This window comes from Priestia aryabhattai B8W22, from assembly GCF_000956595.1.
Classification (GTDB): domain Bacteria; phylum Bacillota; class Bacilli; order Bacillales; family Bacillaceae_H; genus Priestia; species Priestia aryabhattai.
The window spans coordinates 1-43,998 of sequence record NZ_JYOO01000038.1 but is presented as its reverse complement, the minus strand read 5'-3'; the positions used below and the strand labels follow the sequence as shown (position 1 = coordinate 43,998).

General features: G+C 38.7%; 47 protein-coding genes, 1 pseudogene and 1 riboswitch. Of the genes and pseudogenes, 34 read left to right on the top strand and 14 right to left on the bottom strand.

Going from position 1 to position 43,998, the window contains the following annotated elements:
* Positions 1 to 116: 116 nt before the first annotated feature.
* The 10 genes from murQ to N178_RS22235 all read left to right on the top strand — a co-directional run bounded on the left by murQ (position 117) and on the right by N178_RS22235 (position 9,572).
* The gene (murQ, locus tag N178_RS22280; RefSeq protein ID WP_045294964.1) at positions 117 to 1,022 is read left to right on the top strand and encodes an N-acetylmuramic acid 6-phosphate etherase; all 906 of its coding nucleotides are present in this window, start codon (positions 117 to 119) and stop codon (positions 1,020 to 1,022) included.
* 12 nt (positions 1,023 to 1,034) lie between these two features.
* A complete protein-coding gene (locus N178_RS22275; RefSeq protein WP_045294962.1) occupies positions 1,035 to 1,889 on the top strand; it encodes a MurR/RpiR family transcriptional regulator in 855 nt (284 codons plus the stop codon).
* A gap of 87 nt (positions 1,890 to 1,976) precedes the next feature.
* Complete coding sequence (locus tag N178_RS22270) at positions 1,977 to 3,338, top strand: PTS transporter subunit EIIC (RefSeq protein ID WP_045294961.1); 1,362 nt, start codon at positions 1,977 to 1,979, stop codon at positions 3,336 to 3,338.
* Positions 3,335 to 4,345, top strand: a complete 1,011-nt coding sequence (locus N178_RS22265; RefSeq protein WP_045294959.1) for a MupG family TIM beta-alpha barrel fold protein — start codon at positions 3,335 to 3,337, stop codon at positions 4,343 to 4,345. The genes N178_RS22270 and N178_RS22265 overlap by 4 nt, the downstream gene beginning before the upstream one ends.
* A gap of 218 nt (positions 4,346 to 4,563) precedes the next feature.
* Positions 4,564 to 4,666, top strand: a riboswitch (TPP riboswitch).
* Positions 4,667 to 4,780: 114 nt separating this feature from the next.
* Complete coding sequence (locus tag N178_RS22260; RefSeq protein ID WP_045294957.1) at positions 4,781 to 6,058, top strand: acetylornithine deacetylase; 1,278 nt, start codon at positions 4,781 to 4,783, stop codon at positions 6,056 to 6,058.
* A 5-nt stretch (positions 6,059 to 6,063) separates the two neighbouring features.
* Complete coding sequence (tenA, locus tag N178_RS22255; protein ID WP_045294955.1) at positions 6,064 to 6,735, top strand: thiaminase II; 672 nt, start codon at positions 6,064 to 6,066, stop codon at positions 6,733 to 6,735.
* Positions 6,728 to 7,492 carry an ABC transporter ATP-binding protein gene (locus tag N178_RS22250; protein ID WP_045294953.1) on the top strand — a complete coding sequence of 255 codons (765 nt, stop codon included), beginning with the start codon at positions 6,728 to 6,730 and terminating at the stop codon, positions 7,490 to 7,492. Before tenA ends, N178_RS22250 begins: the two co-directional genes overlap by 8 nt.
* A complete protein-coding gene (locus tag N178_RS22245) occupies positions 7,489 to 8,232 on the top strand; it encodes an ABC transporter permease (RefSeq protein WP_028412155.1) in 744 nt (247 codons plus the stop codon). Before N178_RS22250 ends, N178_RS22245 begins: the two co-directional genes overlap by 4 nt.
* Positions 8,229 to 9,239, top strand: coding sequence for an ABC transporter substrate-binding protein (locus N178_RS22240; RefSeq protein ID WP_045294951.1), 1,011 nt, complete (start codon positions 8,229 to 8,231; stop codon positions 9,237 to 9,239). Before N178_RS22245 ends, N178_RS22240 begins: the two co-directional genes overlap by 4 nt.
* 87 nt (positions 9,240 to 9,326) lie before the next feature.
* Complete coding sequence (locus N178_RS22235) at positions 9,327 to 9,572, top strand: ferredoxin (protein ID WP_045294948.1); 246 nt, start codon at positions 9,327 to 9,329, stop codon at positions 9,570 to 9,572.
* Between the two features lie 133 nt (positions 9,573 to 9,705).
* Here the strand turns inward: N178_RS22235 and N178_RS27925 are convergent, their stop codons facing one another.
* From N178_RS27925 to hxlR, 4 genes are all read right to left on the bottom strand, one after another.
* Complete coding sequence (locus tag N178_RS27925; protein WP_272946352.1) at positions 9,706 to 9,840, bottom strand: hypothetical protein; 135 nt, start codon at positions 9,838 to 9,840, stop codon at positions 9,706 to 9,708.
* Positions 9,841 to 9,967: 127 nt separating this feature from the next.
* Complete coding sequence (hxlB, locus tag N178_RS22230) at positions 9,968 to 10,525, bottom strand: 6-phospho-3-hexuloisomerase (protein ID WP_013055598.1); 558 nt, start codon at positions 10,523 to 10,525, stop codon at positions 9,968 to 9,970.
* Between the two features lie 10 nt (positions 10,526 to 10,535).
* Positions 10,536 to 11,165, bottom strand: a complete 630-nt coding sequence (gene hxlA, locus N178_RS22225) for a 3-hexulose-6-phosphate synthase (RefSeq protein ID WP_045294946.1) — start codon at positions 11,163 to 11,165, stop codon at positions 10,536 to 10,538.
* A gap of 268 nt (positions 11,166 to 11,433) precedes the next feature.
* On the bottom strand, positions 11,434 to 11,799 hold the full coding sequence (hxlR, locus tag N178_RS22220; protein ID WP_045294945.1) for a transcriptional activator HxlR: 366 nt from the start codon (positions 11,797 to 11,799) through the stop codon (positions 11,434 to 11,436).
* A 251-nt stretch (positions 11,800 to 12,050) separates the two neighbouring features.
* Between hxlR and N178_RS22215 the strand changes: the two genes are divergently transcribed.
* Both N178_RS22215 and N178_RS22210 read left to right on the top strand, forming a co-directional pair.
* Positions 12,051 to 12,632: a hypothetical protein gene (locus tag N178_RS22215; RefSeq protein ID WP_045294943.1), complete on the top strand. Its 582-nt coding sequence runs from the start codon at positions 12,051 to 12,053 to the stop codon at positions 12,630 to 12,632.
* A gap of 16 nt (positions 12,633 to 12,648) precedes the next feature.
* Entirely contained in the window at positions 12,649 to 12,972 is a 324-nt protein-coding gene (locus N178_RS22210) for a DUF3243 domain-containing protein (protein WP_080890239.1), read from the top strand.
* Positions 12,973 to 13,014: 42 nt separating this feature from the next.
* On the opposite strand, the gene N178_RS22205 is transcribed toward N178_RS22210, so the two are convergent.
* Genes N178_RS22205 through N178_RS22195 form a run of 3 tightly spaced genes read right to left on the bottom strand, consistent with a single transcriptional unit; the run spans position 13,015 to position 15,413 of the window.
* Positions 13,015 to 13,200 (bottom strand): FeoB-associated Cys-rich membrane protein, encoded by a 186-nt coding sequence (locus tag N178_RS22205; RefSeq protein WP_014461400.1) that lies wholly within the window; start codon positions 13,198 to 13,200, stop codon positions 13,015 to 13,017.
* A 15-nt stretch (positions 13,201 to 13,215) separates the two neighbouring features.
* Positions 13,216 to 15,186, bottom strand: coding sequence for a ferrous iron transport protein B (gene feoB / locus N178_RS22200; protein ID WP_045294941.1), 1,971 nt, complete (start codon positions 15,184 to 15,186; stop codon positions 13,216 to 13,218).
* Positions 15,183 to 15,413 carry a FeoA family protein gene (locus tag N178_RS22195; protein ID WP_013055605.1) on the bottom strand — a complete coding sequence of 77 codons (231 nt, stop codon included), beginning with the start codon at positions 15,411 to 15,413 and terminating at the stop codon, positions 15,183 to 15,185. Before N178_RS22195 ends, feoB begins: the two co-directional genes overlap by 4 nt.
* 175 nt (positions 15,414 to 15,588) lie before the next feature.
* Here N178_RS22195 and N178_RS22190 point away from each other — a divergent pair, with 175 nt between their 5' ends.
* The 3 genes from N178_RS22190 to N178_RS22180 all read left to right on the top strand — a co-directional run bounded on the left by N178_RS22190 (position 15,589) and on the right by N178_RS22180 (position 19,633).
* Positions 15,589 to 16,074, top strand: a complete 486-nt coding sequence (locus tag N178_RS22190; RefSeq protein WP_080890238.1) for a GNAT family N-acetyltransferase — start codon at positions 15,589 to 15,591, stop codon at positions 16,072 to 16,074.
* Between the two features lie 191 nt (positions 16,075 to 16,265).
* Positions 16,266 to 18,683, top strand: coding sequence for a YhgE/Pip domain-containing protein (locus N178_RS22185; protein WP_045294939.1), 2,418 nt, complete (start codon positions 16,266 to 16,268; stop codon positions 18,681 to 18,683).
* 98 nt (positions 18,684 to 18,781) lie between these two features.
* Positions 18,782 to 19,633 carry a class I SAM-dependent methyltransferase gene (locus tag N178_RS22180; protein ID WP_045294937.1) on the top strand — a complete coding sequence of 284 codons (852 nt, stop codon included), beginning with the start codon at positions 18,782 to 18,784 and terminating at the stop codon, positions 19,631 to 19,633.
* 57 nt (positions 19,634 to 19,690) lie between these two features.
* Here N178_RS22180 and rpoN read toward each other — a convergent pair whose 3' ends face one another.
* Entirely contained in the window at positions 19,691 to 21,028 is a 1,338-nt protein-coding gene (gene rpoN, locus N178_RS22175) for an RNA polymerase factor sigma-54 (RefSeq protein ID WP_237758584.1), read from the bottom strand.
* Positions 21,029 to 21,238: 210 nt separating this feature from the next.
* Positions 21,239 to 21,586 (bottom strand): winged helix-turn-helix transcriptional regulator, encoded by a 348-nt coding sequence (locus N178_RS22170; protein ID WP_034668472.1) that lies wholly within the window; start codon positions 21,584 to 21,586, stop codon positions 21,239 to 21,241.
* 163 nt (positions 21,587 to 21,749) lie between these two features.
* Here N178_RS22170 and N178_RS22165 point away from each other — a divergent pair, with 163 nt between their 5' ends.
* Positions 21,750 to 22,733 carry a zinc-binding dehydrogenase gene (locus N178_RS22165; protein WP_045294932.1) on the top strand — a complete coding sequence of 328 codons (984 nt, stop codon included), beginning with the start codon at positions 21,750 to 21,752 and terminating at the stop codon, positions 22,731 to 22,733.
* Positions 22,734 to 22,772: 39 nt separating this feature from the next.
* Here N178_RS22165 and N178_RS22160 read toward each other — a convergent pair whose 3' ends face one another.
* The gene (locus N178_RS22160) at positions 22,773 to 24,557 is read right to left on the bottom strand and encodes an ABC transporter ATP-binding protein (RefSeq protein ID WP_045294966.1); all 1,785 of its coding nucleotides are present in this window, start codon (positions 24,555 to 24,557) and stop codon (positions 22,773 to 22,775) included.
* A 16-nt stretch (positions 24,558 to 24,573) separates the two neighbouring features.
* Positions 24,574 to 26,316 carry an ABC transporter ATP-binding protein gene (locus tag N178_RS22155; RefSeq protein ID WP_045294931.1) on the bottom strand — a complete coding sequence of 581 codons (1,743 nt, stop codon included), beginning with the start codon at positions 26,314 to 26,316 and terminating at the stop codon, positions 24,574 to 24,576.
* A gap of 126 nt (positions 26,317 to 26,442) precedes the next feature.
* Between N178_RS22155 and N178_RS22150 the strand changes: the two genes are divergently transcribed.
* The gene (locus N178_RS22150; protein ID WP_045294929.1) at positions 26,443 to 26,928 is read left to right on the top strand and encodes a DUF6985 domain-containing protein; all 486 of its coding nucleotides are present in this window, start codon (positions 26,443 to 26,445) and stop codon (positions 26,926 to 26,928) included.
* Positions 26,929 to 26,968: 40 nt separating this feature from the next.
* Here N178_RS22150 and N178_RS22145 read toward each other — a convergent pair.
* Positions 26,969 to 28,520, bottom strand: a pseudogene (locus N178_RS22145) (solute symporter family protein).
* Positions 28,521 to 28,536: 16 nt separating this feature from the next.
* Positions 28,537 to 28,872 carry a DUF485 domain-containing protein gene (locus tag N178_RS22140; protein ID WP_033579473.1) on the bottom strand — a complete coding sequence of 112 codons (336 nt, stop codon included), beginning with the start codon at positions 28,870 to 28,872 and terminating at the stop codon, positions 28,537 to 28,539.
* Between the two features lie 497 nt (positions 28,873 to 29,369).
* On the opposite strand from N178_RS22140, the gene N178_RS22135 reads away from it, so the two are divergent.
* The 4 genes from N178_RS22135 to N178_RS22120 all read left to right on the top strand — a co-directional run bounded on the left by N178_RS22135 (position 29,370) and on the right by N178_RS22120 (position 32,393).
* Positions 29,370 to 29,678, top strand: a complete 309-nt coding sequence (locus tag N178_RS22135) for a hypothetical protein (protein WP_045294927.1) — start codon at positions 29,370 to 29,372, stop codon at positions 29,676 to 29,678.
* Positions 29,679 to 29,894: 216 nt separating this feature from the next.
* Complete coding sequence (locus tag N178_RS22130) at positions 29,895 to 30,650, top strand: IclR family transcriptional regulator (RefSeq protein WP_045294925.1); 756 nt, start codon at positions 29,895 to 29,897, stop codon at positions 30,648 to 30,650.
* A 32-nt stretch (positions 30,651 to 30,682) separates the two neighbouring features.
* Positions 30,683 to 31,510 (top strand): aldo/keto reductase, encoded by an 828-nt coding sequence (locus N178_RS22125; RefSeq protein ID WP_045294923.1) that lies wholly within the window; start codon positions 30,683 to 30,685, stop codon positions 31,508 to 31,510.
* Positions 31,511 to 31,631: 121 nt separating this feature from the next.
* A complete protein-coding gene (locus N178_RS22120; RefSeq protein WP_045294922.1) occupies positions 31,632 to 32,393 on the top strand; it encodes an SDR family oxidoreductase in 762 nt (253 codons plus the stop codon).
* Between the two features lie 171 nt (positions 32,394 to 32,564).
* Here N178_RS22120 and N178_RS22115 read toward each other — a convergent pair whose 3' ends face one another.
* Positions 32,565 to 33,020 (bottom strand): MarR family winged helix-turn-helix transcriptional regulator, encoded by a 456-nt coding sequence (locus tag N178_RS22115; RefSeq protein ID WP_025749716.1) that lies wholly within the window; start codon positions 33,018 to 33,020, stop codon positions 32,565 to 32,567.
* Positions 33,021 to 33,372: 352 nt separating this feature from the next.
* Here N178_RS22115 and N178_RS22110 point away from each other — a divergent pair, with 352 nt between their 5' ends.
* The 13 genes from N178_RS22110 to N178_RS22055 form a co-directional block, all read left to right on the top strand.
* On the top strand, positions 33,373 to 34,011 hold the full coding sequence (locus tag N178_RS22110; protein WP_028412179.1) for a biotin/lipoyl-containing protein: 639 nt from the start codon (positions 33,373 to 33,375) through the stop codon (positions 34,009 to 34,011).
* A 42-nt stretch (positions 34,012 to 34,053) separates the two neighbouring features.
* Positions 34,054 to 35,679, top strand: a complete 1,626-nt coding sequence (locus N178_RS22105) for a DHA2 family efflux MFS transporter permease subunit (RefSeq protein ID WP_045294920.1) — start codon at positions 34,054 to 34,056, stop codon at positions 35,677 to 35,679.
* An 18-nt stretch (positions 35,680 to 35,697) separates the two neighbouring features.
* Complete coding sequence (locus tag N178_RS22100; protein ID WP_013055626.1) at positions 35,698 to 36,228, top strand: NAD(P)H-dependent oxidoreductase; 531 nt, start codon at positions 35,698 to 35,700, stop codon at positions 36,226 to 36,228.
* Between the two features lie 8 nt (positions 36,229 to 36,236).
* Positions 36,237 to 36,476 carry a hypothetical protein gene (locus tag N178_RS27685; protein ID WP_237758582.1) on the top strand — a complete coding sequence of 80 codons (240 nt, stop codon included), beginning with the start codon at positions 36,237 to 36,239 and terminating at the stop codon, positions 36,474 to 36,476.
* The gene (locus N178_RS27680; RefSeq protein WP_237758580.1) at positions 36,457 to 36,648 is read left to right on the top strand and encodes a hypothetical protein; all 192 of its coding nucleotides are present in this window, start codon (positions 36,457 to 36,459) and stop codon (positions 36,646 to 36,648) included. Before N178_RS27685 ends, N178_RS27680 begins: the two co-directional genes overlap by 20 nt.
* A 162-nt stretch (positions 36,649 to 36,810) precedes the next feature.
* Complete coding sequence (locus N178_RS22090; protein ID WP_028412182.1) at positions 36,811 to 37,236, top strand: MarR family winged helix-turn-helix transcriptional regulator; 426 nt, start codon at positions 36,811 to 36,813, stop codon at positions 37,234 to 37,236.
* Between the two features lie 116 nt (positions 37,237 to 37,352).
* Positions 37,353 to 38,342, top strand: a complete 990-nt coding sequence (locus N178_RS22085) for a LacI family DNA-binding transcriptional regulator (RefSeq protein ID WP_013081939.1) — start codon at positions 37,353 to 37,355, stop codon at positions 38,340 to 38,342.
* Positions 38,335 to 39,213, top strand: a complete 879-nt coding sequence (rbsK, locus tag N178_RS22080) for a ribokinase (RefSeq protein ID WP_045294917.1) — start codon at positions 38,335 to 38,337, stop codon at positions 39,211 to 39,213. Before N178_RS22085 ends, rbsK begins: the two co-directional genes overlap by 8 nt.
* Entirely contained in the window at positions 39,214 to 39,603 is a 390-nt protein-coding gene (gene rbsD / locus N178_RS22075) for a D-ribose pyranase (RefSeq protein ID WP_045294915.1), read from the top strand.
* A gap of 14 nt (positions 39,604 to 39,617) precedes the next feature.
* Positions 39,618 to 41,099 carry a sugar ABC transporter ATP-binding protein gene (locus tag N178_RS22070; protein WP_045294914.1) on the top strand — a complete coding sequence of 494 codons (1,482 nt, stop codon included), beginning with the start codon at positions 39,618 to 39,620 and terminating at the stop codon, positions 41,097 to 41,099.
* Position 41,100: 1 nt separating this feature from the next.
* Positions 41,101 to 42,060: a ribose ABC transporter permease RbsC gene (rbsC, locus tag N178_RS22065; protein ID WP_025749709.1), complete on the top strand. Its 960-nt coding sequence runs from the start codon at positions 41,101 to 41,103 to the stop codon at positions 42,058 to 42,060.
* Between the two features lie 11 nt (positions 42,061 to 42,071).
* Positions 42,072 to 42,992 carry a ribose ABC transporter substrate-binding protein RbsB gene (gene rbsB / locus N178_RS22060; RefSeq protein WP_045294913.1) on the top strand — a complete coding sequence of 307 codons (921 nt, stop codon included), beginning with the start codon at positions 42,072 to 42,074 and terminating at the stop codon, positions 42,990 to 42,992.
* A gap of 439 nt (positions 42,993 to 43,431) precedes the next feature.
* Positions 43,432 to 43,998, top strand: a 567-nt coding sequence (locus N178_RS22055) for a coiled-coil domain-containing protein (protein WP_045294912.1), incomplete at its 3' end; no start/stop codon positions are given.

Genomic DNA, 43,998 nt, shown 5'->3' with positions numbered 1-43,998 from the left:
TTTTTTATGTTGTTTTAAAATATAATTTTAAAAAATAAAATAAATTATTGAAATTATATTTTAAACGAATTATAATAACCATAACTTCACTACATGGTGAAAAAGGAGCCGAAAAGATGAATGAACAGCTTACGTTATTAACAACAGAGTCCCAAAACGAGCAGACCATGAAGATAGATACAGCTAGTACAAAAGAAATTTTAAACATAATGAATACAGAAGATCAAAAAGTGGCGCTGGCTGTGCAAGAAGTACTTCCAGACGTAGAGGTAGCAGTTGAGTTTGTAAGCGAATCGTTTCAAAAGGAAGGGCGGCTTATTTATGTCGGAGCAGGAACAAGCGGACGGCTGGGAGTATTGGATGCTGTTGAATGCCCGCCTACTTTCAGTACCAATCCCAATCAGGTACAGGGACTAATGGCTGGAGGAGAAAAAGCATTTGTGAAAGCAGTTGAAGGTGCAGAAGATAAAGAAGAATTGGGAGCAGCAGATTTACAAAAAATACATTTAAATGAACGAGACACAGTCATTGGAATTGCTGCAAGCGGACGTACGCCTTATGTGATTGGTGCATTGAAATATGCAAAATCTGTAAAAGCTAAAACGGTGGCGCTGTCTTGCAATGGTAATTCTCTTATTGGAAAAGCAGCAGATCATAGCATCGAGGTAGTAGTAGGTCCAGAAGTGCTGACAGGTTCCACAAGGTTAAAAGCAGCAAGCGCTCATAAAATGATTCTCAATATGATTTCTACCGCGGCCATGATTAAAGTAGGAAAAGCATATGAAAATTTAATGATAGATGTTCATGTAAGTAATGAAAAGCTTAAGGAACGAGCGATAGGTATTATTTGTAAAATTACAGGTGTTTCCTATGAACAAGCAAGTCGAACACTTGAAGAAGCAAATAATGAGGTGAAAACAGCAGTGGTGATGATCAAAACAAATGAAAATTATGACACCGCGAAGATATTACTGAATGATGCGGACGGTTATGTGAGAAAAGCGATTGACCATTATGTATAAAGGAGAAAAACGATGTCAACAGGTGGATTAACAATGATAAAAAACACGGTGGCTAAGCTTCCTGATTCGGAGCGGAAAATTGCTGAATATATTTTAAACAATCCGCATACTGTGGTAAACAGTACGGCTGGGGAATTAGGTAGACTAGCGAATGCGAGCAGTGCTGCCGTTATTCGTTTGTGCAAATCTATCGGGGTTAGCGGCTTTCAAGAATTAAAAGTAAGAGTAGCCGGTGATTTAGCTAGAGATACAGAACAAGGATACCGGGATATTGAAACAAATGAAACGATTCAATCTATTGTCAAAAAAACGGCAAGCAACAGCATTCAAAGTCTAAGTGATACGGCCGAGCTTGTGAATTATAAAGAAGTAGAGCGGGCTGTTTTCGCGCTGATTGAAGCAAAAAACATTCATTTTTTTGGAATTGGTGCTTCACATATTATTGCGATAGATGCTCAGCAAAAATTTCTTCGAATTAATAAAAATGCTACGGCTTTTGCAGATAGCCATTTAGCAGCTACACTCATCGCAAATGCAAGTAAAGACGATGTAGTCGTGGGTATTTCTTTTTCAGGAGAGACTCCTGAAGTAAGCAACGTCTTATCTTTAGCTAAAAATCGCGGAGTAAAGACGATTAGCTTAACCAAGTACGGACAGTCCACCGTTTCGTCTTTAGCTGATATTTGTTTGTATACGTCTTATTCTCATGAAGCGCCGTTTCGAAGCGCAGCTACATCGTCTCGTTTAGCCCAGCTTTACGTGATTGATGTGTTATTTTTAAGTATTGCAGCGCAGCAGTATGACCAGGCGATTGAGTATATTGACAAAACAAAAGATGCCATTCAGTTTTTGAAAGATAAGAAATAAAAAAAGAAAGCGATTACAAAGGGGATTTTGTGGTCTGTTTCCTCAGTGGCGTATCCATCTAAGAGGAAAATACAAAGGGGGATTAACATGTCTTTAGATAATCATCAATTAGCAAAGGCTGTTTTGGAGATGCTTGGGGGAGCATCCAATATTGAAGCGTATACGCATTGTATGACGCGGCTGCGTGTGACTATAAAAGATGATTCAATTGTGAAAAAGGCAGATATACGAAAACTGGAAGGCGTGCTCGGATTAGTGGAAGAAGAAACGCTGCAAATCATTATTGGTCCGGGCAAAGTGAATAAAGTAACAGAGGAGTTTGGAAAGTTAATTGATGAATCCGGCGGTATTAACTTAGAAAATCGTGCAGCACAGCGGAAATCAGAGCTAAAAGAAAAAAATGCAACTCCGTTTAAGCTCTTGCTTCGCCGAATTGCAAGCATTTTTATTCCGTTGATACCTGCTCTCGTAGCATCTGGACTTATCACCGGAGTAACAAAAGCAGCGGTTCAAGCGAAGTGGCTTCCGGCAGATTCACAGATTGCTATTCTTTTAACTGTTATCGGAAGCGGCTTATTTGCTTACCTTGGTATTTTAGTAGGTATCAATGCTGCAAAAGAATTTGGTGGTTCGCCAGCTCTAGGAGGCTTAGCGGGCATTTTAGTCATTAATCCTGCCGTAGCTGATATTAAACTTTTTGGTGAAGCTCTTTTGCCGGGACGGGGTGGCTTAATAGGAGTGTTGCTTGCAGCAATCTTTATGGCCGTAGTGGAAAAACGAGTGCGTAAATTTGTCCCTCAGTCACTGGATATCATTATTACACCAACCGTTACGGTGTTAATTACAGGAATTATTACGTATGTAGTATTTATGCCAATCGGCGGCTTAATTTCCGATGGAATCACAAAAGGTCTTTTAGGAATTTTAGAGGTTGGAGGAGTTGTAGCAGGCTTTGTTTTAGGAGCAACGTTCTTGCCGCTCGTCATTACAGGACTGCATCAAGGCCTTACTCCTGTTCATTTAGAGCTTATCAATTCAATTGGAGATGATCCGCTTCTTCCTATACTAGCAATGGGTGGAGCCGGTCAGGTCGGTGCAGCTTTTGCTATTTATATCAAAACAAAGAAAAAACGTTTAAAGCGAGCAATTGGAGGTGCACTTCCTTCAGGGCTGCTCGGAATCGGAGAGCCGCTTATTTTTGGAGTCACACTTCCTTTAGGGCGTCCATTCTTAACCGCTTGTCTTGGAGCTGGAATCGGCGGAGCGTTTCAGGCGCACTTCCATATTGCAACTGTAGCAGTGGGAGTATCAGGTTTGCCGCTTACGTTTTTAGTTCATGCGCATCAAATTCTTCTTTATTTACTTGGATTAGTTATTGCTTACGCAGCAGGCTTTATTTGTACCTATTTCTTTGGATTTAACGATGAAATGGCAAGGGAATTTGAATGATTGGTATTTCGTTTTATTTAAATGATAGTGATGCCAAAAAAAGATTAATAAAAGCAAGCGAGTGCGGCGTCACACGCGCATTTACTTCGCTTCACATTCCAGAAGAAAAAGGAGATTTGGCTGAACGGGCAAAAGAATTGCTTCATGTGGCTAGAGATTGTGGAATAAGCGTGTATGCAGACGTATCCAAGCATACGCCGGTTCATTTAGGTATTAAAAGCTTTATGACTCTATCTTCACTTGGCGTATCGGGTATTAGACTAGACGATGGCTTCAGTGTAGAAGAAACTCTTTCACTTGCCAATGAATTTTATATTGCTGTTAATGCCAGTACATTGTTAAAACAAGAAATAGAAGTGCTGTTATCTGCAGGCCTTCATCATCATCAGCTGCTTGCATGGCATAATTTTTATCCGCGACCTGAAACAGGACTTGAAGAAGCGTTTTTTCAACAGCAGACAGATTTATTTAATGAACTTCGTATTCCAGTCTGCGCTTATATTCCGGGAGAAGGCGAAAAAAGAGGCCCTATTTATCAAGGTCTTCCTACTAGAGAAAAAGACCGTAATAAATGTCCTTTTACCTCTGCAGTAGATTTATACGGATGCGGAGTAACGGAGGTTTATATTGGAGATCCATACGCCGCTTCAAGTTTATTAAAGCGTTTAGTTCAATATCAAGAAAAACGCATTATTCCGCTACGCATTCGTTCCCCTCATATTCAGGGAACGTACAGCGTGCGTCTGGATGTATCAAGAGACGTTCTGCGTTTGGTTGATACTCGATCTGTAAAGCCAGTGCCGCCATTTCATACCGTAGAACGCAGAATCGGAGCAATTACAATGGACAATGATGGCTATGGACGTTACAGAGGAGAGGTTCAAATAGCTAAAACCAATTTGCCTGCAAATGCTAATGTTAACGTGATTGGGTATGTGATAGAGGAAGATCATGAGCTGCTTTCATTAGTGAGACCGGGACAAAAACTTGAGCTTATTACTGTCTAAATGGAAAAACGGTGTATTTTTAAAGAAGCCGATAGCTAACTAGTAAGTTTAGTAAAATAAAGAGCACACACTGCTTGAAAAAGGTGTGTGCTCTTTATTTTACTAAAAAGGAAACTATTTCCATCGCTGAATCATGAACCTTTCTATTGAATAAAACGCTTTACTATGATAAAACTATTACAGGTAAACATATAATAATAGATAATCTTATAGAGATACAACACCACTAGGGGTGCTTTCTAAGCTGAGAGAGACGAGAAGTCTTAACCCTTATAACCTGAACTAGGTAATACTAGCGTAGGAAAGAGGTATTGTAATGGATGTTTTGTATGGTATTTCCTTACGAACTCGTTATAATAATTTTTTGTATATAAACAAAAACACTTCTTTCCTGCGAAAGAAGTGTTTTTTTATGCGTAAAGGAAGGTGTCATACATGGAAGAAACAATTGATTTGCTTGTCAAACAGGTAGAGGAGCGCAAAGGGGAGCTAATCCAGTTATTAAAAAAGCTTGTTTCATATAAAACGCCAGCGCCTCCTGCACGAAATTCTCATGAAGCGCAGCTGTATGTAGCGGATTTTCTTAAAAACTGCGGTTTTTCCATCGATATGTGGGACTTATATTCCAACGATCCTATTGTAGTGGGCACATTAAAAGGAAAAAAATCAGCTGACTATCAAAGCCTAATTATTAACGGGCATATGGATGTAGCTGAGGTACAAGAAAATGAAAAATGGGAGACAGATCCGTTTGAAGCTGTCGTGAAAGACAATAAAATCATCGGACGCGGAGTTGCTGATATGAAAGGCGGCTTGGCAGGAGCATTATTTGCCGTTCAGCTTCTAACAGAAGCAGGAATTGAGCTGCCGGGAGACTTGATTTTTGAATCCGTTGTAGGAGAAGAAGTAGGAGAGGCAGGTACGCTGCAATGCTGTCAGAAAGGGTATACAGCTGATTTTGCGCTCGTAGCGGATACAAGTGATTTACATATTCAAGGTCAAGGCGGAGTGATCACGGGATGGATTACCATAAAAAGCAGTAAAACCTATCATGACGGTACACGCCGAAGTATGATTCATGCTGGAGGAGGCCTCTTAGCCGCCAGCGCTATTGAAAAGATGGCAAAAGTGATCGGAGGGCTGCAAGAATTGGAGCGTCACTGGGCTGTTACAAAGAGCTATCCAGGATTTTTGCCAGGTACAAATACGATTAATCCAGCAGTAATCGAAGGCGGAAGACATGCTGCTTTTATTGCAGATGAATGCAGGCTGTGGATCACCGTTCACTATTATCCAAATGAGTCGTACGACCAAGTATCAAAAGAAGTGGAAGAATATATTATAGCTATTGCAAAAGCGGATCCATGGTTAAAAGATAATCTGCCAACCTTTGAATGGGGAGGCACATCGATGATTGAAGACAGAGGAGAGATCTTCCCGTCATTAGAAATTGATGAAAATCATGCAGGAGTACAGCTGCTTGCACATACTCATGAACAAATGGAGGAAAAAAGACCTCCAATTGATGTGTCAACTAGCGTAACAGACGGGGGATGGCTAGCTGATGCTGGAATCCCAGCAGCTATTTACGGTCCGGGAAATTTAGCAAATGCACATGCTGTGAACGAACAATTAGATATTAATCAGCTTGTTCAATATACAAAAGTGATGGTGCAGTTCATTTATACGTGGCTGCATACGCATAAGGAGTGATCATCATGAAATTTAGTGAACGACTATACGAAAAGCTGCAGCCTATTTGGCGTCAAAATCATAATCATCCCTTCGTACAGGGAATGGGAGACGGAACGCTTGAAAAGGAGAAGTTTCGCTTTTACATGATTCAAGATTACCTTTACCTAATTGATTATGCCAAATTATTTGCAATTGGAGCCATGAAAGCTACCGATCTTCAAACGATGGGGAAATTTGCTGCGCTTTTAGATTCTACGTTAAATGAAGAAATGAGTTTGCACCGTGAGTATGCCAAGAAATTTCAAATCAGCGAAAAAGAATTAGAAAAAGCGCAGCCATCTCCTACAACGCTTGCATACACACACTATATGCTGCACGTTGGTCAAAGCGGAACATTAGCTGAATTAGTGGCGGCTCTTTTGCCTTGTATGTGGAGCTACTGGGAAATAGGAAAAGAGCTCAGTGAAAAGCCTGGTGCTGAAAATGAGTTTTATCGAGAGTGGATTGAAATGTACAGCTCAGAAGAATTTGGGGAACTAGCGACATGGTGCATTAATTTATTCGACTCACTTACTGAAGACAAATCAGAAGCGGAATTAGAAAAGCTTGAAGAAATTTTCTTAAATACGACGCGTTTTGAGTATATGTTTTGGGATATGGCTTATAACGAAGCGATGTGGCCAATTCATGAATAAGTCTGTGTTATCTTTTCAAAACGTCAGTTTTACGTACAAAAACGGCGATCAAGCGATTTTAAAATCATTAAACTTAGACGTGAAAGATGGAGAGTTTGTCAGTATCGTTGGAGCGAGCGGATCTGGAAAAAGTACGTTGTTTCGCCTTATTACAGGCCTTGAACAGCAGAGTGAAGGCGATATCGTGATTAACGGACAGTCTTATGAAAAGCGACTAGGAAAAGTAGGCTACATGCCGCAGCAAGATTTACTTCTTCCGTGGCGCACGATTCTAGACAATGCAGCGCTGCCGCTTGAGCTTCACAATGTGCCCAAAGCAAGTGCTCATAGGCAAGTGTCTCAGCTGCTTGAAGAGTTTGGCCTAAAAGGGTATGAAAACCGTTTTCCAAGTGATTTATCGGGAGGGATGAAACAGCGCGTTTCTTTTCTTCGGACGGTATTAAGCGGTTCTAACGTGCTGCTTTTAGATGAGCCTTTTAGTGCACTTGATGCCATTACGCGTTTGTCGATGCAGGAATGGCTGCTTGAACAATGGCAAAAGCGTAAACATAGCATCTTATTTATCACTCATGACGTCAACGAAGCACTTTTTCTGTCAGATCGTATTTTTATCTTTTCAGACAAGCCGGTAAGTCATCTTGAAGAGATTCAAGTGCCGCTTAGCAGACCTCGAACGCAAAAAGATTTGAATCAACAGCGAGTGCTTGATGTGAAAGATTATTTAATTGAACAGCTAAGATCGAAGGTGAACACATGAAAAAGTACGGGGCTTCAGTGATTTTAGTAGTCATTTTGCTGGCTGCTTGGGAAATTGGAGCACGCATTGTAAACTATCCGTTTATTTTACCAACGCCCAGCGGTATTTTAACGAAGCTTTGGGAACTGCGAATGGATTTATTGTTTAAGCATTTACCAGCTACGCTATCTATTGTCGTAATTGGGCTGGTAATATCCGTTGTGCTAGGGGTTCTGCTCGCTGTATGGATGAATTGGAGCCCGCTTATTGAGCGTGCTTTTTATCCGCTTATTATTGCGTCACAAATGATTCCGACCATCGCCATTGCTCCTGTATTTGTGCTGTGGTTTGGCTATTCCATTTGGAGCAAAGTGATTGTGACCGTATTAATTACGTTTTTTCCCATTACCGTTAGCACATTTGACGGGCTTCGTTCCACAAACAAAGAGTTAAAAGAACTCATGTTAACGATGGGAGCAACAAAAAAAGATATTTTCTTTAAGTTGAACATTCCTTCTGCACTGCCTCATTTTTATTCAGGGCTCAAAGTAGCGGTTACCTTTAGTATAATAGGTGCTGCCATTGGGGAATGGTTAGGTGCGCAAGCAGGATTAGGATATTTCAGCCGTCGCATGATGACACAGTTTGATGCAGCTGGTGTATTTGCACCAATTGTGATTTTATCCGCGCTTGGTATTTTATTCTTTATTATTGTAGTAGGTTTCGAAAAACGTTCATTAAAGTGGAGGAAAACAGAATGAAAAAATGGTTTGTAATTGGCTTAAGCCTGCTGCTTGTTTTGATGCTAGCTGCTTGCGGTCAGAACAAGGAAAATAAAGCTGGAGACAGTAAAAAATTAAAAGACGTTACAATTATGCTTGATTGGTATCCAAATGCAGTGCACAGCTTCATTTACGCTGCACAAGAAAAAGGATATTTCAAAAAAGAAGGACTGAATGTAAAAGTACAGTTTCCTGCTAATCCAACAGACTCGCTTAATTTAGCAGCTGCAGGGAAAGTCACGCTCGGCCTTTACTATCAGCCTGATGTAGCAATGGCACGAGCAAATGAAGATGTGCCGGTAAAGTCGGTAGGGGCGATTGTAAGATCTCCGCTAAACCGAGTTGTGGCATTGAAAGATAGCGGTATTAAGCGTCCTAAAGATTTAGAAGGAAAAGTAGTAGGCTACAGCGGAACACCATTAAGTGAATCTGTTCTAAAGAAAATGGTAAAAAGCGATGGAGGAGATCCGAATAAAGTAAAACTAGTAGACGTAGGGTTTGAGTTAAATTCATCGCTGATTAGCAAAAAAGTAGATGCTGTAATAGGTGCGTATATTAACCACGAAGTACCATTACTTCATAAAAAAGGATACAAAACGGTTGATATTGATCCTTCAGATTACGGCGTGCCATCTTACTACGAGCTGGTGGCCGTTACAGGGGATCAAACATGGGCAAAAGATTCTGATACGATTAAAGCGTTTTGGCGTGCTGCGGCAAAAGGGTATGAGTACACAGAGAAGCATCCAAAGGAATCACTTCAAATTTTGTTAGATAATCAAGATAAATCAAACTTCCCGCTTGAAAAAGATGTGGAAACAAAAAGTTTGAATATCTTACTTCCAAAAATGAAATCTGAACAAGGATTTGGCAGTCAAACGAAAGAATCATGGCAGTCAAATGTGGACTGGTTAAAAGAGTCAGGATTAATTAAGAAAAAGCCAAATGTAGATGAAATGTTTGAGAATATCGGAGAATCCAAGTAAAATAATTTAAGACAAATTTAAAAGAACCTTCTTATACTGAACGTAACTTTCTGAACGAGAAAGTGAAAAGGTAAAGGAGGTTTTTTTATGGCTTTTACGATGGTAGATAAGGAAACATGTATTGCTTGCGGAGCATGTGGAGGGAGCGCACCAGATCTTTATGATTATGATTCAGAAGGTCTTGCTTATGCCGTGTTAGATAACAACGAAGGAACAAAGGAAGTTCCTGAAGATCAGCAAGATGAGATGATGGAAGCGTACGAAGGATGCCCAACAGAATCGATTAAAGTTGCAGAACAGCCGTTTTATGGAGATGCAGCAAAATTCGAATAGGATTTTTAAAAAGAGTTAACGATAAAGTACATTTAGTTATATAGAAAATTCCAAAACAAGAAGAGGGTTGAGACATAATCAAATGAATTTAGCTTAAAGACGAACAAATGGGATACATGAGCTGAACCGCTTATTACACCGCAGTTGATCTCCGTGCAAGGCTTCGCTTTCCGCGGGCGGCCGCTGAGCCTCCTCGTCGCTTGCGCTCCTGTGGGGTCTCATCTGTTCCGCTTTTCCCGCAGGAGTCTTCACCTTGCCCTCCAATCAACTGCTAGAAGAAACGAAATAGATGAAACTATATTCAACATAACAAAAAAAAACGAACCACCAATCAAACATTTTGATTAATGGTTCGTTTTTTCACTTAAGCTAAAAACCTTTTCTTAGCCTCTTTTTTATTCTAAATTTGCATGCTTTCCGTACATCGTATGAGTATCAAGTTCTTTCTTCTCCATGAAGCGAAGAATCAGCGCATCGTAAAAAAGAAGAAGCGTTTGTTCAAACAGTGACGCCATAGGCTGTACAGTTTGATAACTGCTTTGTTCTTGATCCTTCGGAGCACCGGGCAGCTTCACGATAAAGTCAGCCAGCTTGCCAAGGGTGGAATCGGGGGAAATCGTGACTACTCCAACTTTTCCTCCAAGTTCTTTTGCTTTTTGAGCGATGGGAATCAAGCTCTTCGTCTCGCCAGAACCTGATCCGATGATTAATAAATCATCCTGCGTGAAAGTGGAAGTCACGGTTTCTCCAATGACATAAGCATCAATGCCCATATGCATCATACGCATAGCAAACGACTTGCCCATAAGACCTGAACGGCCTGCTCCTGTAACAAACACTTTTTTAGATGAAATGATGCCATTTACAAGCTGTTCAGCTTCATCGTCAGCGATTAGAGCTGTTGTTTGTAAAAGCTCATTCATAACCGTTTTTAAATGTTCGCTCGTCTGCATAGAAAGCTCCTTAATTTGTAATAAGCTCTTTCATTTGAGAAGCAACTGATTTTTTGTCGTCATGGCTCGTGATGCCTCCGCCAACGATAACAAGATCAGGCTGTGCTTTTACTACTTCAGGTAAAGACTCTAATTTAATGCCGCCAGCAACGGCAGTTTTTGCATTTTTTACAACGCTTTTGATTGTTACTAAATCTTCAAAAGAGTTTTGACCAACAGCTTGAAGGTCGTATCCTGTGTGTACACAGATATAGTCAACACCAAATTCGTCTAGCTCTTTTGCGCGTCCTTTAATATCTTTTACCCCAATCATATCGACTAGAATTTTTTTACCTTGTTTTTTTGCTTCTTCAACTGCACCTTTAATTGACATATCTTCCGCCACACCTAAGATGGTAATAATGTCTGCTCCGGCTTGAGAAGCTTGCTGTACTTCATAACCAGCTGCATCCATGATTTTTAGGTCAGCTAATACTTTTAAATTAGGAAATGCTTCTTTAATTTCTTTAACGGCCCGAAGCCCTTCATTGATTACAACAGGTGTACCGATTTCCACGATATCAATATGTTCTTCAACTTCTTTTACTACCTCTTTTGCTTGAGAAATATTAACAAGATCTAATGCTAATTGTAATTCCATTCTACTCCACTCCTTACAGAAATCTATAGATACCTTTTGTGCTTTTGTACATAAAAAGCAGCTGGTGTAGTTATTGTACCCGCAGTTTGAGGTTCTTAAAAGTACGCACTTTTCCCACAAATAGTGTGGGGAATGATAGTATACAGAAGTATACTAATGGACATATCAGTCTTGTAACCGCTTAATTTTCATTAAAAATGCGGATGATATGGAGTAATATCATCCGCATAAAAAAATAAAGACTATGGAATAGAAGGAGTAGTTTCCATCATTTAATTAACGTTTCTGCCTTTTGTTCTTGATTGATCAGCACAGTATCACGGTAATTTTTACCCCAATCATACATAGCTGTCAAAATAGGCATTAAACTTTCTCCTTCTTTCGTAAGTGAGTATTCGACTTTAGGTGGTACGACAGGATAAACTTTACGATTAACAATCAGATCTTCTTCCAGTTCCCGCAGCTGATTAACCAGCATGCGCGGCGTAATATCAGGAATAAGGGATTTTAGTTCTCCAAACCGTTTAGTTCCCTCACGTCCTAAATGCCATAGTATCAGCATCTTCCATTTCCCGCCGATAATAGCAAGTGTTAATTCTTTCTCACAGTTAAATTCCTTATCAAGCTGGCTCAATTGCTTCACCCCTATAACCAATAGTATAAGATTTCTTTTAAAGTACTTCTTATTATACCGGTGCTGACAATCCTTTTACAAAAATCCGGCTTGCGCTTTTCCATTCAAAAGGGGGAGTTTTTTTACTATATAGTTATTCTTGACTAGTGCGAGCTAAAAGGTGGTCTTTAGTCATGTTTTTTGTGTTCAATTGTTTAAATATAAAAAAAGTGGGAAATCACTCAATAACAATGCTAAAGGAGGCAGTAAAAATGGAAAGAAGTCGATCTGAATTACAAAACCCTGCTGTAAGCAACAGCGCAGGCATTAACAACGATATAGGAATTAATAACAATCCACAGACAGCTAATAGCCCTACTGCTGTTAGCACGGGAAAAAGCTGCAGCAGCAAGCTGGTAAAAGGTGTTGTTGTCGGAGCAGTTGTGGGTGGGTGTATAACACTACTTGATAATAAAACTCGCTCGTCTGTTAAAAGAAGAGCCGTTACGTTAAAGGACTCTTCTGCAAATATGATTAATCAAGTAAAAGAAAACCCTCAAGAAACAAAAGAAAAAATGGTGCAGCAAATGAAAAACGCATCAAATTTGCTAAAAGACGCAATTAATGACGCTAAACATTTGTACGAGCGTGTAAACGAAGATTTCTTTAAGCAAGCAGAAGATGTGAAAAGCGTTACGCATGATGCAAAATCGACGGTAGAAGATGCTAAAAGTGATTTACAGCAAATTGGTGAAAAAGTGAAAGATGCAACTTCTGAAATAAGTAAGGAAAAGATGACGCCAGACGAAAAACCAGAAGCTGAGCGTGAAAGAACATACCAGTCTATTCACTAAAAAGGAGATGTTAACTGTGAGTCAAATGAATGAAGGAACTACAAAAGACATGAATAAAATTGAAGAAACGGCAGATAATTTAGGAACGGAGAAAAAAGAAGCAATTTTGCAGAACTTTGATACGTTTACTGATTATTTAAGTCAAAAAGTCCATGTCGGTAAAAAGCTCGGGTTAAATGAGGAACAATTAACGGCCGCTACAAAAAAAGTGGCTAGCTATTTAGCCAAAAATGAGGAACCTCGAAACCGAGAAGAAAAAGTCCTTCATGAGTTATGGAAAGTCAGCAGTGAAGAGGAAAAAGAAGTTCTTTCTCATCTCATTTTAAAACTAGTTGCGTAACATTAAAAAAGCATCCCGCTATCAGGATGCTTTTTTAATGTATTAAGACGATTGATTTTGAGCTTCTTGAATTGTTTTATCCCAATCAATACCGCAATCATCCGTCGTGCAAGAAGATTGCTGTCCGCAGCTTGCGCATTTTCCCTGAGTGCTCTTGCGGAAGAATTTTGTCATATGATAAAGGGCATACCCAAATATTAAAACCCCAATTAAAATATTAATAATCAATGTTAGTCACTCCTTTTAAGAAAACCCAAGTATTTTTCCAACCGTGTGTACAAGCAAAGCTACGAGATAAGCGACAACTAAAGGATAGGCCACAGCAAATGCCGTCCATTTCAATGAGCCGGTTTCTCGTCGAATAACAGCGACGGTTGCTAGACACGGAACGTAAAGAAGAACAAACACCATAAACGTATAGGCTGTTAGCGGTGTAAAGAACGTCTTCATTGTGTCTCCAAGCTGTCCTTCCTGTACTTTATAAATGATGCTCATAGTCGAAACAACTACTTCTTTAGCTAGGAAGCCTGTGATCAGTGATGCTACAGCCTGCCATGTCGCAAAGCCTAATGGAATAAATAGTGGAGCAATAGCGCCTCCAATAATAGCCATAAAGCTATTTTCCATAGCTACTCCAAAACCGCCAGGGCCAGCATAAGATGATAGCCAGATAAATACAGAGCCAGCTAAAATAACTGTACCTGCTTTTCGGACAAAGTTTCTGCCTTTTTCCCACGTGCTTCTCCAAAGAGTTTTGGCTTGAGGTACGCGGTAAGGAGGAAGTTCAACAATAAAAGTTGATTGTTCGTCTTTAAGAAGCGTTACTGATAAAATTTTCGTTACAACAAGTGCTAAAATGATGCCAAGCAAGTACATAGAAAACACCACAGCTGCTCCGTTTTGTACAAAAAATGCACCTACAAACAAAGCGTATACAGGAAGACGTGCTGAGCAGCTCATAAATGGATTTACTAAAATGGTCATAAGGCGTTCTTTTCGCTGTTCAATTGTACGTGCGGCCATGATCCCCGGTACGTTACATCCAAAGCTAATAATCATCGGGATGAATGCTTTACCGTTCAAACCGAAAAATTCCATGATACGATCCATTACTACAGCAATTCGAGCCATGTATCCTGAATCTTCAAGCAGTGAAATGAAAAAGAACAGAACAAAAATTTGTGGTACAAATACTAATACGCCGCCTACGCCTGCGATGATGCCATCCACAATTAAATCATGAATAAATGGAGCAGCACCAGCTGCATTTAGAAGAGAATCAGCGCCTTTACTAAGCGTTCCGCCAAAAAAACCGTCCAGTTTATCAGAAAGAGGAATGCCAATCCAAGTAAACGTAATATTAAAAATCAAGTACATTAAGCCAAGAAAAATAGGGAGGCCGAGCCACTTATGCGTCACAATTCGATCGATTCGATCTGTGAAGGTTAGAGGCGTTTCGCTGCCCTTTACGATACACTCGCTGGAAATGCGCTCAATAAATGCTGTACGCACGTCGAAGAAATGCTCGCTAAGCGGCTTGTTTAATTTTTGTGCAGCTGCTTTTCGAAGCTCAAGCAGCTCTGAGTAACTGGTTTTTCCTTTTAATGTTGATTCGATTACGCTATTTTCAGCTAAGAATTGAATGGCAATCCATCTGCTGACATCCGCCTTTGTTTGAATCATATGAATTGCTTGTTCAGCGGTTTCCCCATAATTTAATTGAAATAACGGGGCTTTTAAATCTTGCTTCAAAGTGGAGAGAAGCTCATTAATTCCTTTTCCATTGCGGGCAATAATTGCAGAAACCGGAATATGTAATGATTTGCTAAGTTTCTCCAAATTAAAAGTCAATCCGCGTTTTTCTGCTACATCAATCATATTTAAGCCGATTACTAATGGCTTTCCATATTCCAATGCTTGAATAGTAAGATGCATGCTTCTTTCAAACTGAGAAGCGTCTACGATATTCAGCATGCTGTTAAATTCTCCGGTTAACAAAAAGTTAGTTACCACTGCTTCATCTGAAGAAAGAGGAGTGAAGTCATACACACCCGGCAAATCAACCAGCTGGCTGTTTTGCTTTTTAATAGACCCAACTTTCTTTTCAACCGTTACACCGCTCCAGTTTCCTACGTATTCATAGGAATCTGTTAATATATTGAATAAAGAAGTTTTTCCTGTGTTTGGATTTCCTAAAAGTGCAATTGTACTCATGCTGTCTCAACCTCAATTTTAGCCGCATCTCGTTTTCGGATGCTAATCATTTGACCTTGGCATTCAATAATACAAGGTCCCCCTAAAATGGTTTTTTGTTTCATGCATAGTTCGCAGCCCTTTTTTACTCCAAAAGAAAGAAGGCGGCGTTCTAATGATCTATCTAAAAATTCAATGTTTTTAACTTTTACTTTGTCGCCAATACTCACGGTAGTTAAATTCATCATTCAGCACTCCTGTTAATGATAATCATTTTCAATTTGTATCTATCTCGATTATACATAAGGTTCTAAAATCAATCAATGCTTCTAGAGCGTTACAATTAAAAATATATATTTATAACTATATTTTTTAGGTGAAATTATGTACGATTTTAGCAGCAAATTGTCAGGAGGGATGTGAGTGGAGGTAATCATTCGCAAAATGAGAAAAGAAGATATTACGTCTGTTCAATACGTCGCAAAGATGAGCTGGTATGATACATATGAAGGAATTATTCCTAGAAGCGTTCAGAATCGGTTTCTTTCAGAAGCATACTCCAATGAAAGGCTGCTGTGGCGCTTGCGCAATTCGTTCATTTATGTAGCAACTATTGATGAGAAAATCGTAGGATATGCTAACTTTTTCCGACTACAAAACAGAGGGGAAATAGAACTAGGGTCTATCTATATACTTCCTGCTTATCAAGGGAAAGGAATCGGTTCGCAATTGTTAGAAAAAGGAATGAAGCGGTCGAAGGAATTAAAAATCGTTTACATTAACGTAGAAAGGGAAAACGGAATAGGCCGTGCATTTTATCAATCAAAAGGTTTCCAGCTTGTGGATGAATTTGATGATGAATTTGACGGGCATTTATTAAGAACGATGCGAATGAAGCTCATGATTTAAGCCTGATATTTAGTGTGAACGTTGTCTTAAAAAGCTGATTTTAAACTTTCTGCTAAAATCAGCTTTTAATTACAGAATAACGATTGACCTTATTCTTGTGAATATGGTAACATTAATCAGAACTTAATGACCGAAAATGTTTTTCGGTCAAACAGTCAGGCGGAAGTAAGGATTATTGGAGGCTAGAAAACATGAATATGATTAAAGGAGAATGGAAAAAAATCTTTTCCAAACCAATGACTATTGTTGTGATTTGCGGATTGTTATTTGTTCCATTACTTTATAATGTCATCTTTTTATCTGCTTACTGGGATCCATATGGAAAAACAGATCAAATTCCAGTTGCAGTGGTAAATGAAGATAAAGGTGCTACGTTAGATGGAAAGAAATTGAATGTCGGTCGTGATTTTGTTGATGATTTAAAGAAAAACGATAAATTTGACTGGAAATTTACCAACAAAGAAAAAGCGTTAGAAGGCTTAAAAAATGAGGACTACTATTTAGTTTTAGAAATTCCAAAGAATTTCTCTAAAAATGCAACAACATTAATGGATAAAGATCCTAAAAAAATGAAATTTATCTATCATACAAATGCGGGAAAGAACTATTCAGGCGCTCAAATTAGCTCAAACGCAGTAGCTAAAATCAATGATCAAATTAAAGAAGCGGTCACAAAGCAGTATGCTGAAACGGTATTTGACAGCTTTAAGCAAGTAGCCGACGGTCTTCAAAAAGCAAGTGACGGTGCAGGTGAGCTAGAAGATGGCTCGAAAACGTTAAAAGATAATATGAAGAAACTAGCAGACAGCACGGTTACGTTTGAAGACGGTACAGCTAAATTGGCAAATGGATTAGCAGATGCACGAAAAGGCGCAACAGATTTAAATGCTGGTACGGCCAAGCTACTAAACGGTGCGGACACAATTAATGAAAACTTAGGCAGCTTAAACAGCGGTTTAGGGAAGTTAGAGAATGGAAGCGGGCAACTGTACGCGGCTTCTAAAGAACTTGAAACAGGTGCAGGAAAGCTTAGCACTGGATTAGGAAAACTACAAGATGGAACAGAAAAACTGCAAGGTGGGACTAAAAAACTCCAAGATGCTACAAAGCAACTTAATGAAGGAACAAAGACACTTCAAGGAAAATTACCGCAGTTTACAAGCGGCTTAAATCAAGTGGACGCTGAAGTGAGCAGCGTTACGCAGCAAATTAATCAAGCGGAACAAGAAATTACGCAGATTAAACAGCAGGTTGATTCAAAAAAAGCAGAGTTTGAAAAGCAGCAGCAAGCTCTCATTGACAGCATTAACAGCAATGAGTCCATTCCTGACGAGCAAAAACAAACGCTGATTGCAGGAATTAAAAAACTCACGTCTCAGCAGTTTATGGATGAACAGCAGCAAAAAGCAGAGCAGTTAAAAGCAAAAGTAGATAAAGTGCAAGAGTTATCAGCCGCGCTTCAAAAGCTGTCTAAAGGCGGAGAAGATATTCAAAGCGCTATTAATAAAATTGCTGACGGACAAAGTCAGCTGTACAATGGCCAAACTCAGTTATACAACGCCCAAACTCAGTTATACAATGGTCAAACTCAATTATACGACGGTGCTGTTAAACTAGCAGACGGAGAAAAGCAGTTCAACAGCAAATTTGCAGAGTTCAATAGCGGTATTGCTAATGCTCATACGGGAGCTGGAAAGCTTGCTGACGGTCAGCAGCAGCTGGTGGATGGACTTAAAAAGTCTGAACAAGGAAGCGCAGCGCTAGCAAATGGTTTAACGCAGCTCGAAAACGGGGCAACTAAACTAGCAAATGGATCTAAAGAGTTAACGAATGGTTCGTCAAAATTATATGATGGTTCATCTAAATTATCAGATGGAACAAGCGAACTTCATTCATCTTTAGCAGATGGTGCAAAAGATGCAAAAGATGTTAAAGCGGATGATAAAACATACAGCATGTTTTCAAATCCAACGGATTTAAAATCAGATAAACAAAACAATGTAGATAAGTACGGTGTCGGATTGGCTCCATATATCTTATGTATTGGTTTGTTTGCAGGAACGTTAATGTTCTCATCTGTTTATCCATTAAAAGAACCGTCTATTCGACCAACTTCAGGTATTTCATGGTTCTTGAGTAAGTTTAGTGTCATCACGATCGTAGGTATATTACAGGCAGCAATTGCCGTTACGGCTCTTTTATGGGGCTTACATTTAAACGTAACAAGCATTTGGCACTTCTATATCTTTACGATGATTACAGGTGTAACGTTCTTTGCGCTGATTTTGTTCTTAACAACAGCGTTAGGAAAAGTAGGACAGTATTTAGCGTTTATTATTTTGTTGCTTCAAATTGGCGGCAGTGCAGGTACATTCCCTAAAGCACTTGTGCCGGAATTCTTCCAGGCAATCAATCCATACTTGCCTATGACTTATGCAATTCGCGGCTTCCGTGAAATTATTTCAATTGGTGATGATTTTGGCTATGTATGGCATCAAGCCGGCATACTTGGAATCTTTGCAGCGATCTTCACTGTTCTTTCATTGATAATGTTTTATATCAGCACAAGAAAAGAACAGCACTATACAGAAGAAGAGTCAGCAGCATAATTTAATTAAATAGAAAAAGAGAGTTCCAGTTTAAAAAGGAACTCTCTTTTTCTTTATGATAGTATAGGTTTACGTATAAAAGAGGGGAACGTGAATGCATGCAGCTTACAAAATTTTCGGTATATGAAAGTGATCGCGTGAAAAAGTGGCAGGAAGGCCTGAAGGAATGGGACGGCTCAATATCAGAACGGATGATAAATGACCGAGCTGAAGATGAATTTTGGCAGCAGTATCTAGAAAAAATGTCTTTTGATTCAGAAAACGATCCTGTAGTGAAACAGCTTCAGCAAGAACTTCTTGCTTTGTTGAATCCAACTGACTCTGTCGTGGAAATTGGCCCTGGGTGGGGAAATTATACGTTTGCTATAGCGGATTATGTAAAAGAACTTACGTGTATGGATTGTTCGCCAAGCATCATCCGCTACTTACAAACGCAATCGAATGCCCGCTCTAATCTAAATTTCATAGAAGGTAAATGGGAGTATGAGCGTCTAACAGATAACTATGATGCCGTAGTAGGAATAAACTGTTTTTACCGTATGCATAATATTGTCGATGGTCTCTTAAATATGAATGATTCGGCTAATCGTTTGGCAGTTATTGGAATGTCAACGGGTCCAGAAAAGCCTCATTACGTAGAGTTACATAGAAAACTTGGCTACGAGATTAAATGGCGCCGTAAGGAATATATTGACTTACTAAATATTTTATATGAACTGGGCATTTATGCAGATTGTAAGCTAGTTCCTATAACCAAAACGGTAACTTATGAGACGTACGAAGATCTCATCAAGAAGAACTCGACCAAGGTGCTTTCTAAAGATGTTGACAAGTTAGAAACTGAGAAGATTATTTTACAGCATGTAAAGAAAATAAATGGCACATATGAATATACGTATCAATATCATATGGCTTTTATTTATTGGAAACCGATAAAAAGAACCCGTTGAGTAAAATCAACGGGTTCTTTTTAGTAGTGATAAAGCTGTAATTTAGAATAAGCAATATTAAAATCGTCGCCGCTTAGAAGAACTTTCAATTCCTGCTTCTTCACGGTATTTAGCGACTGTTCTTCTTGAAATTTGAATTCCTTCGCTGGAAAGAAGAGACATGAGCTTTTGATCTGAAAGAGGTTTTAATTTATTTTCTTCGGCAATTAATGTTTTAATTTTTTCTTTTATAAAGGCAGTAGAATTGCTTTGTTCTCCATCATTTCGCTCTAAAGAATTGGTGAAAAAGTATTTTAACTCAAACAGCCCGCGTGGCGTTTGAATATACTTTCCATTAGTCGCACGGCTTACCGTTGATTCGTGACAGTCTACTTTTTGAGCAATATCTTTTAAGGTAAGCGGCTTTAGCCCCGAAATACCCGTTTCAAAAAAATCTTGCTGATGTTCCACAATGGCTTTGGACACGTTGTAAATCGTCGCATTACGCTGCTCAATACTATTGATTAGCCAAGTAGCTTCATGGATTTTTTCCTGTACGTATCGATCGGTTGTTACGCATGCAGAGCGATGAACCAGTTTTTGGTAGGTGTTGTTAATTTCGATGGGCGGAAGCAGCTCGCTATGAAGAATAACATGATAGCGGCCGTCAACTTTCTGTACCGTTACATCAGGCGAGATGTACTTCGTAAGCGGGACGTGGAAATCTCCTGCTGGACGAGGATTTAATGTCCGCAAGCAGTCAACAATTTCTTGTACTTCACGCATCGAAATAGAGTATTTTTTTGAAATGTTCCGATATTTTTTGTTAGCAATATCTTCAATATCATGTTTTACCACGTCGTATAAAAGAGGAGGCTTTGACCTTTTGGCCTTAATTTGAATAAGCAGGGAATCGACAAAATTTTGAGCCCCCACTCCAATTGGATCAAAGCTTTGTAAAACGTGAATCATATCGTTGACTTCGTTAATTGAAACATTCAGCAGTTCGGCTGCCAATTTTGGCTCAATTGCTAAAAAGCCGTTTTTATTTAAGTTTCCAATTAGAAATTGAACGATGTGTTTTTGGTGTGAGTGTAAATGATTTAGCATAGACAGCTGCTCTAATAAATGACTCTCTAATGTCACAGTTTGATCAGATATATAATTAAACGGATTATACTCGTCATCGGTATGACCTTTTGAATATGAACGCTGCTCTCGAGTATAAAATGAATCTTTTTGCTGAGAGTCGCCAGCAGACAGTTTAATTACAGGATTTTCATTGACTTGCTGATGAAGATAATGAACTAAATCGGCCGTAGAATAATTTAAAATGTTGATAGACTGACGTAATTCAGGTGTCATGGCCAATTTTAATAGTTGTTTTTGGGATAAATCTAAACCTAGTTGCATCATTGAATCACCTATCATTCTTGAGTTTTATTTCGACAATTCTGGCTGCATCGTTCGACATCATCATAGCTGAAAATGCGAAAGAATTCTATAGTGTTGTCAGAAGTTCTTACACACGGGCGACTCGCAAGAAAGAGTAGGAGAATAGATAAAACAGCCGAATAGCTCCTCACAGCAGCTATTCGGTTGTTTTAACAGAGCTGCTAGGAGAACTTAGCTGCAATTTGGCGTGTTTCCCATTCTTCTATCTCCCCATGCGCACATCATATTTAAAATTTCTCGTAAGGTTTCGCCTTCTTCACTGAGTGAGTACTCTACTTTAGGAGGAACTTCATTGTATACTTTTCTATTAACTACACCATCTTTTTCTAATTCTTTTAGCTGTTGAGACAGCATTTTTTTGGTAATAGCAGGCATAGCTCGCTGAAGTTCACTAAAACGTTTTTCGCCTTCTTTTAAGAGGCATAAAATAACAACTTTCCATTTCCCGCCGATTACCTCAAGCGTTGCTTCAACAGGTACATTATAGTGGGGTGCTTTCACCGTTAATCCTCCATTCATAAATAGATATGAAATATGGATATAATAATTTAATATCCATAGACCTAGGTTACCGGGAAGGTACCTGGTTACATGAAAGTGCCGTCTTTTGTAAACAACATGTATTTATTATACTGAAAAAGAACTTTTAATTGAAGGAAGAAATGTAAAAGGGGAGATCTTGATGAAAGCTTTACTGCTAGAAGGCAAAGGGAAAGTAAGTGAGATGAAAGTCGGAGATATCCAAATGCCGCATCCAGCTAAAGATGAAATTTTAGTTAAAATTAAAGCTACTGCCCTGAACCCTGTAGATTATAAAACGGGAAACGGCGGTAATCCCAGTTGGACATATCCTCATGTATTAGGACTTGATTCAGCTGGCGTTGTCGAAGAAGTGGGAGAAGAAGTCACAACTGTTAAAGTTGGAGACCGCGTTGTATATCATAGCGATTTATCAAAAAAAGGCGGATTTGCACAATACGGAGTGACAACAGCTCACACAGTTTCTCTTATTCCACAAGGAGTTTCATTTGAAGATGCTGCAGCTATTCCATGTGCGGGGTATACGGCATATCAAGCATTGTTTCACAAAATGAACGCTTCAAAAGGACAAACGATTTTAATTCACGCAGGTGCTGGAGGGGTGGGCGGGTTTGCCATTCAGCTTGCCAAAAATGCAGGTCTTACAGTGCTCACAACCGCATCTTCTGCCAATCATGAGTTTGTAAAAAGTTTAGGTACTGATTATGTAATCGACTACCGTAAAGAAGACTTTGTGAGAAAAACGTTGGAGCTTACCGGTGGAATCGGTGTAGATTTAGTCTTGGATACCGTTGGACGTGCCAATGCAGACGAGTCGGTGAAGGCTCTTGCTTTTAACGGTCAAATTGCATTCATCGCAGGTCCGCCTAATGTAAACGATGCAATTTCGTTTGCACATCCACTATCGTTTCATCAAGTTGCATTAGGAAGTGTACATCAGTCTAATAACGTAAAAGAACAGCGAAAACTTGCTGAAATGGGAAATAAAATGCTTTTGCTTTTACAAGAAAATAAGCTAAATGCACTCGTGGAAAAAGTCATTTCACTAGACGAAGTGCCAGCAGCATTAGATGAACTGGCGACTCGTCGGGTAAAAGGGAAAATTGTAGCCGTGATAGATAAATAATACAACAAAAAAAGCAAACACCATGAAGGTGTTTGCCTTTTAAATCGTAAACTGCTGCGTATAGAGCTTGTGGTAAAAACCTTGTTTCTCTAGCAGCTGGCGATGATTTCCTTCTTCAATAATTTGTCCGTCTTTTAAAACAAGAATTTGATCTGCATTTTCAATTGTTTTAAGGCGGTGAGCAATCACAAAGCTTGTTTTTCCTTTTAATAGATTACTCATTCCTTTTTGAATATCAATTTCTGTTTTTGTATCAATATTAGAAGTAGCTTCGTCTAAAATTAAAATATCACAGTCAGAGAGCATGGCCCGGGCAATCGATAAAAGCTGCTTTTGACCTTCACTTAAATTTCCTCCACCGGCTGAAATCACAGTATCGTATTGCTGCGGCAGGTGCTTGATAAAAGAATGAGCATTTGCCATTTTTGCTGCGCTTTTAACTTCTTCATCGCTGGCATCTAGCCTGCCAAATCGAATGTTATCCGCAATCGTACCGGAAAATAAATAGGTATCTTGAAGAACAATGCCGATTCGGTTTCGTAAATCATGGATGTTATAGTCACTGATGGAGAGGCCGTCAATTTTAATGTCTCCGTTTGCGATGTCATAAAATCGTGTGAGTAAGTTAATGATTGTTGTTTTACCAGAACCTGTCGGACCGACCAAAGCAACCATTTCACCTTTTTTTGCTGTAAGTGTAACATTTTTTAAAATCATTTTTCCGTCAGTATAGCCAAATGATACGTTCTCAAAAGCAACGTCTCCTGCAAATTTTGTAACAGAAAGAGCGGTTGGTTTGTTTGTGACGTCTGGCTGCTCATCCATAATCGCAAACACGCGCTCTGCGCCGGCAATAGCCGAAAGAATGGTGTTTACTAAGTTTGCCATTTGACTGATTGGGCGAGAGAACTGACGGGAGTAGTTAACAAACGAAGCGATCATCCCCACTGTAACGCTACCTTGAACCGCCATAAATGCTCCTGCTCCAATTACTAGTGCTAAGCCTAAGTTGTTAATAAAGTTTGTGACAGGACCTAAAAAGCCTGAAAATGTTTCTGCTTTTGTTGCTGAACTTCTCAGCTGTTCATTTCGTTCATTAAAAACAGTTAAAAAATCTTTTTCCTTACTAAAAAGCGTAACAACTTCTCCTCCAGAGATTGCTTCTTCTACAAAGCCGTTTAGTTCACCTAAGTCTTTTTGGCGTTTGACAAAATTTTCACTGCTTCGTTTTAATATTTGTCGAACGATTATAACCATCAATGGAATAACAATCAGCGTGATAATAGCAAGAATCCAGTTGAGCGAGAACATCGCAATGGTAATGCCCACTAAAGACAAAATAGAGGACAGAGCCTGAATGACACTTTGACTCAGAGCGTTGTTTAGATTATCAATATCATTAGTAACCCGGCTCATTAACTCTCCGTGAGCTCGTTTGTCAAAAAAGCGAAGGGAGAGAGTCTGAAGCTTTGCAAATAAATCTTGGCGGAGCATTCCAATGGTCGTAAACGAAACGTTTACCATTAAATAGGTTTGCAGCCATGTTAACAAAGATGTCGTAATGTAAATTCCTGCAAGAGTGAGTGACATTCGTATCGTTCCGCCGATATCTTTGGGAATAATATGCTCATCAATAATAACCCCAATTAAATAAGGGCCTAATAAATTAAGCAGGGAAGTCACAATAACTAAGATTATCGCAGCTACAAGCGGAGGCTTTCGTTTCCCCATATATGACCAGATTCTGTGCAGTGTTTTTTTCGCATTCTTTGGCTTCACTACAGGACCTTTCATCATTCCTCTAGGGCCGCGAATAGAGCTCATTTGATTTTTACCTTGATTATTCACTAGGCAACACCTCTTTTCCGCCTTGTGCAAGATAAATGTCGTAATAAAGAGAGCGGTGACGAAGCAATTCTTCATGAGTCCCTTGTTCAGCAATTTTGCCTTCATCCATGACGATAATATGATCAGCGTGAAGAAGAGACGAAATTTTAGATGCAATAATAATGACGGTCGCATCCGAAAACTCTTCTTTTAAATGTGTTAGTACCTGCGCTTCTGAGACAGCATCCAACGCCGAAGTTGCATCATCAATGACCAATATAGCAGGCTTTCTAACAAATGCACGGGCGATTGAAAGGCGCTGCTTTTGCCCTCCTGATAAATTGGTAGCTCCTCTCGTTAAAGGATACTCATATTTTTCTGGGAGCTTTTCAATAAACTCCGTGGCGCATGCAAAAGCTGCAGCATCTTCAATTTCTGAGGAAGAAGCATGATCTTTTCCCATTCGAATATTCATATCAATCGTTCCGGTAAACAGCGTAGCTTTTTGAGGAATGAACCCAATGGATGAGCGAAGCTCTTTTACGTCATAGTTCGTGAGATTTTTTCCATCTATAAAAATTTCACCGCCATCAGGATCATATAAGCGCGAAATAAGTTTTGCAAGCGTCGATTTTCCGCTTCCAGTAGAGCCGATAATGCCAATGGTTTCCCTGTGTTTAGCAGTAAATGAAATATCTTTTAATACGTTTTCGCCATTTTTACTGTAGCTGTATGTAACATTTTGAAACGATAGATCACCTTTAAGTCTGTTAATTTGAGCAGCAGAGTTTGCTGGAGGAATGTCTATTTTTGTTTTTAAAACAGAATCGATTCGTTCAGCTGAAGGGAATGCGCGTGTAATTTGCATCAGCACCATGCTGCTTGACATAAGTCCGTTTAAAATAATCGTTAAGTAATTAATAAAAGCTAAAATCACACCTGCTTCAATTTTCCCTGCTTCAACTTGAAGTCCACCCAGCCATAGAGTAGCTACCATTCCGATATTTACTACAAATAAAATAACGGGCATTAAAAGCGAAATAAGCTGAACGGCACTCATATTAGCTCGCGTCAAGGAGCTGTTTGCTTCTTTAAACTGATTGATTTCATATGCTTCTCTTACATACGCTTTTACTACACGCATCCCTGATAAATTTTCTTGGACTTTTGTGTTTACACGATCAACGCTTTGCTGAACTTTTTTAAAAAGTTTTCCAGCTTTCGTGATCACAAACCAAATGCATAAAAATAAAATAGGGACGACCACGACGATAATAGGAAACAAAGAACGAGCTGTTAATAACACGATCACAATACTTCCTGCAAAAAGTAAAGGACCTCTAACTAATACTTTTAGCGTCATATTCAATGCGTTTTGAACACTCGTTACATCGTTTGTCATGACGGTAATTAAGTGACCAGTCCCTAGTTTGTCTCTGTTGCTGTTTGAAAGGTTTTCAATCTTTTCAAAAAGCGATTTCCGAATATCGGTAGAAAAATTTACTGCTGCTTTTGTGCTAAGGATGGCACAGACGATACCAGCAGCTAAGCCAATGATTGCTAATATGAGCATAAGGATACTTCGGGTGATAACATATGTTTGATTGTTGTTTGCAATGCCATAATCAATGATATGCTGCATAATAGTAGGCTGCAGAAGGTCAGCTAACACTTCAATTACCATCAATAGCGGGGCAAACAGCGCAAGCCATTTGTAAGGTTTTAAGTAAGGGTACAAAGATTTAATTGTATTCACACATTGTGGCACTCCTTTCTGTAAAAAATATGGTAACATAGAATAAGTTTAGAAGTTTGTTTCAAGCACCATTTATTATACGCCAATGCAAGCAGAAATCCACTTTTTGAGAGGGTCAGGTATGCAATGAATCAAACATTACGAGTACATCATCCACTTTTTGGATCTTTGTTATATGACTCGGCCTGGGTTGGAAAAAAACAGGTCACTTTCTTTGGACAAAAACAACACGTGCTGCTGACAATTGATGGAGATAAAGAGAAGCCATTTCAAAAACGGCAAGAAGAGGCTTTTCAAGCATTTTGGCTTCAAAGTGAATTATTGTTAAAGAGGACGGAAAAAGCTCTTTTTGATTATTATCAACAGGTGCGAGATGAATACAGAACTCAAGTTGAAAAAGACGTGGTAGACTTATTAGTTCCGAATGTAAAAAAGCGAAAAGACATTGGTTTTTTAGTTGAGTGTATTCAAATCTTTGTTCCTGAAGCACCTCATGATACAAGAGAACTTGGTTTGTTTTTTGAATGTACGTGGGAAGAAGAGCATATGTTAGCTGTAAAGTTTAGAAATGAACAAATTGCCGCTATTGGCTTACAAGAAGATTTATTCTAATAAAAAGCCTTGAAGCAGACTGCTTCAAGGCTTTTTGGCATTAATGTTTGACAGGCTCTTCGATTCCCATACCTGTATTTGCTTTTACTAAAATCTCATCAAATTTCTTTTCGTCGGCTTTTTTAGACGAAAGAAGTGTTCCTATAAAAGCAGCTAAGAAGCCTAGAGGAATAGAGATAATACCAGGGTTTGTGAGCGTGATGAGCGGTTCACCTACAAAGATAGCAGCTCCAGGCTCAGGTGCCCACACGTTTGGACTAATGGCAACTAAAAACAGTGAGCTGAATAGGCCAACCAGCATGCCAGTGACTGCTCCTGCTGTATTGAAACGTTTCCAAAAAATAGTAAGTAGAATAATTGGCAAGTTAGCGCTCGCTGCTACTGCAAAGGCAAGTGCAACTAAAAATGCTACGTTCATGTTTTGAGCAAATAATGCAAGAATAATAGATAGAATGGATACCCCAATAGAAGCCCATCGTGCAGCTACTACCTGTTCTTTTTCAGTTGCAGCTCCTTTACGGAGAATATGACTATAGAAGTCATGCGCGAATGCTGAAGCTGCTGAGAGCACCAGCCCAGCTACAACAGCTAAAATCGTAGCAAAAGCTACAGCTGAGACAAACGCAAAGAGAAAGTCTCCGCCAAGAACTTGAGCGAGAAGGGGAGCTGCCATGTTTCCTGCTGCGTTTGCTTTGATAATATCATCGTACCCTACGAATGCAGCAGCGCCGAACCCTAAAAAGATTGTCATAATGTAAAAAACGCCAATGATCCACGTTGCATAAATAACAGACTTTCGTGCGGTGATGGCATCTTTTACTGTAAAGAAACGAATAAGGATATGAGGCAGGCCTGCTGTACCAAGAACAAGAGCTAAATTCAACGAAATCATGTCCAGCGGATTTTTGAATTTATTTCCTGGATTTAAAAAGCCGTCACCAAGAGGAGTTGCGGTTTTCATCTCAGAAAACATTTTAGCTAAGCTAAAATCAAATTTTGAAAATACGATAATGGAAATAATGAACGTACCAATCATCAGAAGCAAGGCTTTGACAATTTGCACCCAGCTGGTCGCTGTCATCCCTCCAAATACAACGTAAACCGTCATCAAGACGCCGACAATTAAGACAGAGTACACGTAATCTAGACCAAGCAATAAATGAATTAATGCTCCTGCTCCAACAAGCTGCGCAATCATATAAAAAATGGAAATGGTGATTGTGTTTAACGCAGCAACTCCACGCACTTTCTTTTCGTTAAAACGAGCCGCTATCATATCTGCCATCGTGTACTTTCCTAAGTTGCGAAGCGGTTCAGCTACAATGTATAACACAACGAGGTAGGCAACTAAAAAACCGATGCTAGTAAAAAAAACCGTCAAATCCAGAAAGCGCTACCATTCCAGCTATGCCTAAAAATGATGCAGCAGACATATAATCTCCGGCAATCGCCATACCGTTTTGCCAGCCGGTTAAACTTCCATCTGCTGTATAAAAGTCACTGGTCGTTTTTGTCCGCTTGGATGCCGCATACGTAATAATTAGCGTAAGACCTACAATGGCTAAAAAAAGTGAAAAAGCTAGTACGTTCATTCATTTAACCCCCTATTCAATTTGCAGCTTCTTTTTTTATTGTGTCAACAAGTTCATCAAATTTCGAGGCTCTTTTTGTGTATAAAATGCAGAGGGCCCAGGTCATCACAAACTGTGCAAAAGCAAATACCCACGCCCAAGTCATAGAAGCAAAAGCCGGTTTGTTTAAGACGGTTGTGTAAGCCGTTAAGATAGGCAAGGTAAAATAAAAAGCAAGAAAAAACAGAGAGAGCGGTAGAATAAAATTGCGTTTTTGTTTCAAAAGCTTTTGAAATGAAGCAGACTGTACAATTTCTGTGTAATCAGGAGAGGAAGAAGCATTGTTAACCTTCTTTAAAGAATTTTCATTCATCGCCAAGCGGAATTCCCCCTTTGATAATAAATAGATGAAGCAAAAAGCTTCATATCACTTGAATTATATTATTTTCGGAATAAAAAGTAAATTCTGTCTTTTTGTGAGAATGGTAACTTTGGAAGTTTTTTAATATACTAAAGATTCAAACTAAATGCATACTGCCATAATAAAAAACGAACAACATTCAATATAAAGGAAAAATCATTCGCAACAGAAATGTTGAAATTAATCCTTGGTTTCTTTTACATATAAGGCTTTTCTTCATTATTTAAACGTTATTTTTTTGTTTGATCTTTTGAAAAGCAAAAGAAGATGATGATAAAATCATAAGCACACAATAATGTTAGACAGGAAACGGGTTGAGAAAGTACGCTATTATTTAGAGATGGTTATAAATAGGCAAGATATTATGAAAGATTTCTATATGAATGATATTTTTTCTTTATAGTAAACAAATAATGTGACTACTTATATAAAAGAGAAAAGGTGAAATAATGGCATTTGGAATCAAGCGCCCGGAACTAAACGCATGGAAAGCAGCTGTTAAGCGAGGAGAGATCGCATTTTTAACTCATTACTGGCTTGATGAGCGTTTTCCAAATGCAACTACCGTAACAAAAGTAGGTTGCAGTGACTTAAATAAGCTGATTAAGTGGGGAGAAAAGTATGGTATTCCCGCTAAGTATATTGATAATCGATCCGGCTATCCTCATTTCGATTTACTAGGCGAGCGCCAGAAAGAAATTATGAAAAAGGAAAATCAGCTGGAGCAGCTGAAGCGATTTGAAGAAGTTAACGAGTGAAAAGCAAAGCTAATTTAAAAAACTGTAAAAAAATTCTATTGTTAAGGCTTTTTTTATGTTTAAATAGAAAAAACAGTGGAATAGATTAAGAAGAACAATTACGTTATATATTCTCTCATATAGGGAAAATAACTTGGTTTAGTTTCCTTATTTGATACGATAAAGAGCTTTGTTTTATAATAAAATTGTTGTTCGGATAAAAGGAGGAAGAAGGGCATGTCCGAGGTTGGAACTTTAAAAAAAGGATTAGATATCTTCTCTTTGCTTTTAAACCGTCCGAATATGACTATTCCAGAAATGATGGAAGCGCTCGGTTTTAATAAGAGTACGATGTATCGTCTCGTAAGCACGCTTGAACAAAACGGATTTATTGTAAGAAACCCGTCTAACCGCTATACGGTTTCACCGCAACTGGTGCTGGCACTCGTGCAAAATACGATGCATACGAATTATGAAATGAATTGGCTCTCTGTTCCTGCTATGCAGAAGCTGAGTGAAGAGACCAATGAGACCATTTACGCGGGAATTCTCCATCATAAACAAATGGTTACAACTCAGGTGGTGAACGGGCAATATAGCACTCGTACGCATTCCGAAGTAGGAAATAAAAAGCCGCTTCATGCAAATGCTATTGGGAAGTGTATTCTTGCTTATCAAGAGGACAGCGTGCAAAAATCTATTCTTCACGAACTTTCGCTTGAAGCTTATACAGATCGAACGATTACCGAGCTGGACGAGCTTGAAGCTGATTTGGCTTTAAGTAAGGAAAGAGGATATGCTGTCGATGATGAAGAACGGGAGCCTGGCGTTCGCTGTATTGCAGCCCCTATTTTCAGAAAAGGAAAAATAATGGCAGCTATTGCTTTATCAGGTCCATCCGTTCGTATTTCACAAGAGAAAGACGAAGAACATGCTGCACTTGTTAAACAGTGCGCAGAACAAATTTCACAAGCAATTACTCTTTACGAATAATTCAACAGTAAAAAAAGGGGATGAACAGCAACATGGAAAACTTGCAGTCAACGACGACCTTAGCAAATGGCGTTAAAATGCCTTGGTTAGGTTTAGGTGTTTATAAAGTAGAAGATGGTCAAGAAGTTGTAGACTCAGTTAAATATGCAATCAAAGCTGGATATAAAAGCATTGATACGGCTAAAATTTATGAAAATGAAGAAGGCGTTGGACAAGCAATTAAAGAATCAGGTGTTTCTCGCGAAGAACTATTTGTTACATCAAAAGTGTGGAATGCAGATCAAGGATATGACACAACTCTTCAAGCGTTTGAAACAAGCTTAAACAAGCTAGGTCTTGAATATTTAGATTTATACTTAATTCACTGGCCGGTTGAAGGTAAGTATAAAGATACGTGGAAAGCACTTGAAAAGCTTTATAAAGACGGGAAAATTCGTGCAATCGGCGTATCGAATTTCCAAGTTCATCATCTAGAAGACTTAATTGCAGATGCAGAAGTTAAGCCGATGGTAAACCAAATCGAATTTCATCCACTTTTAACACAAACAGAAGTGCGTGAATACTGCAAAAAACAAGGAATCCAAGTGGAAGCATGGTCACCGCTTGCACAAGGTGAGCTGCTTGATAACGAAGTGCTAACTCAAATTGCCGAAAAACACGGAAAATCAACTGCTCAAGTTATCTTACGTTGGGACTTACAAAACGAAGTAGTAACGATTCCTAAGTCAACAAAAGAACATCGTATTGTCCAAAATGCAGACGTATTTGATTTTGAATTAAATGCAGAAGAAGTTGAAAAAATTAACGCATTAAATCAAAATCACCGCGTAGGTCCAGATCCGGATAACTTTGACTTTTAATTTTAAATCAAGACTAAAACGTCTTGTAAGATAAATAATAAACAAAGCGCTATTGTCATTCATGCAGTAGCGCTTTGTTTATTAAAAAGGAAATATGATGGCTGAACGAGGAGGAAAAGTAATGAAAATGTCAGGAAACACTATTTTAATTACGGGCGGAGCGTCTGGAATTGGGTTGGCGCTTGCAGAACGTTTTTTAAATGAAGGAAACGAAGTCATTATTTGTGGAAGAAGGGAATCAAAGCTGCAAGAAGCAAAAGAAAGATTCCCTTCGTTACATACAAAAGTGTGCGACGTATCAATAGAAGAAAGTAGAGTAGAGCTAGTAAAATGGACGACTGAAACGTTCCCAAAATTAAATGTTATTGTAAATAATGCAGGCATTCAGCAGCGCGTAAATCTTTTACACATGCACGAAGAGTGGAAGTATTACGAAAAAGAACTAATGAGTAATGTAAGTGCTCCTATTCATTTAACTTCGCTACTGATTCCTCATTTTGTTCAACAAGAACGGGCTGCGGTTATTAACGTAACGTCGGGACTGTCTTTAACACCTGGAGCATGGGTGCCAATCTACAGCGCAACAAAAGCGGCGTTAAGGTCATTTACGATTAGTTTAAGACATCAAGTAGAGGAAACAAATACCGAAGTGATAGAAATTCTTCCTCCAGCCGTGAACACGGATTTAGGAGGACCGGGACTTCATACATTTGGAGCGCCGCTTGAGGACTTTGCTGATTCAATATTTGAAGAATTGAAAAAAGGTGAAATCGAAATTGGCCATGGAGATAGCGCTAAGAGGCTTCATGCTTCCAAAGGAGAAATTGAGAAAGCTACAGCACAGGCTTGGAAGGGATTTTTGAAAAATAATCCTGAATTTTAAAGGCAGCAAACACAAAGGTTTCTAAACCCTTCAATGGTAGCATGTCACAAAAAGAGGCTGGAACAAAAGTATTTGAGTCCAAGTGAAAAACGAACCGTGAATCAACATGTTTGATTCACGGTTCGTCTTTAGATTGAATTCATCTCGTTATGTCCCAGCCTCTTTTTATCATTAACGATCTACCGTTTGTCTAATTCGTTTTTCCATTTTTTCAAGCATGCGGAGATACTCATCCTGTTCTTCAGGAGTTAGAGCAAAAAGCATGTCTTGCCAAAATAAATTTCGCTGCTCAATTACATAGTTCACTAATGTTTCGCCAGCCTCTGTTAAGGATATCCATACAATTCGGCGGTCTTTTTGGTCACGTACGCGCTTAATGAGTGCATCATCTTCTAATTGATTTAATAAAATGGTAGTAGCCCCAGAGGTTAGCTTTAGGTTTGAAGAAATTTCGGCTACCATACGTTTAGAGCTGATTCCAATAAATTTTAGAATTAAAAATTTCGTAATGGTCAAATTATAGGGCTGCTCACTGATTTTATCTTCCAAGAGCTTTCGTTTGAGTTCAAATAATGAGGTTTTAACTTGGTCGAGTTTTTCTAGTTTATCTATTAACTGCTGATCCATCATAATCACCTTTTCTTTATCATTATAGGTGTTAAACAATTGCTGCTAGTTACCTATTGTGGTTTATGTATATAGGGAGTTTGTTCCAAAAAAAGGAGCTGTTTTTGTGTATAACCCTATGCTTATATATCTAACTTTAAAGTAAAGTAAAGTACTTGTAAAGAAACCAAAACTTTTAAGTTGTATTTCAGTTAAAGATGTAGTAAAGTATTCAGTCGGGAAAACTTTATGAAACATAAATGTTTAGTTTTAAAAATAAATTAAAATCAAAGTTATTTACAACTAAATATCTTTATGATAAAGTTATCTAGCGTAATACTTAACTGAATGAAATATTAAGGAGGTAAAATAAATGTCAAGAGGGCGTTTAATTTTAATGAACTTTATCGGAATTATTGTAGTATTAGCTTTAATTATTGGTGGGGGATACTATTATATTCAAAAATCTAATTATGTATCCACAGACAATGCAAAAGTGTCCGGAGACCTTTATACAGTAGTAGCGCCAGCGGCAGGTAAAGTAGCAAGCTGGAACATTGAAGAAGGTAAAGATGTTTCAAAAGACGATGAGGTAGCTAAAATCCAATCAGAAGATGGGGAAAAAACAGTTACAGTACCAGAGGATGGTAAAATCATCAAAACACAGGTGAAAGAAAATCAAATGGTTCAAGCTGGTCAACAAATTGCTAGCGAAGTAGATATGAATAACTTATTCATCATTGCAAACATTAAAGAAGACAAATTAAAAGATATTGAAGCTGGCGATGACGTTGATGTAACAGTTGACGGAGATACTAAAACAACAATCGATGGAAAAGTAGAAGAAATCGGTTATGCAACAAACTCAATTTTCTCATTAATGCCAAGCTCTAATTCAGACGGCAACTATACTAAAGTATCACAAACAGTTCCTGTTAAAATCTCTATTTCTAACTACTCTGAAAACGTACTACCAGGTATGAACGCAGAAGTTAAAATCTCTAAAAACTAAGAACGTACATGATTAAGAAGAGAAGAAAGGAGGAAGGAACTGATGTCAGCAAACACGATACAACCAGAGGAAAGCTCAGTTAAAAAGCATATCCCGCTGCTAGTCGTACTTATGCTTGGATTGTTCTTAGCAATTTTAAACCAAACGCTGCTAAATGTTGCGATTCCGCATCTGATTACAGAGTTTGGCGTCACGGCTAATACCGCACAGTGGTTGCTTACAGGATATATGCTTGTAAATGGTGCACTTATTCCATTATCAGCCTATTTAATTGAACGTTTTGGAGTTCGTCGCTTATTCTTATTTGCAATGGCCTGCTTTACAATAGGTGCACTTATCTGCGGAATTGCGCCTACTTTCTCGATTATGCTAATCGGACGTCTGGTTCAAGCAGTCGGAGGCGGAGTGCTAGCACCTCTAGTTATGACCATTATCGTATTTATTTTCCCTCCTCATATGCGCGGGAAAGGAATGGGTATCTTTGGTTTAGCCATGATGTTCGCTCCGGCAATTGGACCGACGCTTTCAGGATGGGTTATTCAAAACTATGACTGGCACATTTTATTTACGGGAATGGTGCCACTAGGTGCACTCGTACTTATTATTGCAGCTTTTAAATTAAAAGATATTAAACCACCTCAAAATGTAAAAGTAGATCTAATTTCTGTGTTTACATCCCTTGCAGGTATGGCTTTACTTCTATACGGCTTCAGTGAAGCTGGAAACGATGGCTGGACGGATTCAGTTGTATTGTCAACGATGATTGGCGGTATTGTCTTATTAATCATCTTTGTCGTGCAGCAGCTTCGACTTAAGAGTCCGTTACTTGATGTGAGAGTGTTTAAATACAGTATTTTCTCATTATCTAATATCATTAGTATTGCCATCACAATTAGCATGTATGCTGGTATGTTCTTGTTGCCAATTTACTTGCAAAATATTCGTGGCTATTCAGCATTTGATTCAGGTTTATTAATCTTGCCTGGTGCACTTGTTATGTTAGTTATGTCACCAATTTCTGGTACGCTGTTTGATAAATTAGGACCGCGTCCACTAGGGATTGTTGGGATGCTGATTACAGTTGTGACAACATTTGAATTTACAAAATTAACGCTTGAAACACCGTTTAGTCATATTGTTATTATTTATATGATCCGTGCATTCGGTATGTCATTATTGATGATGCCAATTATGACGGCTGGTTTAAATCAGCTGCCGGCAAAATTAAGCAGTCATGGTACATCAATGGCGAACACGCTTCGTCAGGTGAGTGGTTCAATCGGTATCAGTTTAATGACTACAATCTTTACAAATCGCACAACATATCATGTGAATGAAATGAGCAGTTCAATGACTACATCCGATCCATTCTTTATGAATAACTTCCAGGTATTTGTTCAAAAGATTGCTCAAACGCTTCACCTTTCTCAAACAGAAGCGCAAAAACAAGCTTTAACAACATTAGCTGGAAAAGTTCAAGCGCAAGCAACTGTACAAGGAATTAACGACGCGTTTTATTGGACAGTTATTATCGCCATTATTGGATTGGTTTTAAGTTTCTTCCTACGTGATGTTCGTAAAGATGTAGTAGTAGAAGTAGAAGAGACAGAAAAAGAAACAACAGACGATATTCGTATGTTACCGGCACCAAAAGATATGAACTCATAAGCAACGGAGGGATAAAGGATGAAAATTTGTATCGTATATGATAGTGAAGGCGGACATACAGAGGCATTAGCAAAAGCGATTGCTTCTGGGGCCGAGCTGTCTGGAGAAGCAACCGTATATGTAAAGCATGTCGAAGATGCAGATGTACGTGAACTGCCTGAAATGGATGCTATTATTTGGGGCTGCCCAGGGCATTTTGGAACAATTAGTTCAGGGTTAAAAACGTGGATCGATAAATTAGGTTATCTATGGGCAGAAGGTAAATTAATTAATAAAGTAGGTGCGGTGTTCTGTACAACAGCTACAACGCACGGTGGCTTAGAAGCGACGCTTTTAAATTTAATTACACCTATGCTTCATCAAGGTATGATTATTGCTGGATTACCAGGTAACATCCCAGAAAATGCGCTTTACGGTACTTATTACGGTGTTGGAATTACTTGTCCAATCGAAGGTGACGAATTATTAACAGAGAACGACCAAGCGCTGGGTAAAGCATTAGGAGAACGTGTTGTTCAAGTGACTAAACGAATGACACAAGGACAGTAGGTGACGGTATGTTAGGTATTTTACTGATCGTTGTAGCTGTGATTCTGGTTGTACTAATTATTACTATGAATGCCAAAGCATCATCTTCTAAGCGCCAGCGTACAGTTCCACCTAAAAAAGAAGCGGCTGCTTCAAATGCTCCTAAAGAGCCAAAAGTAGCAGAGAAAAAAGTAAGCAGAAGAAAAACCTGCAGCACCAAAAGAAGAACCAAAAGAGCCGCAGACGAAGATGGAAACAAGAACATCTAGACATAAGAGAGAAAAAGATGTCATGAACGATGATATGTATCGTCAAGTGCTGCAAAAGTTTAGAGAAGGCGAAAAAGACGACACGGTTTTTACAAAAGAAGAACGTGATGTTATGAATGATGACGCTTTTCGTAAGGCTTTAAGATCGTTTAAGAAAAACGATAATGAATGAGTTTCTTCTATTATAATAGTACGGAATAAAAGAGATAGAAAATAGGTTATAAGCATTCTGCGAAACCAGCCGCTCTCCCCAGGTTAGGTTTCGCTTGGAGTGCAGCAGGGGGCTGACATGTTAACATCGACTCCCTGATTATAAGAAAGGGGACGTCAAAACATGGAACAGCTCACATTTATTGAAGAGGTCCAGAGAATTTCGATATCCCTTAACAAAAAGGTAATGACAGAGATAAAAGAAAGGTTACTTTCACAAGGGATTACACCTTTTCAATATCATATCTTATTAATTATCGGTAAATGCAGTCACATTGGGGTAACTAAGCTGGCAGAAGAGATGCGCGTCAAGCCTAGTGCGATTACTCCTGTTATTACTCGTTTAATAGATTTAGAGTTAGTTTCACGCTATCACTCTAAAGAGGATCGCCGTAAGGTAAACATTGAGTTAACTGCTAAAGGTGAACAAGTGATTGAAGAAGCAAATGAAATTGTGCAAAAGATGATTGCTCATTTCTTTTCTTGCTATGAGCCGAAAGATCAAGAGCAATTTTTGAAATTATTTAAGAAACTAGACGCTAATATCTAATGAAAGAAAAATCACTTCTTAATGAAGTGATTTTTTTTGTTAAAAAGATTGTCAACTTCACTTTTCCATGATATTATTTGTGTAAACGGTTACATATATGAAAGGAGGGAAATAAAGTGGTAACGATTCGTGATGTAGCAAAAGAAGCAGGTGTGTCCGTTGCGACCGTTTCGCGCGTTTTAAATAGTACAGGGTATGTAAAAGAAGACACGCGTGTGCGAGTAATGAATACAATTCAAAAATTAAACTACAGCCCTAACGAAGTAGCCCGTTCGCTTTATACACGTGAATCACGTTTGATTGGTCTCTTGCTGCCCGACATTACAAACCCTTTTTTCCCTCAGCTTGCACGTGGAATAGAAGATGAAGTACATAGCCATGGATTTCGTTTAATTCTTGGCAATAGTGATGAGCAGTTAGAGAAAGAATTAACCTATCTCCAAACGTTTACGCAAAATCATGTAGTAGGAATGATTACGGCAACAACAAGTCTAGCTCAGAAACTGTATGAAGGTCTTACATTTCCCGTCGTGTTTTTAGATAGAAGTTCTGATCAGTATCCATCTGTTTATGCTGATGGTTTTGAAGGTGGGAAACTTGCTGCAGAAGAAATAATCAAAAGAGGAAGTAAAAGAATTACCCTTATCAAAGGTCCAGTAAATGTAAAGCCTGCTCAGGAACGTTTTCAAGGCTCTCTGTCTGTTTTGAGTCAGTCTGATGCAGACTTTTACGTATTAAATACAAATTCTCTAGCGTTTGACGATGCGCAGAAATGGGCAAAGGAAATCTTTCAAAAGTATCCTGAAACAGACGGAATCATTGCAAGTAACGACATTGTAGCCACAGCTGTTTTACACGAGGCGTTTCGATTAGAAAAAAGCGTGCCTGATGATCTTCAAGTGATTGGTTTTGATGATATTCCGCAAAGCCGCTTTTCGTTTCCAGCGCTGTCTACAATTCGTCAGCCTGCTTATGAAATGGGCAAGCAAGCAGCAGGTCTGTTAATGAAATGCATTAAGAAAGAACCTTTAATTCAAAAGCAAGTACAACTACCCGTTACGTTTATTGAACGAAATACGACACGAAAGGTTGAGGAACATGGCTAAAGTAACTGTGATTGGAAGTTCATCAATGGATTTAGTAGTAACATCAAATATTCGTCCTGGAGCTGGAGAAACAGTGTTAGGAGAATCATTTAAAACCGTTCCGGGAGGAAAAGGAGCGAATCAAGCTGTTGCAGCAGCCCGTCTTGGAGCGAATGTGAGTATGATTGGATGTGTGGGCGAGGATCATTATGGAAAAGCAATCCTGGAGAATTTCAAATCAAACGGTGTATCCGTGGAAAATGTGAAACCGGTTACAGATTCAGACAGCGGAACAGCTCACATTATACTCGCTGAAGGAGATAACAGCATTGTAGTTGTCAAAGGAGCAAACGATTATATTACTCCAGACTACGTAGAAAAAGCAAAAGAAAAAATTAAAGAAGCTGATATCGTACTTATTCAGCAAGAAATTCCAGAAGAAACGGTTGAATATGTTGCTCAGCTTTGTCAGGAACTTAAAGTACCGCTTTTATTAAATCCAGCGCCTGCAAGACCATTAAAAGCAGAAGTGATTGAACAAGTTTCTTACATCACTCCAAATGAACATGAAGCAGAGCTTTTATTTGAAGGAAAAGAAAAAGAAGAAGTATTAAAACAGTATCCAAATAAATTGTTTATTACAGAAGGAAAACAAGGTGTACGCTATTTTAACGGCGAGAAAGAAGTGTTGGTTCCTTCTTATCAAGTAGAAACGATTGATACAACAGGAGCAGGAGATACATTTAACGCAGCGCTTGCTGTGGCACTTGCCGAAGGAATGGGCTTTGAAAAAGGAATTCAGTTTGCTAATCGCGCAGCTTCGCTATCCGTCACTAAATTTGGTGCGCAAGGCGGTATGCCTACTCGAAAAGAAGTGGAGGAGAGTCTGTAAATGAAACGCCACGGAATGATTAACAGTCATATTACGAAAATACTAACAGATCTAGGTCATACAGACACTATTGTCATTGCAGATGCAGGGTTACCTGTTCCTAGTGACGTGCCTAAAATTGATTTATCTTTAAAGCTAGGAGTGCCTAGCTTTGAAGATGTAGTAATAGCTGTGCTAGAAGATATGGCTACAGAAAAAATAGTGATTGCTTCTGAAATGAAAGAAAGAAATCAAAAGGCTTACGAGCTGATGGAGAAGCAAAACATCTTAGTAGAAGAAGTATCGCATGAACAATTAAAAATGCTGACAAGCAAAACGAAAGTTGTGATTCGTACAGGAGAAGCAACTCCTTATGCAAACTGCATTTTACAAGCGGGAGTTATTTTTTAAAAGAGGTGAACAGCATGCATATTGCAATGAGAGGGATTCATAAAGCCTTTGGAGCAAACCGTGTACTAAGGGGCGTGGATTTTGAATTACATGAAGGTGAAGTTCACGCACTAATGGGGGAAAATGGAGCGGGGAAATCTACGCTGATGAATATTTTAACCGGCCTTCATAAAAAAGATGAAGGGCAGATTCTGATTGATGGCAAAGAGACGTATTTTCAAAATCCAAAAGAAGCAGAACAAAACGGAATTACCTTTATTCATCAAGAGCTGAACGTTTGGCCTGAAATGACGGTGCTTGAGAACTTGTTTATCGGCAAAGAATTAAAAACGCCTTTAGGTTTTTTAAAAACAAAAGAAATGAAAGCGTTAGCAAAGAAACAGTTTGAAAAATTAGCTGTGACCATTCCGCTTGATCAAGAAGCGGGACTTTGTTCTGTCGGACAGCAGCAAATGATTGAGATAGCCAAAGCGCTGATGACGAATGCAAAGGTGATTATCATGGATGAGCCAACCGCAGCGCTTACTGAAAGAGAAATTCAAAAGTTATTTGACGTAATTAATGCGCTGCGAAAACAAGGTGTATCGATTGTCTATATTTCACATCGTATGGAAGAGATTTTTGCTATTTGTGATTCCATTACGGTCATGCGTGACGGACAGACGGTAGACAAAAAGCCGATTCCAGAAACCAGCTTCGATGATGTTGTTCGCAAAATGGTAGGAAGAGAGCTAACGGATCGATTTCCTGCTAGGACATCTCCTAAGGGAGACGTTGTATTTGAAGCAAAAGGCTTGGAGAGAAAAGGTGTATTTCAAGACGTTCATTTTTCAGTGCGATCAGGAGAAATTGTCGGCGTTGCGGGACTAATGGGAGCTGGCAGAACCGAAATTATGCGCGCTATCTTCGGGCTTGATCCGTTAGAAAAAGGCGAAATTATCTTAAATGGCAAACGGGTTAGTATCACAAAGCCTGACCAAGCCATTAAATTAGGTCTCGGGTTCATTACAGAAGATCGTAAAACAGAAGGGCTCGTTCTGGATTTTTCTATTCGAGAAAATATTGCGCTTCCAAGTCTATTCAGCTTTTCGCCAAAAGGCTTTATTGAACAAAAAAGCGAGCAGCAATTTGTAGATTTGCTTATTAAACGTTTAACGATTAAAACCGAGTCGTCCGAGACGAGTGCAGGTAACTTATCGGGAGGAAATCAGCAAAAAGTAGTTATTGCCAAGTGGATTGGCATTGGACCAAAAGTGTTGATTTTAGATGAACCGACGCGAGGAGTTGACGTCGGGGCAAAGCGTGAAATTTATCAGCTTATGAATGAACTGACAGACAGAGGCGTGGCTATTATCATGGTGTCTTCAGAGCTTCCGGAAGTACTCGGCATGAGCGATCGCATTTTGGTTGTGCATGAAGGAAAAATAACAGGTGAACTGACAAGTGAAGAAGCAACTCAAGAAAAAATTATGACATTTGCAACAGGAGGTCAGTAAAATGAAAGCAAACACAGCGATAAAAGAAAATCGCGTTGATAACGTGATGCAAAAGCTAGGTCCGTTACTAGGTCTATTTATTCTTATTGTCATTGTATCGATTTTAAATCCAAGCTTTTTAGAACCTTTAAATATTTTAAACTTGCTGCGTCAAGTGGCCATTAATGCTTTAATTGCATTCGGTATGACATTTGTTATTTTAACAGGTGGAATTGATTTATCGGTTGGCTCTATACTTGCTCTATCAAGTGCGTTAATGGCAGGTATGATTGTGTCAGGTGTAGATCCTATTTTGGCTATTTTAATAGGATGTGTGTTAGGAGCTGTAATGGGTATGATTAATGGCTTACTTATTACAAAAGGAAAAATGGCGCCGTTTATTGCGACGCTAGCGACGATGACAATTTTTAGAGGGTTAACGCTTGTTTATACAGATGGAAATCCGATTACGGGCTTAGGTGAAAACTATTACTTCCAATTATTTGGCCGAGGCTATTTCCTAGGCATTCCTGTTCCAGCGATTACGATGGTACTAGCATTTGCTGTCCTATGGGTGATTTTGCATAAAACACCGTTTGGCCGTAGAACATATGCAATCGGTGGAAATGAAAAAGCAGCATTTATTTCAGGAATCAAAGTTCCGAAAGTTAAGGTTATGATTTACTCATTAGCAGGATTATTGGCAGCGCTATCAGGAGCGATTTTGACTTCTCGCTTGAACTCTGCTCAGCCAACGGCAGGTACGTCTTATGAGTTAGATGCTATCGCTGCAGTAGTACTGGGGGGAACAAGCCTTTCTGGAGGACGTGGACGCATTGTTGGAACGTTAATTGGTGCGCTGATTATCGGAACGTTAAACAACGGTTTGAACTTACTCGGCGTTTCGTCATTTTACCAAATGGTTGTAAAAGGAATTGTTATTTTAATCGCGGTATTAATTGATCGCAAAAAGTCAGCTTAGGAGGGAAAAACATGAAGAAAATTTGGCTCGTGCTATTATCATTTTCATTATTACTGTTAGGGGCTTGTTCACTTCAGCCTCCTGAGTGGGCGAAACCATCTGAAAGTAAAAATTTAAAAGATATTAAAATTGGTTTATCCGTTTCTACATTAAATAATCCGTTCTTTGTTTCGCTAAAAGAAGGGGTACAAAAAGAAGCAAAAAAACTGGGCATGGAAGTAGTTGTAGTAGATGCTCAAAATGATTCAGCAAAACAAATTAACGATGTGGAAGATTTAATGCAGCAAGGTGTTAACATTCTGCTTATTAACCCAACGGATTCAGCTGCTATTTCAACAGCTGTACAATCGGCTAACAATGTAGGCATTCCAGTTATTACGCTAGATCGTTCAGCAGAAAAAGGAAAAGTGGAAACACTGGTAGCTTCAGATAATGTAAAAGGCGGTCAAATGGCTGCTGATTACATTGTGAAAAAAGTAGGGGGAAAAGCTCAGGTAGCAGAACTTGAAGGCGTGCCGGGAGCTTCAGCAACTCGTGAACGAGGAAAAGGGTTCCATAACGTTGCAGATCAAAAGCTAGATATTACGGCTAAACAGTCAGCTGATTTTGACCGTACAAAAGGCTTAAACGTTATGGAGAATGTTCTTCAAGGAAACCCTGGTATCAAAGCCGTATTTGCTCACAATGATGAAATGGCATTAGGAGCTATTCAAGCGATTAACAGCTCAGGAAAAGATGTGTTAGTAGTAGGGTTTGATGGAAACGATGATGCAATTAAAGCAGTAAAAGAAGGGAAACTAGGAGCAACTGTAGCCCAGCAGCCTGTTTTAATTGGTAAACTTGCCGTAAAGTCTGCTAAAAATGTTCTTCAAGGCAAAAAAGTAGATAAGCAAATTCCAGTGCCTTTAAAACTAGTAACCTCTGAAAAATAATGGCTTTATACGTGTGAAGAAAAAAGACGCTCATTTGATTTATGGGCGTCTTTTTATATATATAAAGTGTAAAAAAGAAGTGAAAAAGTCACAACTTTATAAATAGTGTAGGAATTATGTAGGTGGAATTTATGTAATAAAAAGTAAAAAACACCGAAAAAAGACGGTAAAACACATAATTTTCTGTGAAAAATTTGTAATATAGCTGTAATAATAAGCGTTTATTTCGATTTTTAAAGAGTAATTTTGCCCCCTTTGTGACAAAAATATATCTTTTTTAATAAACAGTAAACCTCTCTATCAAGGGATTTTGGTGGTAAATTCCCAGAAAGAGATTCTTGGTTATACAGATTATGGGAAACTTTTAACTGTATTGTAACATAAACAGCTAGTTTTTTATGGTATAACTATGTCTATGAGGAAAGGGGACTATTACTTTATGAAAATTTTTAAGCGTATGACTCTTGCAGCAGTCACAGGAATTTTCTTCATGACCGGCATTACAGAGACTCACGCCCAATCGAATGAAGAAGCGCTCCAGACTACTGAAAATAAAATTAAAGAAACAGAAAAGGCTGTTCAACAAAAAGAGAAAGAGAAACAGTCTATCAATTCAGATGTTCAAAACATACAGTCACAATTAAATTCATTACATACAGTAATCTCTAGCAATAAAAAAGAGTTAGCATCGACTGAAAAGCAGATTTCAGAAGCGAACAAAATGATTGAGAAAAAGAAAAAAGAGATCGTGTTGCTTCAGGAAAAAGTGTTAAGTCGTAAAGATATTATTGAAAATCGATTAGTTGCTTTACAGCAGGACGATAAAACAAGCGTTGTTATTGATACATTAATGAATGCTGATAACTTTGGAGATTTTGTTGCACGTATGGGTGCGGTCACAACTTTATTGTCAGCAGATAATGATATTTTAAAGCAGCATCAAAATGACTTAGATCAAATTGAAAAAGATAAAAAAGAAATTGATAAGCAAGAAAAAGTATTAGAA

Excerpts from the sequence above, each read along its gene's own strand:
- murQ (WP_045294964.1), top strand. The coding sequence starts at position 117 with ATGAATGAACAGCTTACGTTATTAACAACAGAGTCCCAAAACGAGCAG.
- N178_RS22275 (WP_045294962.1), top strand. The coding sequence starts at position 1,035 with ATGTCAACAGGTGGATTAACAATGATAAAAAACACGGTGGCTAAGCTT.
- N178_RS22270 (WP_045294961.1), top strand. The coding sequence starts at position 1,977 with ATGTCTTTAGATAATCATCAATTAGCAAAGGCTGTTTTGGAGATGCTT.
- N178_RS22265 (WP_045294959.1), top strand. The coding sequence starts at position 3,335 with ATGATTGGTATTTCGTTTTATTTAAATGATAGTGATGCCAAAAAAAGA.
- N178_RS22260 (WP_045294957.1), top strand. The coding sequence starts at position 4,781 with ATGGAAGAAACAATTGATTTGCTTGTCAAACAGGTAGAGGAGCGCAAA.
- tenA (WP_045294955.1), top strand. The coding sequence starts at position 6,064 with ATGAAATTTAGTGAACGACTATACGAAAAGCTGCAGCCTATTTGGCGT.
- N178_RS22250 (WP_045294953.1), top strand. The coding sequence starts at position 6,728 with ATGAATAAGTCTGTGTTATCTTTTCAAAACGTCAGTTTTACGTACAAA.
- N178_RS22245 (WP_028412155.1), top strand. The coding sequence starts at position 7,489 with ATGAAAAAGTACGGGGCTTCAGTGATTTTAGTAGTCATTTTGCTGGCT.
- N178_RS22240 (WP_045294951.1), top strand. The coding sequence starts at position 8,229 with ATGAAAAAATGGTTTGTAATTGGCTTAAGCCTGCTGCTTGTTTTGATG.
- N178_RS22235 (WP_045294948.1), top strand. The coding sequence starts at position 9,327 with ATGGCTTTTACGATGGTAGATAAGGAAACATGTATTGCTTGCGGAGCA.
- hxlB (WP_013055598.1), bottom strand. The coding sequence starts at position 10,525 with ATGCAGACGAGCGAACATTTAAAAACGGTTATGAATGAGCTTTTACAA.
- hxlA (WP_045294946.1), bottom strand. The coding sequence starts at position 11,165 with ATGGAATTACAATTAGCATTAGATCTTGTTAATATTTCTCAAGCAAAA.
- N178_RS22215 (WP_045294943.1), top strand. The coding sequence starts at position 12,051 with ATGGAAAGAAGTCGATCTGAATTACAAAACCCTGCTGTAAGCAACAGC.
- feoB (WP_045294941.1), bottom strand. The coding sequence starts at position 15,186 with ATGAGTACAATTGCACTTTTAGGAAATCCAAACACAGGAAAAACTTCT.
- N178_RS22195 (WP_013055605.1), bottom strand. The coding sequence starts at position 15,413 with ATGATGAATTTAACTACCGTGAGTATTGGCGACAAAGTAAAAGTTAAA.
- N178_RS22185 (WP_045294939.1), top strand. The coding sequence starts at position 16,266 with ATGAATATGATTAAAGGAGAATGGAAAAAAATCTTTTCCAAACCAATG.
- N178_RS22180 (WP_045294937.1), top strand. The coding sequence starts at position 18,782 with ATGCAGCTTACAAAATTTTCGGTATATGAAAGTGATCGCGTGAAAAAG.
- rpoN (WP_237758584.1), bottom strand. The coding sequence starts at position 21,028 with ATGATGCAACTAGGTTTAGATTTATCCCAAAAACAACTATTAAAATTG.
- N178_RS22170 (WP_034668472.1), bottom strand. The coding sequence starts at position 21,586 with ATGAATGGAGGATTAACGGTGAAAGCACCCCACTATAATGTACCTGTT.
- N178_RS22165 (WP_045294932.1), top strand. The coding sequence starts at position 21,750 with ATGAAAGCTTTACTGCTAGAAGGCAAAGGGAAAGTAAGTGAGATGAAA.
- N178_RS22160 (WP_045294966.1), bottom strand. The coding sequence starts at position 24,557 with ATGAGCTCTATTCGCGGCCCTAGAGGAATGATGAAAGGTCCTGTAGTG.
- N178_RS22150 (WP_045294929.1), top strand. The coding sequence starts at position 26,443 with ATGAATCAAACATTACGAGTACATCATCCACTTTTTGGATCTTTGTTA.
- N178_RS22140 (WP_033579473.1), bottom strand. The coding sequence starts at position 28,872 with ATGAATGAAAATTCTTTAAAGAAGGTTAACAATGCTTCTTCCTCTCCT.
- N178_RS22135 (WP_045294927.1), top strand. The coding sequence starts at position 29,370 with ATGGCATTTGGAATCAAGCGCCCGGAACTAAACGCATGGAAAGCAGCT.
- N178_RS22130 (WP_045294925.1), top strand. The coding sequence starts at position 29,895 with ATGTCCGAGGTTGGAACTTTAAAAAAAGGATTAGATATCTTCTCTTTG.
- N178_RS22125 (WP_045294923.1), top strand. The coding sequence starts at position 30,683 with ATGGAAAACTTGCAGTCAACGACGACCTTAGCAAATGGCGTTAAAATG.
- N178_RS22120 (WP_045294922.1), top strand. The coding sequence starts at position 31,632 with ATGAAAATGTCAGGAAACACTATTTTAATTACGGGCGGAGCGTCTGGA.
- N178_RS22115 (WP_025749716.1), bottom strand. The coding sequence starts at position 33,020 with ATGGATCAGCAGTTAATAGATAAACTAGAAAAACTCGACCAAGTTAAA.
- N178_RS22110 (WP_028412179.1), top strand. The coding sequence starts at position 33,373 with ATGTCAAGAGGGCGTTTAATTTTAATGAACTTTATCGGAATTATTGTA.
- N178_RS22105 (WP_045294920.1), top strand. The coding sequence starts at position 34,054 with ATGTCAGCAAACACGATACAACCAGAGGAAAGCTCAGTTAAAAAGCAT.
- N178_RS22100 (WP_013055626.1), top strand. The coding sequence starts at position 35,698 with ATGAAAATTTGTATCGTATATGATAGTGAAGGCGGACATACAGAGGCA.
- N178_RS27685 (WP_237758582.1), top strand. The coding sequence starts at position 36,237 with ATGTTAGGTATTTTACTGATCGTTGTAGCTGTGATTCTGGTTGTACTA.
- N178_RS27680 (WP_237758580.1), top strand. The coding sequence starts at position 36,457 with ATGGAAACAAGAACATCTAGACATAAGAGAGAAAAAGATGTCATGAAC.
- N178_RS22090 (WP_028412182.1), top strand. The coding sequence starts at position 36,811 with ATGGAACAGCTCACATTTATTGAAGAGGTCCAGAGAATTTCGATATCC.
- rbsK (WP_045294917.1), top strand. The coding sequence starts at position 38,335 with ATGGCTAAAGTAACTGTGATTGGAAGTTCATCAATGGATTTAGTAGTA.
- rbsD (WP_045294915.1), top strand. The coding sequence starts at position 39,214 with ATGAAACGCCACGGAATGATTAACAGTCATATTACGAAAATACTAACA.
- N178_RS22070 (WP_045294914.1), top strand. The coding sequence starts at position 39,618 with ATGCATATTGCAATGAGAGGGATTCATAAAGCCTTTGGAGCAAACCGT.
- rbsC (WP_025749709.1), top strand. The coding sequence starts at position 41,101 with ATGAAAGCAAACACAGCGATAAAAGAAAATCGCGTTGATAACGTGATG.
- rbsB (WP_045294913.1), top strand. The coding sequence starts at position 42,072 with ATGAAGAAAATTTGGCTCGTGCTATTATCATTTTCATTATTACTGTTA.